Origin of the sequence: Burkholderia sp. L27(2015), assembly GCF_009765705.1 — a bacterium.
GTDB lineage: Bacteria > Pseudomonadota > Gammaproteobacteria > Burkholderiales > Burkholderiaceae > LMUX01.
Genome location: NZ_LMUX01000009.1, coordinates 471955 through 529625, shown reverse-complemented (window position 1 = coordinate 529625; position 57671 = coordinate 471955). Strand labels below are relative to the sequence as shown.

The following is a 57671-nucleotide window of genomic DNA, read 5'->3' as shown; positions in this document are numbered from 1 at the left end:
AGCGAGATTATCTATCGCTTCCATCAACTCGTCAACAAGTTTTTGCCGCTTATTTACCGCGCAACTTCTTGTCGACTTCTTGTTTCCACCCGCCTGACTCGCTGCTTTCGCAACAAGTTTTAAGCGGGAGCCGAACTATAAGCAAATCCCTGGATAAACGCAAGTCTTTCGCGCGGGACACGTAACAATTTCCACGCCAGTTGGAGGAAAACGCGCGGCTAGTGTCCATCGAGCTGGTGCAATGTCACTTGTCGGGCCATTTCGGCGTAGCCCGCGTCGCTGGGGTGGATGTGGTCGTTGCTGTCATAGACGGGCAGCAGCACGTCAGGATGCGCGGGATTACGCAACGCCGCGTCAAAATCGACCACAGCATCAAACGCGCCACTCGTGCGTATCCATCGATTGACCGCCACCCGGATCGCTTCGCGCGCCGGCGGCAGGGAGGCCGGCGTCAAGGTGGCACCGATAATCCGGATGCTGCGTGCGTGAGCTGCGGCAATCAAGGTACGGTAACCATTGATCAAATCCGTCTCGCTCACTTGGGTGTGTGGAAAGTCACAATCCAGCCCCTCGCGCGGCGGCGTTGCGGCAAAATTGATGTCATTGATCCCGACCAGCACCACCACGGCGCGAACGCCCTGCCGCGAGAGCGCATCGGCGTCGAAGCGGCCAACCAAACGTTCGCCATAGCACGGCGAATCACTCAACAGGCGGTTTCCGCTGATGCCCTGATTCACCACCGCGATCCCGGACCCCGCCAGCGTCCGTGCCAAAACATCGGGCCAGCGCCGGTTGGCATTGAGCGTCGAGCGCATCCCATCAGTGATCGAATCGCCAATCGCCACCACAGCGTAGGGGCGAGTATTTCCGGGCGCATCCACGAGCAGCCCGGCTAGCCACAAATAAGACGTGAAATGACCGCGAAACGGCGTCGCGCCCGGATCGGACACATAGTTGCCTGTAGTCGAGAGGTAATTCACCTGGCTGGACAGCTTGTGCCAGGTCGACGGCTTTTCCGCACTGTCGATGAAAAAACTGACGGCCAACGCGCCGCCCGCCGGCACAGCCAGGCTCACCGGGTCGCTCACGATATCGGCACCCGGCGGGATCACTACGCTTGGGCTGCCACCGAAGGTCACCGCTCGATCAGTGTTCGGTTCAAGCGCGGCAGTCGAGCGAGATAAGGCGATGTGAGTTTGCGCAATGGCCAATGGCGCATGGCCAAAGCGATTGCTTATTTGAATGCGAACCCGGTCGCCCGCCAGCCGGGAATAAATAATCTGGCGTACCGTCTGATGATTGATCGGAGGGGACCGATCGAAACTCGGTGCGTTCGGATGATCGGAGACGCTTTGCGGCGCCGCGGTCCATGACTGCACCCACTGCCCGGTGGCGGGCGCCGCCGCCTGGGTTGCGCCAACCGCCAGCAGGCCTGCCAGCAACAATGCGGTACTACCACACAGGCGAGTGCCGCGAGCGCGGCCGCCACAATACAGATCGTTCAAGTTCACGGGAGGCTTCAGGTCGGCAAGGGTGGGGAAAGAAGTTTCGAATTGTGCCCGAAGCCTCGTTCTCCTGCACCCCCACATAACTCACCTCAGCGTCTTTCTCAACGCACCTTCTTGATAAACAGGACGACCAGGATCGTGGAACACAACTCGAGCGCAGCAACGAAGTACAAGCCGGACGTCAGGCTGCCAGTGGAGGTTTTCAAGGAGCCAATAATGTAGGGCGCCGCAAAACCTGCCAAATTGCCGATCGAGTTGATCAATGCGATGCCGCCGGCCGCAGCGGTCCCGCTCAGGAACGCGGCAGGTATCGACCAGAACACGGGGAACGATGCGAGGATGCCGATCGCCGCCAACGTCATCGCCATGATGGCAAGCACCGCATGCCCCAGCGACAGCGCCGCCAAAGCCAAGCCGACGCTCGCCAGCAGCGTTGCCAGAGCGCAATGCATCCGCCGCTCGCCGGTCTTGTCCGAATGGATACCATTGAGGATCATCGCGATCGTACCTGCGATAAATGGAATCGCAGACAGCAGCCCGATCTGGAGATTTCCGACGACACCCAGCTCTTTGATGATCGAAGGCAACCAAAACGCAATCGTGGCGTTGCCGCTGACGACACAGAAATAGATCACCGCACAGAGCCAAACCCGCGAATTGGCGAGCGCCGCACCGAACGACGAATGCTTGGTTGCATCCTGATTTTCGGCGACCAACGCCTGAGTGACTGCCCGCTTTTCGGCCTCACTGAGCCATTTTGCATTGATCGGCTTCTCAGGCAAATAAAGCAGGACGGCAAAACCCGCGAGTATCGACGGAACCCCCTCGAGCAAGAACAACCATTGCCAGTTAGCGAAACCGGCGACACCGCCCATTGCACTCATGATGTAGCCGGCAATAGGGCCGCCGACCACGCCCGCAATCGCAAACGACGTCATGAACAGGCCGTTGATACGCGCCCGGCGCGCAGCCGGGAACCAATACGTCAGATACAGCACGACCCCAGGGAAAAAGCCGGCTTCGAATACGCCCAGCAAAAAGCGAATCACGTAAAAGGAAAGCGGCGTCGTGACGAACACCATAGCCATCGACGCCAAGCCCCAAAGAATCGTAATACGCGCGAGAGTCTTGCGCGCACCGATCTTTTCGAGCAGCAAATTGCTGGGCACTTCAAACAGGAAATAGCCGATGAAGAAAACGCCTGCCCCGAGTCCATAGACCGCCTCGCTGAAATGCAAATCGGTCAACATCTGCAGTTTGGCAAAACCGACGTTCACTCGATCGACCCACGCAAGGACGAAGAGGAACACCAGGAACGGCACCAGCCGGTAAGCAATCTTCTTGTAGGTAGCTTCCAGGGCTTGCCCTGCAGCACCGGGGTCTGTTTTGACAACAGTCGCATACGTCATCGTTTGTCCTCTCTTATCAAGAAAGCGCTTTTTGGAAAAATCGCGGGATATTTCATGCCGGTCGCAATGCCGACTCCAATGCACGCCCGACCCTGAGGATCTGTGAGTCCTGCCCGGCTAGACCGCAGGCGGCAAGAGCGACCGGCAACTGACCGGTGCCGGCGGGCCGAAGCGGGATCGAGACCGCACAACCATCCAAAAAATTGATCACGCTGGGATTGCGCAACACCCGCGCGTTGGTCGAAAAAAAGGTGGCGTCGTCCGCTTCCAGCGCGGCGAGCAGCGGCGGCACGGTGGCGACGGTCGGCATCAACCAGGCGTCGAAAGCGCGCAGCCGATGCTGCGCCATCGCAATCATGCCCCGCCGGGCGTCGAGCAAATCGATGTAATCGGCAGCGCTTTGCAAACTGCCGCGGCGAATCCGCGCAGCTACACGCTGATCGTATGCAGCCGATTTCTTTTCGAGCAAACCGCGATGCCAGTGCCACGCTTCGGCTGCGACCAAACCACCGCCGCGATTGATGTCCGCCAGTTCAAGCAGCTCTGGGAACGCAAATCGCTCGATCCGCGCGCCGGCACTCTGCAGCTTTTGCAGCGCCTGCTCAAAGGCGTGCTCGACCTCCTCATCGAGATCGCCGCCCACCAAGTCGGCGGTCACGCCGAAGCGCAAGCCCGCCAAAGGCAATGCTTCCGTGTCCAACGTTTCGCCAGTCAGAATGCCATCGAGAATGGCGCAGCAATCCACCGTGCGAGCCAGTGGCCCCACCGAGTCGAGCGAGCCGGAAAGCGGCACCGCCCCCATCAGCGATACTCGGCGCGCGGTCGGTTTGAAGCCGGTCAAGCCGCAGAACGCCGACGGGATCCGGACCGAGCCCCCGGTGTCGGTACCCAACGCGGCGACCGCCATATCGAGTGCTACCGTCACCGCCCCGCCGGAGGTCGAGCCGCCCGCCACTCTGGCGGAATCGGCGGGACAAGTTGGCGTGCCGTAATGCGGGTTAAGGCCCAAACCCGAGAACGCGAACTCGCTCATATTGGTCCGGCCGAGCAACACCGCACCCGCGGCACGCAGGCGCGCCACAGGCGGTGCATCGCGCGTGGCCACGCGCTCGAATGCTTTCGACCCGGCAGTCGTGGTTTGGCCCTGGACGTCAAACAAATCTTTAATCGAAACAGGCAAGCCGCTTAGCAGCGACGGGACATTGCCCGCCAGCCGCGCCGCATCGCTGGCCCGCGCCGCCGCGAGCGCCACGTCGCGATCGACGCTGACATACGCCACTCCGCCCGCCTGACGATAGTCATCGATACGGCCCAACGCTTGCTCTACCAATTCGACACTGGTGGTGCGTCCGGCGGCCAGGTCGGCCGCGAGTTCTCTTATCGGTTTCATGATCAATCCACGATACGCAGAGCGTCTACCGAATAACGGTGGGCCAGCTTGCGGCCGAGCGTCGGGTCCGATAGCTCCAGTTCGAACACGTCGCCAAATCCCATTTCACCGATGATGGGCTGGGTGCCACAGAACATCGCCGTTCCCACTGGCAGCTCGACCGCCGACGCATACCGCGAAATCAACGCGGCCGGTTGCATCATTTTGGTCACGGGCCCTTCCTGATAGAGGACGCGCTTGCCGCCGCGCTCGCGCCAGCAGCGCATCGTCAGCGAATCCCAGTGATCGCTCACTTCCGAGAAATGCCAGAGATCGCGCCCGATGGGTTTGCCGCACATTTGTTTGGAAACCGTCACACCGTAGCTCTCGACTTTGCGGTCGGTATGATCCGAACCGATCCCGACCAGCAGACCATGGGGCGTGGAAAACAATACAAATTCCGCTTCCCCGGACGAATCCTGGCCGGCCACCTGCATTGCAGCGTCCGTGGACAAGAGCGAGGCGGAAACCCGATAAAAACACGGTACGGTTTTCGGCCGCTTGACGCCGATTGCCTCAAGTTCCGCGATATGGTGCTCTACCGACGCCATGTCGCGACCGGTCCAGCCGGCGATCACCAATTGCGTGATTTCAAACGAAACCGCGCCATGACCGATCAGATTAAAGTTCAATGTAGGCATATATCTCCTTGCTAGTTGGGACGACCGACGCTCACGGGCGTCTTATATCGTCCGGATGATGTTGCTGCGGAATTGGTCGATGTGATACTGGGTCGCCTCGCGAACGGCGGCAATATCACGGCTCTCCAGCGCATCGAGCATCTGACGGTGTTCGTCGTAGACATTCTTCATGTGGACCGGATCGGAGAGCGAGTAGAACCAGAATCGAGATTGCTTTTCGTGCAGGTTGCGCAGCATGTCGGCCAGCACCCGATTGCGCGAGGACGCGGAGATCGCTAGATGGAACTTGAGATCGAGCGTCATCAGCCCCGACAAGTCGCGCTGTTCGATCAGATCGGGCGACGGCGCGATGATTTCGCGCATTGCCTTGAAGTCGCTCGGATGGGCACGTTGTGCCGCGAGCGTTACACATAGCAGTTCGTTGGCCGCGCGCACTTCGATCATGTCGAGCACGTCGTTAAGGGACAACGGCGTCACCAGCACGCCTTTACGCGGCATGATGGACACGAGTCCTTCGACCTCCAGGCGGTGCAGCGCCTGATGCACGGGAGTGCGCCCCAGTCCGAGCAACGCGCCAATCTGCGCTTCGTTGATGGCTTCGCCCGGGCGGAATTCGCAACCGAGAATACGGCGCTTGAGTTCCGCATAAGCATGTTCACGCAGCACCGCTCCGCCGGCCGCTTTCGAGGCGGGTGCGGGCTGCAGGGCCACGCGGTTGCTGCTTGCGAGGGTGATACGTTTGCTCATCGATGCTCCGCGTGTCGGCATAGTCAGCCAACGGGACAGGACAAATCGGGGAAGCCGATCATGCGCTGATATTATTGTGATATATCACTGCAAGTCAACCGTATCAAAAATATCGACGTGTTTAAGCGACCCTCACCGTTGGAATAGTCGGAGCGCTAAGTTTAGGGGCGGAGCGGCGGAAGGAGCGGCGGAAGGAGCGGCGGAAGAAGCGATGAAGGGAACGATGAAGATTTACCGAATGAGTGGCGCCACCCGCGGCACCACTCATCCCTCTCCACGTTCAACAAATCAAACCACAGTAGACAACCCAAGCGTAAGGATCAGCGCTGTTATCGAAATAATCGTCTCGCACACCGTCCACGTCTTGAAGGTCTGCGGCACGGTCATGTTGAAATACTCCTTCACCAGCCAGAAACCACCGTCGTTCACATGCGACAGGATCAGCGAACCCGCGCCCGTGGCCAGAACCAGCAGTTCGGGACGCACGCCCGACGCGGTCGTGGCAGCGGCCACTGCGATCGGCGCCACGATGCCTGCGGCCGTCGACATGGCGACTGTCGCCGAACCGGTGGCGACGCGGATCAGCGCCGCCACCAGCCAGGCGAGGATCAGCAACGGCACATGGGCGCCGGTGGCCACATCGACGATCGCCTTCGACACGCCGCTGTCGATCAGAATGCGGCCGAAACCCGCGCCTGCGCCAACCACCAGCGTAATGCTGGCGGTCGGCCCCAGACATTCGTTGGTGAACTTCAGAATCGCGTCCCGTCCAAAGCCGCGCGTCGAACCGAACGTATAGAAGCTCATCAGCACGGCGAGCAACAAAGCCATGTCGGGATTGCCGATCAAGCGCAACAGCTCGTTCAGGGTGCTCTTGGGCGGCGAGATCAGGTCGGCCCAGCCTCCGATCAACATCAGCAGAACCGGCAACAACACCGTAGCCAGTGTGACGCCGAAGCTCGGCAGCGCGCGTCCCGTCTCTTGCGCGTCTCGTTCCACAAACTGGCGCGCCATCGGGTTTTCACCTTCCAGCACGACGAACTTCTCCGCCAGCTTCGAAAATAACGGGCCGGCCAGTGCCGCGGTCGGAATGCCGACCAGCAACGCGTAAAAGAGCGTATGTCCGATGTCGGCGTTGTAGGCGCTCACTGCCAACAATGCCGCCGGATGCGGCGGAATCAATCCATGCACCACCGACAAACCGGCAACCATCGGAATGCCGACCTTGATCATCGACGTATTGGTACGCTTGGCCACGTTGAACGCGATCGGGATCAACAGCACGAAGCCGACTTCGAAGAACACCGGCAAGCCCACCAGGAACGCGATGCACATCATCGCCCAGTGCACGTTCTTCGGACCGAAGAAGTCGATCAGGGTTCGGGCGATGCGCTCCGCGCCGCCCGACTCGGCCATCATCTTGCCAAGCATCGTACCGAGCCCCACGACAATCGCGATATGGCCAAGCGTGCCGCCGACGCCGGTTTCGAACGACTTCAAGATGGTGGCCATCGGCATGCCGACCACTAGCGCCAACACGATAGACACGATCATCAGCGTGATGAACGGATTCATCCTGAAGCGCGCGATCAGGACTACCAGTGCGACCACCGCGATCGCGGCGTACATCAACAACAGGCTTCCTTGAACAGGGGCCATGCTTATCTCCTTAGAACTTGTGGCGGATGCCCGCGACTGCGGCAAGCTGACCACCGTTGCTGGACGCACTTGAAATGCCTTCGATCCACGCGGCAGAACTCGCCGCGCGCTGATACACCCCGTTCAAATAGAGATCGGTCGTCTTGGACAAAAAGTATTCGCCTCCGATGCTCACCTGATTGTAGTGGGCGTTGGTGCCCAAGGCGCTGGAGGAGCGTTGGTTGGTATAGATATAACCCACCGTGAGCAAGGTTGCCGGGTTGAACTGATAACGCACGCTCGCTTCGTAGTTGGCAAACTTCAACGTTCCGCCCGTGAGGATATCGAACGCTGAGTTCGTGTAGAGCAGCGCTACCGTCACGTCGCCCAAGGCGTATGCACCGCCGGCGCCGAACACCGCGTTGCGCGCCACATTGGTGATGATGGACGACGACAAGCTGTAATAGTTATCCGAGGGCGCAGCACCCGTGGTACTGGTGGCCGGATGATCCACCAACGAATAGGCGGCGTCGAGTCGCACAGGACCGTTGACATAATCCGCTCCGACGCTCCAAGCGCGATCGTTGGAGAAATCGCCGGCGGCCCCCGAGAACGCATACATCGCATTCGCGGTCAGCCCGGCGATGGTCGGCGTAGTGTACTTGACGGCGTTTTGCGTGCGGTAAGTGTTGTTGAGGTCATCGTTGTCGTAGACCGCATTGGCATATTGACTCAGCGCGCCGACGCCGTTGATTTGCAGGTTCGACAGATAGTCTTGCGCGCTGTTGTATTGGCGGCCCAGCGTAACAGTGCCAGCGCTCGTATTGGACAGCGCTACCCACGCACCGCGCCCGAATTCACGGCCACCTTGGCCAAAGGCGCCCGATTCGGCACTGAAGCCATTTTCCAATCTGAAGCTCGCCGTAGTGCCGCCGCCGAGATCCTCGGTGCCTGTGAGTCCCCAACGCGAGCCCTGAACGTTGCCCTGAGTCGCCTGGAAATTCGTCTGCCCCTTCTGATTGTTTGTATAGGTGACACCCGCATCGATGATGCCGTACAGCGTGACGCTGCTCTGAGCCTGTGCGACGGATGCTGTGGCGCCGAACAGCGTGGCGGTCACGGCGGCTGATACTAAGGTAATGCGCATGACTGGACTCCCCCGAAGATGGCAATAGCCGATTGGTCGTAAAATTTTTTATATAAGTAGTAGTACTTATTACATTAAACGGCAATAACAACCTCGCGCATCCGGGTTACGGATTTTCAGATGTCGAGTGCTGTGGGATTACGCCGATGAAACCGCGACTGGCACGCGGTCTCATCGGATACTGCAGTTGAATCAGTCCGGCCAGTGCCGACGGCCCGCAATGCGACGGGCGTCGCGCTGCGCAAACGGTGTGACGATCGGTTCGGGAGCACGCTGTGCAGCCTCGAGCTCGACAACGAGCCGTTCGAGAACTTGCTGCTCTTCGCCCGCATGCAAGTTGCAGGGATCGAGAAAAAAGAAATGTTGCTCTGCCTCGTGATCTCTAGCGATGACCGGGGCGTATCCGTCCCGCGTACGTGCCAGCGCATCAACCAGATCCCACGCGGTGATGCGTGCGCCGACTGCGTCGACGCTGACCTTCAGGCGATCGAGCGGATTCTGCGTCGGGTCCGCGTCGAGCTGCGCACGAATGCCAGGAAAGTTATTCAGACGCTCGCGCCACAGCGTCAGATAACCGTGTTCGAGCGCGCGTACGGCGCCGTGGTCACGCGCGGCCCAGCTTTGTAGCGCAGCGATCGCACCGGCGATCCCCTCCTTGCCCACCTTCATGCCGCGACCGATCCCGCCGTTCTGAAAATACGCAGCGCGCACCAGCGTCTTGCTGCCGGCGACGATCCCCGCGGTCGGACCACCGAGAAATTTGTGAGCGGAATAAAGCACCACGTCTGCCCCGGCAGCGATAAAGCGCTTCAGGTCGTATTCCGAGGCGGCATCCACAATCACCGGCACGCCTTTAGCATGTGCGACTGCGATGAATTCTTCGAGCGGGATCATGCCGTACTGCTGCGTGTGATGCGACACCACGAAGAGCGCCGCAGTGGTGCGCTCATTGATGGCGCTTGCGAGCTGGTAGCCGTGCGCTTCGGTGGCGGCGCCCACCGCGATCGCGCGCGCGCCGCACAGGCGAATCGCCTGGTCGAGCGGAGCGCCATAGTTCACCAAATGGCCCGTCTGCACCACCACTTCATTTTTCATGTGATCGGTAGCTGGCAGTCGTTCGATCAGACCGAGATCGTCACCTGTCATGGTGGCTGCAATCGTCAAGGTGATCCCGGCCGATGCGGACGCTGTGATGTAGCCCGCTTCGCTGCCGCACGCGGTGGCGATCACGTTGGACGCGCGGCGCTGCAAATCGTCGATCTCGACGAATTGCGGCAGAATGGCAGCCACGGCGTCGATGACCTCGGGTCTTGCAATCGATGCCCCGAGACCCGTCATGGTCCCGGATGCGTTGATGACGGGACGCAGTCCGAATTTGGATCGAATGTTCATCGATTACCCTCGATATAGATAATACTCAATTACGGAATAAATGTTGCAGTTGAAGAAGAGTCTAGCATATACTCCGTACAGGTCAATTGGACAAAATAACGAGGGAGAGGCCCTATGGCTCGCACCGGCGCACTAGATCGCATCCTGCAAATACTCGACGGTCTCCAGGAGGCCGGCAAACCGATGACGGCCTATGAAGTGGCGCACACGGTAGGCGCGCCGCTTTCGACCGTCTACACGATCATCAACGATATGGTCGATAAGCATTTGCTCACGCGTACCGCCGACGGCGCTGTCTGGCTGGGGCCCCGTCTTTACGGCTACGGCTTGTCGTATGCGAGTTCGCTCGATTACCTGACGGTCGCCAACGAAGAAATGCACCGGCTTGCAGCGGAGGTGGGCGAAACCGTTCAGGTATGCGGGCGCGACGAGGGCATGATGGTGGTGCTGCTCATGTGCGAGGGGCCCGGGCATTTTCGGGTCACGTCGCGGGTGGGCTCGCGCGTGCCGCTGAACTGGACCGCGTCGGGGCGCCTGTTGGTAGGGCACCTGCCCGATGACGAACGCGCCGAGTTCTTTACGCGTTTCGCGAAACCGTCGCCGACCGGGCGGGCTGAAACCCGTGCCGAGGTGCTGGCGCACAACGCGCGCGAAGCGTTTGAGCGGCGGCTCTCGATCCAGTTCGGCGAATCGGATGCGTCGGTTGCCTGCCTGGCCTCGCCGATTACCGATTCGAACGGTGACTGCGCCTTCACGATTTCCATCGTCACGCCCGAAGCCAAGGCGGCTCAGCACGCCGAGCATTATGGTCAGGCCGCACAAGCCGCCGCGGCACGCATCGAGCAACGCCTGGGCTGGCGCGGCCATCCCAACCTGACCGCCAGCGCGGCTTGAAAATGTTCGCGGAGGAATGCGGATTAGAAGCGCAAACTTAAAAGCGCAATCTTGGAAGCGAACCTAGAAGCACGACCGTAAAAGCGCTGCCTCAGCAGCGCCGCATGAGAAACGCGGCCGGAGAACCCTGACCGGCCTGAAACACCCCACATTCATCCCATCGTTCATGCACACCACTTCAGAAACCACCTGCTACGATCGCCTACGCGCGCTCGGTCTGACTCTACCCGCCGTCCCTGCGCCGATCGGCAACTTCAACCATTGCACCCGCGAAGGCAATTTGCTCTTCTTGTCGGGCCAAGGTCCGGTAACGGTCAGCGGCGAATTGATGACCGGCAAGGTCGGCGACACCGTCACTACCGAAGTGGCCTACGCGCATGCTCAATTGGTTGGGCTGAATCTGCTGTCGGTGCTGCACGACACGCTCGGCGATCTGGCGCGCGTGACGCGCGTGGTGAAGCTGCTCGGCATGGTCAACGCAACGCCCGACTTTACCGAGCACCCGCGCGTCATCAATGGGTGCTCCGACCTGCTGGTCCAAGTGCTTGGCGATGCTGGACGCCATTCGCGCTCGGCGGTCGGCGTCGGCTCGCTGCCGAATAACATCACGGTGGAAATCGAAGCCATCGTGGCGATTCGGGATTGAATCCTGGCACTGTCGATGCACGGTCAGCCGGCCCCGTACATCGACAGCGTCCAACCGTGCTAGAGCCTGCCCCAGAACCGGCCCACCGCACGCCTAACGAAAATGATTGCGCAAATCGCCCGAGCGAGCGAGGAAGCGGCCAGCGCGGCGTCCCGTCAATTGCTTGTTCTGATAAGACAATACCCCGTTCACCCAGACGCTTTCGATACCGTCGGCGGCCTGAATCGGGTTGCCGAAGTCGGCGGTGTCACGGATAGTCGCAGGATCGAACAGCACCAGATCGGCCCAGTGACCGACCTGAATCTCGCCGCGCCCGGTCAGCCCGAAACGCGCGGCCGACAGACCCGTCATCTTACGTACCGCCTCGGCGAGTGGAAATAGCCCGACATCGCGACTGTAATGACCGAGCACGCGCGGGAACGCTCCCCAAAGCCGCGGATGCGGCAAGGGATCGTTGGGCAAGCCGTCCGAACCTATCATCGTCAACCGATTCGAGAGTATCCGCCGCACGTCGCCTTCATCCATCCCGTAGTAAACCGCGCCGGCCGGCTGCAAGCGCTTGGCCGCATCCAACAGCGAGACATTCCATTGCGCAGCGATGTCGGCGAGTTTCTTGCCGCCCATACCCGGTTCAGGCTCGCTCCACGTGATGAGGATGTCGAAGTCGCTGGTGACCTGCTTCAGGTCCAGGGTCGTGGAGCTAGCCGAATAGGGATAGCAATCGCAGCCGGTCGGATGCTCCTGGGCGGCCTGTTCGATCTTCTCGATCACTTCGCCGCTGCGGCCCCAGTTGCCCGCCCCAGCACATTTCAAATGCGAAACAATCACCGGCGCGCGGGCGTAACGGCCAATCTCAAACGCTTCGTCCATGGCGTCGAGAATGCCGTCGAACTCGGTGCGCAAGTGCGTGGTGTACACGCCGCCGAAGTCGTTGAGCACTTCGGCCAACGCTTTCACTTCGTCGGTGCTCGACGAATAGGCAGAAGCGTACGCGAGGCCGGTGCTCAAGCCGAGCGCGCCATGCTCGAGCGCCTCGCGCAGTTGCACGCGCATCGCGTCGATTTCGCCGGCGGTCGCAGTGCGATCCAGTGTGTCCATGTGATTGTTGCGCAGTGCTGTGTGGCCGACCAGCGCCGCGACGTTCACGCTGGGAATCGCGGCGTCCACCGCGCGACGATAATCGCTGAAGCTCGGATAAGTGAAATCCTTGGCGCGACCCAGCAAATTCAGCGGGTCAGGCGGATCGCCCTTGAGCGATACAGGACTCGCGCTGATGCCGCAGTTGCCGACCACGACCGTGGTAATGCCTTGGGAAATCTTGGGCAGCATCTCCGGCTCGCGGATCACGTTGGTGTCGTCGTGCGTATGGACGTCGATAAAGCCCGGTGAAAGCGCGAGGCCCTGCGCGTCGATTTCGGTCCGCGCCGCACCTTCGATACGGGCGTCGATGGCGACGATACGGCCTTCGCGCACGGCAACACAGCCGCGAAATTCGGCTGCGCCGCTGCCGTCGAAAATGCGGGCGTTGCGGATAATCAGCTCATAGTCCATGACTTGATCCAGCAGGTTCATACCATTCCCAACCGATGTGAAAGATCTCTCGTGGCGCACAGCCGGCAGTCGAGATCGTGTTTGTCATCGCGCAAGCCATCTTCGCCCGGCGCGGCCAAGCCCAGTGTCGCGATGCACCTGCGACCCGAATCATTCCCTTATAGCAGAAACATGTCTGCAATTATGGAATGACGTAAATCATAACCGGTTTGCCCAAAAAAATTTCAATGGCGGTTTGCGCGGCAACACGGACCGTCAGGAGACAGCTCAACTCATAACTTCAGCTTAACAATAGAGTAACTGACAATTAATTATTAACTCACCCCGTCTCGTTATACTTTTTCTGCGCACGCCTGATGGACGATGAATCCTGACAGCGCACGGCCAGGCTAGAAGCCACACAAAACGACAATACCGGCCGATAAAGATAAAGGAGACGATATGAGCAGCACCACTAGTCCAGAGGGCACGCCGCTCGCGCATGCTCCCCCCCGCCGAGCGCTATGGAGACATGCCAATGTGCAGATCCTGTTTGCCGTCGTCTGCGGCGCGCTGGTCGGTTGGCTGAATCCGCGCTGGGGCAGTGATCTTCGACCGCTCGCCGACGCGTTCATCGGACTCATCAAGCTGGTCATCGGCCCCATCGTTTTTCTGATCGTCTCAACCGGCATCGCACAAGTCGGCGACATGCGCAAAGTAGGACGCATCGGCCTGAAGGCATTGATTTATTTCGAAGTCCTGACCACGCTCGCGCTGATTGTCGGCTACATTCTCGGCCAGGTCGTGCAGCCCGGCAACGGCGTTGCGCCTCCGTCCGCCGGGTTGTCGGGGGAAATCGCGAAATATACGACCGGCGAGACCTTGCCATCGTTGAGCAGCTTTTTCTTCAAGCTGATCCCCGACAACCTGCTTAATCCCTTCGTGCATGGGGACCTTTTGCAAATCCTGGTGGTTGCCCTGATTTTCGGGACAGCGCTCGTGTTGTCCGGCGAAAAAGGACGGCCTATCACCGAGGCGCTGGATAGATTGACCGTGGTGGTATTCAAGGCAACGTCGGTCGTCATGCTGTTTGCACCGCTAGGGGTGTTCGGCGCGATCGGCTTTACCGTGGGCAAGTTCGGCGTCGTGATGCTGATTACGCTGGGCAAGCTGGTGCTGACCGCCTATGTCGGCATGGCGCTGTTCGTGCTCGTTGTGCTGGGAATCGTATGCCGTATGGCCGGCCTGCGGCTGGGCGCAATCTTGCGCTATATCCGCGGCGAGATCTTGCTCGCCCTTGCCACCTCCTCATCCGAGGCGGTGCTGCCGCAACTCGCAGTCAAACTGGAATCGCTGGGCGTATCGCGCGTGGTGGTGGGCCTGGTGCTGCCGATCAGCTATTCGTTCAATCTGACGGGGGTAGCGCTGACGCTGCCGATCAGCGTCCTGTTCATTCAGCAGGTGTACGGTGTGCATCTGTCGTGGGCGCAGCAGGCGAGCATCTTCGGTCTAATGCTGTTGACCTCGAAAGGCGCCGCCGGAGTAACCGGCGCCGCCTTCCTCACGCTTGCCGCCACGGTCGCCGCGACCGGCATTCTGCCTCTGCAAGGGTTGATTCTATTGCTTGCGGTCGATCGCTTCATGTCGGAGGCGCGCGCCGTGATCAATATCATCGGCAACGTGGTCGCAACCATCATCGTCGGCAAGTGGGAAGGCAATTTCGATGCCGTTAAAGCCGACGCCGCTTTGCGCGGGTCATAGCTATCCTACGTAGCGACCTCAATCCGACGGTACGCCCCTCATATATCGACCATCCATCGGATAATCCTCCAAAATATTTATTAACCGACCGGTCGGTTGGTTTATACTGGCGGCTCGATTGCTTAGTGAATGGAGGCTGCCGTGTACACCCAATCCCTCGATATGCCCAACGGCGTCGCCGCGCCGGACGCGGCTGGCGCTGACCAGCCGGCGCAGGTCCGCTTCGATAGCCGCATTGCCGCGGATCAGAAAATCGAGCCCCAGGACTGGATGCCCGAGGCCTATCGCAAGACCTTGCTGCGGCAGATTTCCCAGCATGCTCACTCCGAAATCATCGGGATGCTGCCGGAAGGCAACTGGATCAGCCGAGCCCCCAGCCTGAAGCGCAAGGCCATTTTGCTCGCCAAAGTACAGGACGAAGCAGGCCATGGCCTCTACTTATATAGCGCCGCCGAAACGCTAGGCACCTCGCGCGATCAACTGGTCGATGCGCTGCACACGGGCCGTGCCAAATATTCGAGCATTTTCAATTACCCCACGTTGACCTGGGCCGATGTCGGCGTCATTGGCTGGCTGGTCGACGGCGCGGCAATCATGAACCAAGTGCCCTTGTGCCGCTGTACCTATGGCCCGTATGCGCGCGCCATGATCCGCATCTGCAAGGAAGAGTCGTTTCACCAACGGCAAGGCTTCGACGCGTTGCTGGCGATGATGCAAGGCACCGAGGCGCAGCACGAGATGGTGCAGGAAGCGGTGAATCGCTGGTGGTGGCCGGTGCTGATGATGTTCGGCCCGAGCGACAAGGAATCGATCCACAGCACGCAAACCATGCAGTGGGGCATCAAGCGCATTTCCAACGACGACCTGCGTCAAAAGTTTGTCGATGCGGCGATCGAGCAGGCCAAGGTGCTCGGTGTGACCTTCCCGGACCCGGACCTGAAATGGAACGAGGCACGCGGTCAACACGATTACGGCACGATCGATTGGGACGAATTCTGGCGCGTCGTCAACGGCGAAGGTCCGTGCAACAAGGAGCGCCTCGCCACCCGCGTCAAAGCGCACGAAGACGGCGGTTGGGTGCGTGAAGCGGCGTTGGCTTATTCCCGCAAACAAGCCGCGAAAGCGCAACCTAAAGCAGCATAGTTGCCGCCTTGGAAAAGCCAGGGCACCCGCGTGTTGCGTGCGTCTTACCCGATCCGCAACCGCGCCGAATAAGCTGAACCAAGCTGAATAAACAGGAGTTATCCATGAATCAAGAATGGCCACTATGGGAAGTGTTCGTGCGCAGCAAGCAAGGGCTGGATCACAAGCATTGCGGCAGCCTGCACGCGAGCGACGCCGCGATGGCGCTGCGCATGGCACGCGACGTCTACACGCGCCGCCAGGAAGGCATCAGCATTTGGGTGGTGCCCTCGAACGCGATCACGGCTTCGAACCCTGACGACAAAGCGGAGTTGTTCGAGCCGGCCGGCGACAAGATCTATCGTCACCCGACCTTCTACGAGCTGCCTGACGAAGTCAACCACATGTGATGAGCGCGACCATGACCGAGCAACATCTGGCGTATATCCTGCGCCTCGCCGACAACGCCTTGATCCTGGGCCAGCGCAACAGTGAATGGTGCGGCCACGGCCCGGCACTGGAAGAAGATATCGCGCTATCCAACATCAGCCTCGATCTGATCGGTCAGGCACGCCTGTTGTACGCCCACGCGGCTAGCCTCGAAACGGCCGCCAGCGGTGCAGCGCGTACCGAAGACCACTACGCATACTGGCGCACCGAGCGCGAATTCGCGAACTACACGTTAGTGGAGTTGCCGCATTACGGCCCGCTCGCAGGCACCGCGCATGCCGAAAAAGACTATGCGGTCACTATCGTGCGCAACTTCCTGTACGCGACCTTGATGTCGCACCTATGGCCGGCGCTGGAGCAATCGAGCGATGCACAGTTGGCCGCCATTGCTGCCAAATCGATCAAGGAAAACCTCTACCACGTCCATCACGCCGCCGACTGGCTCGTGCGCATGGGCGATGGGACCGAAGAATCGCACCGTCGCGCCCAACGCGCGCTCGATTACCTGACGCCATATACCAACGAGCTGTTCAGCGTCGATCCGCTCGAAGACAGCGTTGCGCAGGCGGGTATCGGCGCGCGCAATGGCGAACTCAAAGCCGCGTGGCTCGCCGACGTCGAGGCAACTCTGGAAGAAGCAACCTTGAGCTTGCCTGCGCCGGGTGGCTACACGTCTACCGGCAAGCTCGGCATCCATTCGGAACACATGGGCTTTTTGCTCGCCGAACTGCAAAGCGTGGCGCGGCAATATCCCGGCGCTCAATGGTGAACGCGATGCACACGCCCATACTTGACATGCAACCGGAAACTTCGGGCGCCACAGCCAGCGGCACGACTATGGCTGCGGCCGCTGACGACGTTGCACTGGCGCAAGCATGGGCGATACTGGAATCCGTCCCGGACCCCGAGATTCCGGTCGTCTCGATAAGAGAACTTGGCATTTTGCGCGACGTACGACGCGCGGACGATGCATCCGGCGCCCTGGAGGTAGTCATCACCCCGACTTACTCCGGATGTCCGGCGATGGGCCAGATCAAGCAGGACATCGAAAGCGCCATGACGGCCGCAGGTCTCATCTCGTTTCGCGTCGTGACCGTGCTGGCTCCCGCCTGGACCACCGACTGGATAACGGCCGAAGCCCGCGCCAAACTCAACGCTTACGGCATTGCGCCGCCGCAAGGCGACCGGCCCATCGCGCCCGGCACCGCGCAACCACTGCGCTTCGTCCCGCGACGCGGCAGCGTGGCCGACCAGCCGCCCTGCCCGCATTGCCATTCCACGCATACCGAGCGGCTTGCGCAATTCGGCTCGACCGCGTGCAAAGCCCTGTATCGCTGCCTCGAATGCCGCGAGCCTTTCGACTACTTCAAACCTTATTGAGCTCTCATGGCGACTCCGCAATTTCATTCGCTGCGCATCCGCGACGTCCGTCCCGAAACCGCCGATGCCGTCACGATTTCGTTTGAAGTCCCCCCCGGGCTGCGCGACGCATTTCGCTTCAAGCAAGGCCAGTTCGTCACGCTGAAAACGCACCTCGATGGCGAGGAGATGCGCCGGTCGTACTCGATCTGCGTCGGCGTAACCGACTACGATCGCGACGGGGAATTGCGCATCGGCGTCAAACGTGTCCGTGGTGGTCGCTTTTCGAACTTCGCGTTCGACACACTGAAGGCGGGCCACGCGATCGAGGTCATGACGCCCGACGGCCGTTTTTTTACGCACCTGAACGCCGGCCACGCGAAAAACTATGTCGCGTTCTCCGGCGGTTCGGGCATCACTCCGGTGCTCGCGATCATCAAGACCACACTCGAAGTCGAACCCACCAGCCGCTTCACGCTGGTGTACGGTAACCGCAGCGTCGACGCGATCATGTTCGCGGAAGAACTCGAAGACTTGAAGAATCGCTACATCACCCGCTTTTCGCTGTACCACGTGCTGTCGGACGATCTGCAGGATATCGAACTGTTCAACGGCGTCCTGGATCAGGATAAATGCGCAGCGTTGCTCAGCTCGCTACTGCCGGCTGACAGCATCGACGAGGCCTTTATCTGCGGTCCCGCGCCGATGATGGATGCCGCCGAAGCCGCACTCAAGGTCGCAGGTGTGCCATCTGAGAAAGTGCATGTCGAACGCTTCGGCACACCGCTGCCGCAGGCAGGCGTACCCCCGATCGAAATTACCGACGACACGCCCGCGGCCGAACTCGAATTGGTTCTCGACGGCAAGACCCGCAAGCTGCGCCTGCCCTATCAGGGCGTGAGCGTGTTGGACGTCGGGCTGCGCGCGGGCTTGGCGTTGCCCTACGCGTGCAAAGGCGGCGTGTGTTGCACCTGCCGCGCTCGCGTGCTCGAAGGCGAAGTCAAGATGGACAAGAACTACACGCTCGAACCGCTGGAAATCGAACAAGGATTTGTCCTGACCTGTCAGTGCCACCCGATCAGCGATCGCGTGGTGATCAGTTACGACGAGCGATAATTTGTACGAGGCACGCCGATAGAGATCGAGCCCGCTGAGCCCGAGTAACCCGATCCGATTGAAGCTCACCTGGAGCGCCCCGGGGTGGGCAACTCAAAATGGCATACAATCCGCAGACCGGCAGGTTTGCCGGTTCCTGACGGGGCTTCCGTTATCGTTTCGAGTGTTTGCGTTCCCATGAGCTATACCCACATCGTCAACGGCGACGTCGCAGCAGCCGTGCTAAGTACCGCCCTACTTGAAGCTGGCAGCACAGATTCCGTCCTGACCCTGCGTGACGATCTGCCCGTCGGTCCATTGAAATCGATCGATGACGACCATGCACTGCGCGCCGCATTCTGGAAACGCGTGATGGGCCACACCGATCGGGACGTGTTCACCGAATTCGAGCAGGCGGCAGCGCGGCTCACGGCGCTGGTCAACGACGAATCGCCGGTCGTGATCTGGCACGGCCAAAGCGCGGGCGACCAGTTGGTATTGCGTCGCATCGCTTATCACTTGCGCAATACGCCCCAGCGCATCAACGAAATCGCCCTGACGCCCCAGGAACTGGAGAAACCCGAGCTCTGGACCCATCGTCCTACGGCAGTCGGGCTTTACACGCCGGCAGCGCTGCAGAGCCGCCTGAAGACGATCGCTCCCATATCGATCCTGCGCATCGGCCGCCTGGCGCTCGAGTGGCAAGAACTTAAGCAAATGAACACCGATCTGCGACGCTGGCGCACCAACACCTTCGAAAGCGGCAGTTATAGCGAAATCGACGCGCTGATTCTTGACAGCCTCACCGACGACTGGCAGCCGTCGGCGCAACTGGTCGGTCAAATCGTGGGCCTCGCGCGTGGATTTTTTGCAACCGACGTGCTGATCTTCTGGCGTTGCCGTGAATTGGCGGCCACCGGACGTTTGTCGCTGCGCGGCAACTCGATGCAGATGCGCAGCAGCGAAGCACGCGCCATTGCCTACGCGTGAGCCGACCCAACCTCGTCGCAACCTACTGCGCTTAACCCCGAAAAGCATTCATGGCTCGCACCAAAGCGCCCGATCACGAATCCCAGCGTGAGCAGATCCTCGATCTGGCCGCCGACAAGTTCGCGCAAACCAGCTATCCGAGCACCTCGATGGCCGACTTGGCGACCGCCAGCGGCACATCCAAGGCACGCCTTTACCACTATTACGATAGTAAAGAGGCGATCTTGTTCGACCTGCTGGATCGCTACACCAAGCGGCTGATGCTGATCATCGCCGAGGTAGAAGCGTCGGGCCAACGCCGCGGGCTATCCGAGCGCGACACCTTTCGCGAATTGATCCGCGCCTTTCTCGCTGAATACGAGACCTCGCACAGCCGCCATATCGCCCTGCTTTACGATGTCAAATATCTGGCCATCGCCCAGCGCGACCTGATCCTGAACCGCCAGCGCGATGTCGTCGCCGCCTTCACCCGCCAGTTGGTGCGAGCTTATCCGGACGACATTACGCGGGATAATCAAACGCCGTTGACCATGATGCTATTCGGCATGATCAACTGGACCTTTACCTGGCTCAAGCCGGGCGGCCCCATGGGGTATGGCGACTTTGCCGAAGCGGTGATCAAGGTCATCGAAAACGGCCTGCCGGGGATGAGAGCCGCGCCATAGCGTGTCGGCGCGTGCGTGTGGGTGCATGCGTGTGGGTACATGAGCGCGCGCGGGCCGCAACCGCCGACTCCCGGTTCAGTAGCGCCGTTTTAGACCCCTCCCTCCAATCCTAGGGTTTTCCCTAGGATTCCCTGCGATTTCATATATAATAGGGTTGTCGCGGCTTATCGCCGCCAGCCGTATGAATCAGCAGGAGCGTAATGTGAACAAGCCGAGTAACTCTCTAACCAAAGCCCTGGCCGGGGCTCAGGATCGTGCGATCACGATTCCGGCCCGTGCGCCCGCGATGGTGCGCGAGCTGACCTCCGCCGACCGCGAGCGCCTGCTCAAGCACTTTCTTGCCCTGGGTGAGGAAGACCGGATGTTGCGTTTTGGCCAAATCGTGCCAGATCACGTAATCGAGAACTATGTAGGTGGCATCGATTTCACGCGGGATACGGTTTTTGGCGTATTCGACGGCGATCTGCGAATTGTCGGCGCTGGTCACCTCGCGTATCTGGCGGAAACGGAAAAGGGCCGCACCGCCGAACTCGGCGTTTCGGTTAGCGAGAACGCCCGTCGGCGCGGTATCGGTTCGCGCTTGTTCGAGCGCGCCGCCATCCGCTCCCGCAATACGCGCGTCACCACGCTGTATATGCACTGCCTGTCGCGCAACGCGACGATGATGCATATCGCGAAAAAAGCCGGCATGAAAATCGAATATGCGTACGGCGAAGCTGACGCGTATTTGTCGCTGCCCCCGTCCGACTCTGTCAGTGTCATGACCGAATTGCTGCAGGAACAGGCTGCGGTGTTTGATTACGCTGTCAAGCGGCAAACGCGCAACGCGACACGGTTCTTCAGCGCCCTAGTGCCGGCGGCTTGCGCGGGCTGAAATCGCCCTTAAAGCAGCGGCAGCGCCGTTGTCTCCTTGATGCACTTCAACGAAAAGCTGGTTTTCACGTCGATGACGCTCGGGTGATGTAGCAACTGATCCTGCACAAAGCGGGAAAAGTGCGCCATGTCCTCGACGTGCACGCGCAACAGGTAATCCATGTCTCCCGTCATCGCATGGCAGGCCACCACTTCGGGCCATTGCGCGATCGCCGCGCTGAACAAGGCCGCATGCGACTGATGCCGGTCTGTACCGACCCCGCCGACCGTACGCTCACCACGCGATTCACTCGTCAGAGCACGCTTTTCGAGCCTCACATTGACATAGGCAAGCAGGCCCAGCCCTAAAGCGTTGGCGTCCAGCAACGCGACATAGTTCCGAATCACGCCCAATTCTTCAAGCCGGCGTATGCGCCGCAGGCACGGGCTGGGTGACAAATTGACGCGTTCGGCCACCTCTTGATTCGACAAACGCCCGTGCTCCTGAAGAATGGCGAGAATTCGCCGGTCGATCGCATCGAAATCTTCCTTGGCCATTAATGCCCTCAATTCGAATAAATTCGCAATAAAATTGCCAGAACTGCCGATTTCTTGATTATATTCGCAATCTTTCACGCACAAGGCGGGCATACACTAAACGCATCTTGAAAATAGGCGAACGTGCCGTGCATCCAGGAGACAAGTATGCAAAACCCGCTGTGGGAGAACCCCGTCGGTACCGACGGTTTCGAATTTATCGAATACACCGCTCCCGACCCACGTGCATTGGGCCTGGTATTTGAAAAACTGGGCTTCACTGCCATCGCGCGCCATCGCCACAAGGACGTCACGCTGTATCGACAAGGCGGCATCAACTTCATCATTAACGCCGAGCCGGACTCGTTCGCACAACGCTTTGCCCGTCTGCACGGCCCGTCGATCTGTGCCATCGCACTGCGTGTGCAGGACGCCGGCAAGGCCTACCGCTACGCAGTGGAACGCGGTGCCTGGGGCTTCGACAACAAAACCGGCCCCATGGAACTCAACATACCGGCGATCAAAGGTATCGGCGATTCGCTGATTTATTTTGTCGATCGCTGGCACGGCAAGAACGGTGCCCCGGCCAACAGCATCGGCAACATCAGCATTTATGACGTCGATTTCGAGCCGATCGCCGGCACCGACCCGAATCCAGTCGGTCGGGGTCTGACCTATATCGATCACCTCACGCACAACGTCCACCGTGGCCGCATGCAGGAGTGGGCGGAATTTTACGAGCGTTTGTTTAACTTCCGCGAAGTACGTTATTTCGATATCGAAGGGCAGGTCACCGGCGTCAAGTCCAAAGCGATGACCTCGCCGTGCGGAAAAATCCGCATCCCAATCAACGAAGAGGGTTCAGAACAAGCCGGTCAAATCCAGGAGTACCTGGACGCTTATCACGGCGAAGGCATCCAGCACATTGCGCTCGGCAGCGAAGATATCGCCGCCACGGTGGACGGCTTGCGCGACAACGGCATCAAACTGCTTGATACGATCGAGGCTTATTACGATCTGGTCGACAAGCGCATTCCGAACCATGGCGAGAATCTTCCCGAACTGCGTCGGCGCAAGATTCTGATTGACGGCGCGAAGGACGATCTGCTGCTGCAGATTTTCACCGAGAACCAGATCGGCCCGATCTTCTTCGAGATCATTCAGCGCAAGGGCAACCAGGGGTTCGGTGAAGGCAATTTCAAAGCGCTGTTCGAATCGATCGAGCTCGACCAGATTCGACGCGGCATAGTCCAGGCTAAAGCACCCGCCTGAATACGCTTACGTTCACGGCTAGCGTTGTGATTGAGTGGTGACCTGCTCCAACGGCCTGAAGAGGCCTTGGAGCTGTGTTGCGTGGTGGGTGTCGCGTCACATGACGGTCTCGTGCGCGAGGATGAGGTTCCTGGTTTATTTTTCTATCGAATCGGATCGTTCGTTGATCCGCGCGGTGCTCGTCACCCGTGTAACCGCATGGGTTGCATTGGCCGAAGTCACAACACGTGTGTCGTTCGGACGTGCCGACGCGTTCAGCGCGAAAAATGCGGCCGATACCATCAGAAAAGATTGAATGTGACGTTTATCCATAAAGCGACTCCCTATATTTACTCTTACCTCTGCTCTTACTATCCGGCTCGCGTATTCCGCTCGCCGGGCGTTCGCTGGTAACGAGCACGAGCAGTTAGACAGAAATGCCGCGGGCAGTTCAACAAGCCGCGAGGCGTTACAGTTACACCTCGTGACAGGGGTGCCCTGCGCGCCGGCGAACCTGCCGTAACGTCAGTTGGGAATTACCCTCGACGCCGCCGCACATGTTTGCCGGGCTTGGCGCCCCAGTGCTACCATCGAGTAAAGCACAACAATATGACAACCCGTGGTCTGGCCGTTCAAAAGACAGGCCCGACCTTCTTCGTTTTGGTGATCCCAAATCCTGGGTGAGGAGTACCACAGATGAATGCCCCGCTTGACGCCGCACAACTAGCGAAGCTAGAAGCCGCGTTATCTCAAGTCACGTTAGACGATAAATACACACTCGAAGCCGGCCGCGCCTATATGAGCGGCATTCAGGCCTTGGTGCGCCTGCCGCTATTGCAGCGTCAACGCGATGGCGCCGCCGGACTGAACACCGCCGGATTTATTTCGGGCTATCGCGGCTCGCCGTTGGGCGGCTTGGATTTGTCGCTGTGGAAAGCGCAGAAACACCTTGCGGCCAACCAAGTGGTATTTCAACCCGGCGTGAACGAAGACCTCGCCGCGACCGCTGTGTGGGGTTCGCAGCAGGTCAATCTGTACCCGGGCGCCAAATTCGATGGCGTGTTTTCGATGTGGTACGGCAAAGGCCCCGGCGTCGACCGCACCGGCGACGTATTCAAGCACGCCAACTCAGCCGGTTCCTCGCGCCACGGTGGCGTCCTGGTCTTGGCCGGCGATGACCATGCCGCCAAATCATCGACGCTCGCTCACCAGTCCGAACACATTTTCAAGGCCTGCGGGATCCCGGTACTGTATCCGTCCAACGTACAGGAATACCTCGATTACGGTTTGCATGGCTGGGCCATGAGCCGCTACTCGGGCCTGTGGGTGGCGATGAAATGCGTAACGGACGTCGTTGAATCGTCGGCCTCGGTCGAGATTGACCCGCATCGCGTCGAGATAGCCCTCCCCGACGATTTCATCCTGCCGCCCGATGGCCTGAACATACGCTGGCCCGATCCGCCGCTGGTTCAGGAAGCACGGTTGCTCGACTACAAATGGTATGCGGCGCTCGCCTATGTGCGCGCCAACAAACTCGACCGAATCGAGATCGAATCGCCGCAAGCGCGCTTTGGCATCATGACCGCCGGCAAGGCTTATCTCGACGTGCGTCAAGCGCTCTGCGATCTGGGCCTGGACGACGAAACCTGCGCGCGCATCGGTATCCGCCTGTACAAGGTCGGTTGCGTCTGGCCGCTCGAGGCGCATGGCGCGCGTGCGTTTGCCGAAGGCCTGCAGGAAATCCTGGTGGTCGAAGAGAAACGTCAGATTCTCGAATACGCGATCAAGGAAGAGCTGTACAACTGGCGCGACGACGTACGTCCACGCGTGTACGGCAAGTTCGACGAGAAAGACGGCGCCGGCGGCGAATGGTCAGTACCCATGGGCAAATGGCTGCTACCGGCGCACTACGAGTTGTCGCCCGCCATCATTGCCAAGGCCATCGCCACTCGCCTCGAAAAATTCGACATGCCGGCTGATGTCCGCGCGCGCATTTCCGCACGCATCTCGATCATCGAAGCCAAGGAAAAATCGCTGGCGCTGCCGCGTGTCACGGCCGAACGCAAACCGTGGTTCTGCTCCGGTTGCCCGCACAACACGTCGACGAATGTACCGGAAGGCTCGCGCGCCATGGCCGGCATCGGCTGTCACTACATGACGGTCTGGATGGATCGCAACACCAGCACGTTCAGCCAGATGGGCGGCGAAGGCGTGGCCTGGGTCGGCCAGGCGCCGTTCACCAACGAACCGCACGTATTTACCAACCTCGGCGACGGCACCTTCTTCCATTCGGGCCTGTTGGCGATTCGCGCGGCTATCGCAGCCAAGGTGAACATCACCTACAAGATCTTGTATAACGATGCGGTCGCGATGACGGGCGGCCAACCGGTCGACGGCGTCATGACCGTGCCGCAAATTACCCACGAGCTGCGTGCCGAAGGGGCAAGCAAGATCGTGATCGTTACCGACGAGCCCGAGAAATATACGCAGGCGAGCCGGCTGGCCGAAGGCGTCACGATCCACCATCGCAGCGAACTCGACACGATACAGCGTCAGTTGCGCGAACTGGGCGGCACTTCGATTCTGATTTACGACCAGACCTGCGCGACCGAAAAGAGACGGCGCCGCAAACGCGGCAGCTACCCCGACCCGGCCAAACGCGCGGTCATCAACGAGGCAGTTTGCGAAGGCTGCGGCGATTGTTCGGTCAAGTCGAACTGCCTATCGGTCGAGCCGCTGGAAACCGAATTCGGCACCAAACGCCAAATCAACCAGTCGACCTGCAACAAGGATTTCTCGTGCGTCAACGGTTTCTGCCCGAGCTTTGTCACGGTAGAAGGCGGTCAGTTGAAAAAGCCCTCCGCTTCGGCGTTCAAGCTCGATAACGCGTCGGCACTGCCGCCGCTGCCGGAACCGGAATTGCCTGAGATCACCACGCCATACGGCGTGCTGGTGACGGGCGTGGGCGGCACGGGTGTGGTGACGATCGGCGCGTTGCTGGGAATGGCCGCCCACCTCGAAAACAAAGGCGTAACCGTTCTCGACATCACGGGTCTCGCGCAGAAGGGCGGCGCTGTGATGAGCCATGTCCAGATCGCGCAACAGCCACATGACATCCACGCAACGCGTATCGCGATGGGCGACGCCAGCTTGGTGATCGGTTGCGATGTCCTGGTGACGGCAGGGGATGAAGCGCTGTCGCGAATGAGCGAACGCACCCGGGTTGCCGTCAATGGCGCCCCGACGCCCACCGCCGACTTCATCAAGAATCCGCAATGGCGTTTTCCGGGATCAAGTGCTGAAAGCGACATTCGGGCAGCCATCGGCGACGCCTGCGCGTTCATCGACGCAAACCAGCTTGCGCTGGCGCTGGTGGGTGACGCGATCTATACCAATCCCTTCATGCTCGGCTACGCCTGGCAAAAAGGCTGGGTGCCGCTCTTGCATGCATCGCTGGTACGCGCCATTGAACTCAACAACGTGCAGGTCGACAAGAACAAGGCCGCCTTCGAATGGGGGCGGCGCGCCGCCCACGATTTGGCAGGCCTGCAGGCCTTGATCGCTGCAAAGCCGGTCAAGGCGACGGCCGGTGGCGCGACAAAGGTGGTCAGCCTGCATACGCCGAATGCGCTTGAGGCCTTGGTCGTCAAACGCGAGCACGCACTCAGGAGCTATCAGAACGATGCCTATGCGCAGCGCTATCGTCGCGTCGTCGATAAAGTACGTGCGGCTGAATCGGCGCTGGCCGACGCGGGTACCATGCTGCCGCTGACCGAAGCGGTCGCCAAGAACCTGCACAAGCTGATGGCCTACAAGGACGAGTACGAAGTGGCGCGTCTGTATGCCGATCCAGCATTTGTCGAAAAAATCCGCGACAGCTTCGAAGGCGACTGGAAATTGCATTTCTATCTTGCACCGCCGTTGCTGGCCAAGCGTGACGCGCATGGGCATCTGGTCAAACAGAAATTCGGACCGTGGCTCTTGCCGGCATTCCGCGTGTTGGCGAAATTGAAGTTCCTGCGTGGCACGGCGCTCGATATTTTCGGCAAGACCGAAGAGCGCCGCACCGAACGCGCATTGATCGGCGAATATATCGCCCTTGTCGACGAACTGGTTGCAGGCCTGACGGTTGGTAATCTGCCGCTGGCCCTGGAATTGGCGAATCTGCCCGATCAGATCCGCGGCTTCGGTCACGTGAAGGAAAACAACCTGAACGCGACACGCGTCAAATGGGAAGCGCTGCTTGCCCGCTGGCGTTCGCCCGAAGGCGGCAAGCACCAGCGCGTCGCCTGAAGTCGCTTGAAACTGAGGTACGTCGGTTGGGGTAGGTCGGCTGAGGTACGTTGCTTGAAGAACGGGGCGCTGAGCTTATCAGCGCCCTTTTTCATCTCACCCTAACGCAATTCCCCGGCGCTCCGGGATCAACCACACGGTTGCGCCGAGATCGAGCACGTAGATGCTCGCCAGCAGCGCGATCGCCATGCTAAAGCCGTAACGCGTTGCAATCGCCCCGACCACCAGCGGCCCGAAGCCGCCCACCGCACGACCGATATTGAACAGCACGTTCTGCGCAGTCGCACGCACGGCCGTTGGGTACAACTCGGAAATCAGCGCGCCGTAGCCACCCAGCATGCCGTTGACGAACAGGCCCATCACCGCGCCGCCAAACAGCAGCGCCAGCGGCGTCGTAAGCTGCGCATACACCAGCACCATCACGACCGCCCCGAACTGATAAGCGATAAACGCCGGCTTGCGGCCGACCCGGTCGGCGAGCGCACCGAACGCGACGATCCCCAGCGCCATCCCCGCCACCGTGACCGCGGTCCACAAACCCGAGCGAGTCAGCGAATAGCCGAACGTGCGCGCCAGATAACTGGGCATCCAGATCATCAACCCGTAGTAACCGAAATTCTGTACCGAACACAAAATGACAATGCCCAGGCTAGCGCGCGCCGTCGCGGCGTCGGCCACCAACAAACGTAGCGATGCAGCTAGCGCCTGCGTTTTATGCGTGCGGCGGGATTGCACAAACAGTTCCGGCTCGGCCAGGCGCCATCGCAAGCCAAACGACACCAACGCCGGCAACAAACCCACAGCGAACATCCCGCGCCAGCCGATAAGCGGCAATAGCAATGGCGTTAAGAGCGCCGCGGCCAACACACCGCTCTGCCAGCCCAGTCCGACCCACGATGACGCACGCGCCCGATACGACGCCGGACAGGCTTCAGCCGCGAGCGCCATGCCTATGCCGAATTCGCCGCCCAGACCGATGCCGGCAGCACTGCGGTAGAGCAACAGATCGTCATACCCTCGCGCCAGCGCGCACAGCCCGGTGGCTACCGCGAATAGCAAGATCGTCCAACTGAGCACCCGCACGCGTCCGTAGCGGTCGCTCAATGCACCGAACCCCAAGCCGCCAACTACTGCGCCAATCAACGTCCAGGTCACCAATGCGCCGCCTTGGGCCGGGCTCAGATGCAGTTCAAGCGCGATCGCCGGCAGCATGAAGCCGAGGATCAACAGGTCGAAGCCATCCATCGCATAGCCCACCGCCGAAGCGAACAGCGCGGCGCGCGCGTACGCAGTGAGCTTGGAGGGCGCAGCGGGCGCCGTGGCGGTTGAGTTCATGAGGGTGTAGTTATCGCAACGTGGAGCATGGGAAGGCCGGTAATGGCAACGCGAACCATGGGGGAGCGTCGGCCAAGGGAGGTGAGTCGGGCACGCGAGCGCAAAGTGGCGAGAGTTTAGCGGTGCCCAGCGCCCCGCGACAACCTAAAAAAAAACGCAACCTTCGTTCTGCCGGCGGCCAGCAAGGGCCGGCCACGCTTGCCGTCGGCCCAGACTCGACGGGCACCCCGGGCAAAGATAAGCCCAGCACCGCTAACTCAGGTAAAATTCCGCCTTACGTGTGCAGGCCGCAATCTCCCGGACACGCGTCCTGCCGCCGCACCGAGGGGTCTAGCGCCAGAACGCAGGGCGCTGCGCGCCAGGCACTCAGTAACGGGCTCTCGCCCCTCCCGCCCCCGCACATCTTAGGATTCGCCCATGATAGGCATCGATCGCAAAACGATCTCCGACATTACGGCCAAGAGCCTGCTTGAAGTCCAGGCTGTTCATTTCAACGCCGAAAAGCCGTTTATCTTCACGTCAGGCTGGGCCAGCCCAGTCTACATCGACTGCCGCAAGCTGATTTCATACCCGCGCGTGCGCCGGGCGCTGATGGATATGGCCGAATCGGTCATTCTGTCGGACATCGGCTTCGAACAGATCGACACGGTGGCCGGCGGCGAAACAGCTGGGATTCCATTCGCAGCATGGATCGCCGAGCGCATGATGCTGCCGATGCAATATGTACGCAAGAAACCGAAGGGCTTCGGGCGCAATGCGCAGATCGAAGGCCACCTTGAACCGGGCTCGCGCGTACTGCTGGTCGAAGACTTGACCACTGATAGCCGCAGCAAGATCAATTTCTGCCAGGCGTTGCGCGACGCCGGTGCCGTGGTGAACCATGTGTTCGTCGTGTTTCATTACGACATCTTCAAGGAAAGCCGCCAGGTCTTGAAAGATATGGACGTCCAGTTGCATGCGCTGGCGACTTGGTGGGACGTGTTGCGCGTGGCCAAGGAGTCGGGCTACTTCGACACCAACACGCTCACGGAAGTCGAGAAATTCCTGCATGCACCGGCTGAATGGTCGGCCGCTCACGGCGGCGCGACCACTGCACCGCAGTAAGGTCACTCGATCGCGACAGACCAAGCCGCCCACCCGGGCGGTTTTTTTTGCTTTTTTCAAAAAGAAATAGATGTGGCGGTTTGAACGAGTCCTTGATGCCATCCATTTGGGGCCATGCTAGACTTATTCACAGTCGACGCAGCGTAGCGCAGTGTGACGACGGGAGTGTGGCGCCAGATGAGCGCCGCGCCCGATGCTGCGCCGCGACCGCTCAGGCGGATGCAGGATTGCGCTTCCGAGCATCCTATCTTTGCAACGAGTTAGAGACCAAGTGCACAGGATGACCAGCATGCGGCGCGGCCTGATCACGCTACTCGGTTTCGCCTTGATTATGCCGGCCGCCCACGCGCAACCTGCCTTTTCGGTGGATAGCCCGACCTTGCAGCCGCAAGGCCCCATGCCGCAGGCGCAGATCCAAAGCAACTACGGCTGCAGCGGCGCCAACCACTCGCCGCAATTGGCCTGGCACAACGCGCCGCCCGGCACTCGCAGCTATGCCGTCACGATCTTCGACCTCGACGCGCCGGGCCATGGCTGGTGGCACTGGGCCGTGTCCAACCTCCCGCCCAATCTGGACGGATTGCCCGAAAATGCCAGCGCATCAGGTCTGATCGACAAACTGGGCGGCGTCGAATCGCGCAACGATTTCGGCGACGATGGTTATGGCGGTCCGTGTCCCCCGCCGGGTAAGCTCCATCACTACCTGATCACCGTATATGCGCTTAACGGCACCGACACGCGGTTGTCTACGGGTCGACCCGCGCCGATGTTCGATCATGAAATCCGGATAACCGCACTGGCCTCAGCGAGTATGACGGTAACGTACCAACGCTGACTGGCTCCGAAGGCCGCGCCCCAGGTTGTTATGCTCGTGTAACCTCTTGCGGTTATGCTGTCGTCGGGCATGCGTCTGCAGCACTTCCCGCTGTCCCGACAGTGGATATCCTGCGACCCGTCCTCGGCCCATTGGACTTTCTGCGAGCGCCGTTGGATAAGGGCGGCGTCGAATCCACTGCTTTCCCCTTATCGAGGAGATGCTCGTGTCAAAAATTGTCATCGTGTTTCACAGCGGCTACGGTCACACCAAGAAACTTGCCGAGGCGGTGCATCAGGGCGCGCAACACGCCGGTGCCCACGCCACGCTGCTGCCGGTAGCGGAAGTCGATGACGCCGGTTGGGCGGCCCTGGAAGCGGCCGACGCGATCATCTTTGGCGCACCCACCTACATGGGCGGCCCGTCAGCCGATTTCAAGAAATTCGCCGACGCCAGTTCCAAGCCTTGGTTCGCCCAAAAGTGGAAAGACAAAATCGCGGCCGGCTTTACCAATTCCGCGACGATGAATGGCGACAAATTTTCGACGATTTCCTATTTGGTTACGCTGGCTATGCAGCACAGCATGATCTGGGCGGGCACCGGCATGATGCCATCCAACACCAAGGCCGCCACGCGCGACGATCTGAATTTCGTGGGCGGCTTCACCGGCCTGCTGGCGCAGTCGCCGGCCGACGCCTCGCCCGAAGAAGCGCCGCCGCGCGGCGACCTTGAAACGGCCAAAGCCTTCGGCGCGCGCATCGCCCATGTCGCGTCTCGCTGGAATGGCCGCGCCTAGCGCCGCGCGAGCACCTCAAAATCCTTTAAAATAGCGTTCCTGCACGCGCGGCTCTCGCGAGTTGCGATGTTGGCGTAGTAGGCGGGCCCGAGCGTGGCCCGATGTTGACCGGCTTGCGGCCGATGAAATAAGTTCGCGGCGCGAATTAAGGACGCAAGTCAGGGCGCAAGTTCGAGGCACGAGTTCAAGGCATATAAAATGACGACCAAGGTATTTGTTGACGGACAAGAAGGCACCACCGGGCTGCGGATTTTCGAATATCTGGCGGCTCGCAAGGATGTCGAGATCCTGCGTATCGATGAAGCGCGGCGCAAAGACGTGGAAACGCGTCGCGCGCTGATCAATGCGTCGGACGTCACCTTCCTGTGCCTCCCCGATACCGCCTCGCGAGAATCGGTGACGCTGGTCGACAACGCCAATACCTGCGTCATCGACGCAAGCACGGCCTTTCGCACCGTCGATGACTGGGCCTATGGCCTGCCCGAATTGAATCCGGGCCAACGCGATCGGATCCGTGCGATGAAACGCATCGCGGTTCCCGGCTGCCATGCCTCCGCTTTTATCCTCGCGGCGGCCCCGCTCGTAGCGGCAGGATTGGTGCCGGCCGATTATCCCTTGAGCAGCTACTCGATCACCGGCTACAGCGGCGGCGGTAAGAAAATGATTGCCGAGTACGAAGCCGGCGGCAATGCGCGGCTCGATAGTCCGCGCGCCTATGCGCTCGGCCTTAACCACAAGCATCTGCCCGAAATGGCAGTGCGCGCCGGCCTGAGCATGCCCCCGCTCTTTACGCCTGTGGTCGGCAACTTCTACAAAGGCCTCGCGGTCACGACCTATTACCACCCGCGGCAGCCCGGCGGCAAGCTTGACGCTCAAGCCTTCCATGCCTGCCTGGCCGACTATTACGAGGGTGAAACGTTTATCAACGTCGCACCGCTCGATCATCCGGACAATCTCGACCAAGGGTTTTTCGACGTCCAGGGCAGCAACGATACCAATCGCGTCGATTTGTTCGTATTCGGCGATGGCGAGCGCCTGATTACCATCGCACGACTGGACAATCTAGGCAAAGGGGCATCGGGCGCCGCCATCCAGTGCATGAATCTGCATATCGGCGCGGCCGAAACGGAAGGGTTGATCGGCTAGCCATCGCGAATCAGCCAAACGGAACACTTCCAGGAGGCTTAAATCAGCCTCGATGCGTTGTTTTACCCGGCACTTCCCGCTAACGTAGTCGATCTGCCTGAACAGGCGCTTAACGGATCGGAGACGATGGCTAGAGGACTCCGGATTCTGGTCGCGGATGATCACCCCCTGATGCTGGCGGGAATAGACGCGACTTTTCATCGCAGCGATGTGGCCAGCCGCGTGACGCTGGTCGAGAACGGCTCGGGCATCGTGGCACATCTTGAACAGCAGCCTTGCGACCTGCTGATCACCGATTACTCAATGCCCGACCCTCACTGCGGCGACGGTCTGCAATTGCTCAGCTACCTGCGTCGACGGTTCCCCAAGCTGCGCATCATCGTGTTGACGCTGATCGATAATCCGGCGCTGCTGCGCTCGATCATCCGGCTGGGCATCTACTCGATCGTGAGCAAAAAGGACGCCTCCTCGCTGGTCATCAAGGCCGTCCAGGGCGCCATGCACGGTAAGCCCTACCGCTCCCCGGCGATCATGGCCGCACTCGCCGCCGCCACGGCCAAGCAAGCGCTACATGGCACGTCGCTGCTATCCAAACGGGAAAGCGAAGTCTTGCGCCTCTACGCGGAGGGGCTCAGCGTCACCCAGATCGCGATACATCTGAAACGCAGCGTCAAAACCATCAGCGGCCAGAAAAAAGGGGCATTCAACAAGCTCGGCATCCAGCACGACGCCGAATTGTTCCGTTATGTGTTCGACTCGGGTTTGTGCGCCGCTTCGCGTCCGACGCGTGTCCAAGTAACGCCCGGCGCCCGGCGCGTGCCAAAAAAATAAGGGCACCTGCCTTCATCCGTCCCCGATCACCGCAACAAAATCAGCCCAAGGTCGCCGCAGCGCGGTCGGGTGCGTACAATAACGAATTGACCTGACTGGATAGACGCGTGAAAAAGACCGACATCGAAAAAAACAAAGCCCTTAAGCTCACCAATAGCCTGAAACGCTCCGACGCCATGCGCGGTCCAGCCGACAACGCACCCAAGCCTGATCGCCGCGAACAGCGTCGCCTGGATCAGCAACTCGGCCTCGTGCCGTTCGCCTGCAAGCTCAACGATAAGCTGGTCGAGCGGCTAAAAACTCGCGCCGTCGCGCAATCCGGCGATTTGAATGCGGTTGTCGCGGAATTGCTGACGCGCGCGCTGGATCTGAGCGAGGCTTAAGGTACCGCCCGAGGCATCGTTTGGCGTCGCGCTTGGGGTCGCGCTTGGGGTCGCGTTTGGCCCCGCGCTCGGGCAATGTGTTCGCGCGGCGAGCATCGATGCAAAGGGACGAAGACAAGGGGAGTGAGATGGGTTGGCATCTTTGGTGGATGTATGTAGCAACGGTGTTTGTCGTTTCGGCTATTCCCGGCCCTAACATGCTGCTGGTCATGACGCACAGCGCCCGCTTCGGCATGCGCACTTCCGTGGCGACCATGGCCGGCTGTCTCAGCGCATTGCTGCTGATGTTCAGCATTTCCGCCGCCGGACTCGGCGTGTTCTTGAGCGCGTGGCCCACGCTGTTCAACGTGTTGCGCTACGCCGGCGCAGCCTACCTGATTTATCTGGGAATCAAAAGCTGGCGTAGCTCGGCCGATGCCCTCAATTCATCCGACCGACTGGACCCGCTGGCGCCATCGAGCGTTGAACCCAGGTCCGTTGATCTTGACGCCGCCGGTCTTAACACCACCCGTCTCAGCCCGGGTTCTGTCAGCCCCGCTCACCGCAGCCTCGCCACTCTGTTCCGCAGCGGTTTTCTGGTCGCCAGCAGCAATCCCAAAGCGATACTGTTCGCGGCGGCGCTGTTCCCGCAATTCATCAGCGAACTCGCGCCCAAGCTGCCGCAGTTCGCCGTGCTGATCGCGACGTTTGTCGTGATCGAAGTCAGTTGGTACGCCGTCTACGCCGGTTTCGGTTCGCGCATCGGCGAACAACTGCGCAGCCGGCATATCGCACAACTCTTCAACCGCCTTACCGGTGGCATTTTCGTCGGCTTCGGCGCGATGATGGCGCTGGTGCGTCACTAAACGAAATTTCGCGGAACATTGCCATGAAAGACAAGGCCATCGGCGTCGTCGGCGCCGGACTGATGGGTGTGGGGATTGCCACCCGCTTCGCGCAGCACGGTTACGCCAGCGCCATCTACGACGTCAGCGCGGAACGCGTCGATGCGGCCCTGGGCGTTGCCGCTGCGATCCTCGATGAATTGCTGGGAGCGGGGCGAATTACCGCGGACGCCCGCGCAAGCGCACTGCGTTTGCTGCAACCGACGCACGATCTGAGCGATCTGGCCAGCGCTCGCTTCGTCATTGAGGCGGTGCCCGAAAATCTTGAAATCAAGCATGCCACCTATCGCGAGCTCGAAGCGCTCATTGCACACGACGCCATCATCGGCAGCAACACCAGCGGATTTCCGCCCGACTTACTCGCCCCGCACCTCAAGCACCCGGAACGTTTTCTGGTGACGCACTTCTGGAACGCACCGCACACGATTCCCCTCGTGGAGATCGTGCCGGGTAGCGCCACTGAAGCGACGCTCGCGCACAAGGTTGCCGCCTTGTTGAGCGCCATTGGTGCCAAACCGGTGGTGCTCGAAAAAGCGATTCCCGGTTTTATCGGCAACCGCCTGCAATATGCGGTGTTGCGCGAAGCCATGGCGATCGTGCAATCGGGCGCGGCCAGCGTTGAGGTCGTCGATGAGGTCATGAAGGCTTCGCTGGGGCGGCGTTACGGCCTGATGGGTCCGTTCGAGATCGCCGATCTGGGTGGCCTCGATACGTTTCTGGCCATCTCCGAGCATTTGATGCCTGAGCTCGCGCACGACCAGGATTGCCTGGACGTGCTGAGGGCGCAGGTCTCGCAGGGGCGCACGGGCATACGTTCGGGCGCGGGCTTTTATCAGTGGGACGACGCGCGGCGCGCCCACCTCAAAGACATTCGTCGCCACCAGTTACGCGGCGAGACGATAGCCGATGAAGAGTAAGCACCTGTGAACGCCGTGGCGCATGGTCTGGTAGTGGTGTCAGGGGCGCCCTGGTGCGCAGGAGCCGAGGGCCGGAGACCGTGAGCAAAATCACGTCCTGCGGCGTAGTCATCCTCAATGAGGAGGGTGAGGTATTACTCGCCCACGCGACCGAAACCACGCACTGGGACATCCCCAAGGGCCAGGGAGACCCCGGCGAATCCTACGTCGATACGGCTTTGCGCGAGACCCGGGAAGAAACCGGGCTGCAAATCGATCCGGCGCAATTGGTCGACCTCGGCCTGTTCAGTTATCGACACGATAAAAATCTCTATCTGTTCGCAACTCGACTCAGCCGCATCGAGGCCGACATCGAACGTTGTGTCTGCGTGTCGGAGTTCCCGCGGCGGCGCGATGGCCAGATGATTCCTGAAATGGATGCGTTTCGCTGGGTAGCGATCCGAGATGTGGACGCTTACGCGAGCAGCAGCTTGTCGCGGCTATTTGCGCAAAAGCTGTCACTGACCGACTTGCATCAGCGCCTGCCGCAAACAGCCGACATGACAGCCTCGGGCTCCGCCACCTCTGCCAGCTAAGCCAACGAAGTTACTTGCGACGGCCTGCTGGCGGTGCTGCACGCCACAGCGTCGACATCGGTTCAGACTTAGCGGGGGTCGCCGTCGCACTTTTGGTCGAGGTTTTTGACGAGCTCGTCGTGGTCGAACCAAACATCGAGGTCATCGAGCGGCCTCCGGGCAAACCGTGACGAATCGGGCGCGTTGAAAACATAGTGCGACTCCTGACAACCGTAAATGCCGGCGGGCCGCGATGGATTGCGCAGCACGAACCTCTCGGCCAAATTTTCTAGACATCACAAGCGGCAAGGCCACCGAGATGCCACTGATCCGCGCTCCAGCATTCCGCCGGTGAGCGTGAGCTTGCGCGCGAGCAATACGAATTAACGTTGCTCAACGGCGCATGAAATACGATCCGAGGGTGCACAGAAAAAAACGTGATGCGCACCGTTTGCCTGAGGGCAAGACGGTGGCCAGGAATATAGCGCTACGTCTTGCTCATACAGGCAGAAACTCAGACCGATGACGGTAACTGATGCTGTCCAAGGCGACTGCCCCTGCTGTGGAAACGTGCGCATTGTATGGATCGCTGCGCTTCAAAGTCAATCATTTTTATGGATAAAAAAATCGACCCGTAGCGGCACCTGCCACGACGGGTCGATTTGCTGGTCCAGCTGCGGATTGCGGTGAGTTTCCACCCGCCATCCAGCAAGGCTTAAACCACCGTCAGCGTCACGTCGATATTGCCGCGCGTTGCGTTGGAATACGGACATACGATGTGGGCTTTTTGCACCAAAGCTTCGACGTCGGCGCGGGCCATCCCGGGAGCCGAGATCTTCAGTTCCACTTCGATGCCGAAGCCGGTCGGGATTTGGCCGATGCCGACCGAGCCAGTGACCGACAGGTCTGCGGGCAGTGCGATTTTTTCGCGCCCTGCCACAAATTTCATAGCGCCGATGAAACACGCCGAGTAGCCGCTGGCGAACAGTTGCTCGGGATTGGTGCCCACTGCCCCGGAGCCGCCCAGCTCACGCGGGGTGGTCAGTGCAACATCGAGCACTTTGTCCGACGAGACGGCGCGACCGTCGCGACCACCGGTTGCAGTTGCGTGAGCGGTGTAAAGAACTTTTTCGATCGACATGGTGAAGATTCCTTTCAGTGTGGGTTGAGAAATTTTTTAGGATCGAGATCCTTGCTACAAGTTATAGCTATGTCATTACAGCTTTGCTTACCTTCTTCCTTGTTCCATAATTCGGCCCAGCAAATTGTGCACTATTAAATAGCGTGCGATATTAAAGAGAAAAACACCCGCGATGACTACCTCACCTCATTGGCCTTATCAGCCAAAACTTTCACGCAGCGCCTCGAGTTGCTGCTTGATTCTAGTCAACTCGTCGAGTGTGCACCGCGTCTTGCAAAAAGCCCCTTGCGGCACGCTCGCCGCGCGCAGCTTCAGCGCGCGCCCTGCATCGGTCAACGTCACGATGACTTGGCGCTCATCGTTCGCTGCACGTATCCGGTCGATGAACCCCGCTGCCTCCATACGCTTTAGCAGCGGCGTCAACGTAGCCGAGTCGAGAAAGAGCCGCGCGCCGATTTCTGAAACACTGAGCGAATCGCGCTCCCACAACACCATCATCACGAGATACTGCGGATACGTCAGCCCCAGCGGCGTGAGCAACTTGCGATAAACCTTGTTCATCGCCAGAGCAGTCGAATAAACCGCGAAGCACAGTTGCTCATCCAGCAAAAGCGAAGGGGCCTCGGATGGGCTGTCTGACTCTTCAGTGGCGGGCTTCGTGTTCATGGACAAAATATATATCGTGCACTATCAAATAGCAAGCTATTTAAACAATTTTCTTTTCGACGGGCTGTTCGATCACGCGCCCACCAGCTCCAGCGGCAGCACGGTGGTCGACTTGATCTGCGAGAGCGCGATCATGGTGTTGACCTCCTGCACCATGGGCAAGCGTGACAAGCGCTCGAAGAAAAACCGCTCGTACGCATGGACGTCCGGCACGATCAACCGCAGCAGGAAATCGACATTGCCGAGTAGTACGTGGCATTCCATGATTTCGGGAAACTGCTGGATGGCGGCCGAGAACTCTGGCAACGCGTTGCGTGAATGGCCGTTGAGCTTGACGTGGGCGAACAGCATCATGTCCAGGCCGACCTTTTTGCGGTCCACCAGTGCAACCCGCTGGATGATCACACCGTCTTTCTCAAGTCGCTCAATACGACGCCAGCATTGCGACTGCGACAGCCCCACTCGCTCGCCAACCTCGGCCGCGGAAAGCGAAGCATCCTGCTGCAAAAGCCCAATGATCTTTTTGTCGAACGTGTCGAGTTGCATGGTAGTGATCGTATCGTGAAGAAGAGGGGGAAACGACATTATTTACATCTTAATCGCATCTATCACATGAATCATTCGTAATTTTCTCTAAAAAACATGAATCATGCGTATTTTGTCGAAAATGCGGTAGTGAACGCGAAACAGCTACGGTTCTCTTCTTCTACCATGAGTCATGGGTGAAATCCGAACCGAGTGTCGTTGGTTCGGCGGCTTCACCCAAGCAACCGGGCGCCGGATACCCTGCGGTAGTCAGGGCCGGATGCGCAAATCCGCACAACGGCAATGCGCATCCGGCAGCTTTTTTTACGGTCCGAATGACGCCAATCTCAATTTCTCGGCGCTTGTCCTTTATCCTGCCCGCAATCCCGTTCTCGAAAGCTCTCGTCGCAGCACCACCTCGCGGCAACTCAGATCGCCTCAAACCATCCCGTCGAAACGCAACGAAGTCGACGACGCTGTGAATTTCTAACCGAACTTTCAACCGCCTCACTGTTCGCTTTAAAAAAACTTTCTTCTCAAGCCCGGCCTAATTCACGTCTAAGCCATGCCAAACCGACGCGCTGCCGCCCACAGGTTGACGCGGCGTGGAATCGGCCCGCGCACGAGCTATTTCCAATCCGCTTGAACTTTTGCTGTTTAGTCGATTCAAATATCCAGTTAATCGGATAAAGGCCATTCGTCCAGTCTCCAGGCTCAGTTAGTTTTATCCGGAGCAATAAACTCGCTACGCGTTTTTAGAGACAGCGAGCCTGGGCTTTTATCCTCGCACTCACGAGTCAAAGGATCTTAAATGGCAACGTACAAAGAGTTGGAAGCTGAATTGGTCAAGCTGAAGGCGCGCGCTGAGGAAGTGCGGAAGCAGGAGTTGGGCGCCGTGATGGCAGACATCAAGCAGAAAATCGCCGATTACGGCATTACAGCGGCGGACCTGGGTTTCTCGACGCGCGGGCGAGAAACCGCCAAGCCCAAGCATGCGATTGCGCCGAAATACCGCAATCCGCAGACTCAGCAGACCTGGAGCGGTCGCGGTCGCCCGCCGGCATGGATCTCCGAAGGCACTCGCGAACGGTTTCTAATCAAATAAACGCGCTATCGCATGCCTCGGCTTGCAAGAGGTGCCTCGTCCACCTCCTCCAGTCGTCTGCGTCGCGCTTCTTCCTCGGCCTTGACGGCCTCGACTTCGGCCAGCACCCCAGCAACGTCCGCCGGCGTTTCGTCCAGCACGACGTGCCCGGTGAGTACGACGTCGGGGTGCAGCGCGCCGCCCTGGTAGAGCCCCCAAATTTCCTTGCCATACCGGGTACCGACCAATTCCGGCACGTGGCGAGCAAAGAAGGTCGTGAGGTTCTCCACGTCGCGCTCCAGCATCGCGCCCGCGTTGTTATTGCCCGCGGCATCGACCGCCTGAGGCAGATCGATAATCACCGGTCCGAGCTCATCGACCAGGATGTTGTATTCGGATAGATCTCCGTGGATCAAACCCGCACACAGCATTTTGACGACTTCCTTCAGCAACGCGGCGTGCAACTCGAGTGCGCGCGCTGCATCCAGCTCGACATCGGCGAGCCGTGGCGCGACGCTGCCCTCGGAGTCGGTCACCAGCTCCATCAGCAACACACCCTCAAAGCAGATATAGGGCTGCGGCACGCGCACGCCGGCGCCCGCGAGGCGATACAAGGCATCGACTTCCGCGTTCTGCCAAACCTCTTCCTGCATTTTTCGGCCGTAGCGCGAGCCCTTTTCCATTGCGCGCGCCTGACGGCTGTTTTTCACGCGACGGCCTTCCTGATAGTCGGCCGCTTGCCGAAAAGCCCGCTGATTCGCTTCCTTATAGACCTTGGCGCAACGAATGTCGTCGCCGCAGCGCACGACATAGATCGTAGCTTCCTTGCCACTCATCAACTGGCGAATGACCTCGTCGACCAAGCCGTCCTCGACCAAAGGTGCAATTCTTTTTGGCGTTTTCATAGATCCGCAAATGCTCGATTGAATCAGCGATTGTACGTGTGTCGCCGCAGCGCCCGGCTTTTATCTCCGCGAATGGCGGCGATCCACACCGGACTGTCGCACTGACCCCGCTATAATCCGGTATGACTACCTCTTCGACACCTGCCGGCAAATCAGCCGGCACCCCGTTCAGCCTATTGCCGCTTACCCCGGCCATGCTCGCCAACCTTGAGCAGCTCGGCTATTCCAGCATGACCCCAATCCAGGCCGCCAGTTTGCCCATCGCGTTGGCCGGCCACGATTTGATCGCCCAAGCAAAAACCGGCAGCGGCAAAACCGCCGCATTTGCACTCGCCCTGCTGCACCGACTGGATGTGCGTAATTTTGGCGTCCAGGCGCTGGTGCTATGCCCAACGCGCGAATTGGCCGACCAAGTGACCCAGGAAATTCGCCGGATCGCGCGTGCCGAAGACAACATCAAAATACTTTCGCTGTGCGGCGGCATTCCGATGCGTCCGCAAATCGCCAGCCTCGAACACGGTGCGCACATTGTCGTCGGCACGCCTGGACGCATCATGGACCACCTCGAACGTGGCACTCTGGATTTGGCATCGCTGAACACCCTCGTGCTCGACGAGGCCGACCGCATGCTCGACATGGGTTTCTTCGACGACATCGCCTACGTCGCCAAACAATGCCCGAAAGAGCGCCAGACCTTGCTGTTCTCGGCGACCTACCCGCCCGGCATCGTCAAGCTCAGCCAACAGTTCTTGCGCCGGCCGCAGGAAATCAAGTTGCAGGAGCAGCACGACAACAGCAAGATTCGGCAGCGCTTTTACGAAGTCAAGGACGACGAACGTCTGCATGCAGTCGGCCTGCTGCTCAACCACTATCGCCCCGTGAGCACCCTGGCCTTTTGCAATACCAAGCAGCAGTGCCGCGACCTGCTCGACGTGTTGCGCGCCCAGGGTTTCAATGCGCTGGCATTGCACGGCGAACTCGAGCAGCGCGAACGCGATCAGGTGCTGATCCAGTTTGCCAACCGCAGTTGCTCGGTGCTGGTCGCGACTGACGTTGCCGCGCGCGGGCTCGACATTGCCCAGCTCGAAGCGGTGATCAACGTCGATGTCACGCCGGACCCGGAAGTACATATTCACCGTATCGGGCGCACCGGACGCGCCGATCAGGACGGCTGGGCACTGAGCCTGGCGAGCATGAACGAGATGGGACGCGTAGGCAACCTCGAGCAAGCCGGCCGGGAGTTCGAGTGGGGCAAGCTCGATGAACTGAAGCCGGCTAGCGGCGGCCCGCTCACGCCACCGATGATCACGCTGCAGATACTGGGCGGACGCAAGGAAAAAATCCGTCCAGGCGATGTGCTGGGCGCTCTCACCGGTGAGGCCGGTTATAGCGCTGAGCAAGTGGGCAAAATCAATGTCGGCGATATTTCCACCTATGTCGCGGTGGAACGCTCGATCGGCCGGCAAGCGCTGCGCAAACTTTCGGACGGCAAGGTCAAAGGCAAACGGGTCAAGGTCCGCCTGCTCGAAGAGTAAGAGAGCGAACGCATCGTGAGCTTATCCGTACCGCAGCGCTGCGCGCCATGACGAGCGCCGCGATCTCCACGTCCGACAGCGCCGACTCGGACTCCATCCAGTCGATTCGCCGACGCATCGCCGCCAACCGACGTGCCGCGCTGACGGTAGTCGCGTCCGGCTGCCTGACCCTGCCGCTGCTGGTTCCGATAATGTGCGCATGGTTCGGCGTCGAACGCACGCTGCCGGCTTGGCCGCAGCTCATACTCGCGTCGATTGTTCAATTCGGCCTGGGGGCGCGATTTTATCGCGCCGCGTATGAGCCATTGCGCGCCGTATTGCGCAGGGCATGGCGCGGGGTGCCTGGGGTATTGCCAGCCTGCACCGGCGACACGGATCTGTTGGTTACGTTGGGCACCTCGGCCGCGTGGGGCCTGAGCGTGTACCAAATGTGGGCTCATCCAGGTGAAACCGGCCATGCCGATTTCGCAGTACCAGCGGTCGTCATCACGCTGGTGCTGCTGGGCAAATGGTTGGAAATGCGCGCCGAACGCAAAACCACCGCGGCAGTCCGGGCCTTGAATGCCCTGCGCCCCGAGCGCGCCCGCGTACGCATCGAGGGCGTCGAACGCGAAGTGGCCATCGGCGAGATCCAGACAGGAATGATCGTGGTGGTTCGGCCGGGCGAACGCGTACCGGTCGATGGCGTGTTGCTCGAGGGCGAAACCGAGATCGACGCATCGCTGATCGCCGGCGAAACCGTGCCGATGGCGAAACATCCCGGCGATCTGGTCACAGCAGGAGCGCTCAACGGCGCGGGCCTGCTGTCCATCGAAACACGTGCGATCGGTGCCGAAACCATGCTGGCGCGCATCGTGCGCCAAGTCGAATCAGTCCAGGCGGAACAAGCGCTGATTCCACGCCCAGTCGAGCGGGTCGGCACCGTCTTCGTGCCCGTCACCCTCGGTATTGCGTTGGCCACGCTACTCGGCTGGCTTTGGTATGGCGCCGGCGCCGAAACAGCGATTCTCAATGCCGTGGCAGTGCTCGTAATCGCGTGCCCCTATGCGCTAAGCCGGGCGGCGCCGAGCGCAATCAAGGTCGGCACGGGGATCGCTGCGCGCCACGGCATTTTGTTCAAAAATGCCCGGGCTCTCGAAATTGCACATCGCATAGGCGTTGTCGCATTCGACAAAACAGCCGCTCAGGCATTTGCCTTGAACCCACCCGACGGCGTTGCGACGGTTGAGACTATTGAGGCGGCCGTCGAGGCGTTGCGCGACATCGGCGTGGACAGCGTGATGCTGCCCGGGACAAATGAAGGCAGTGCGACGATCGCGGCGTCGGCATCCGAGATGGACGTAAGCCACGCGCAAGCAGTGCCTGAGCACGAGGCGCCCAGCGTGGCCCACCTGAAATCGGGCGGCCGTGTGGTAGCGATGGTCAGTGACGGCATCGGCGCTGCTGCTGCGGCGGCGGCCTCGACGCCCTGCGCCGCCGATAGCGGCATCGCAATCGCTAGCGGCGCCGATGTCGAGATGGATGCAGCCGACATTACGCTGATGCGCAGCGATCCGATGCGGGTTGTTGCCGCAATCGACGTGTCGCGGCGGACTTATCGCAAGATTGGGCAAAATTTGCGCTGGGTCTTCGTCTACCACCTGATCGGCATACCGCTGGCGGCTCTCGGTTGGCTCAACCCGATGGTGGCCGGCGCCGCAATGGCATTCTGCGGCATCGGCGTGATCAGCAATGCGCTGCTATTGCGCCGCTGGCAACCGCGACTATCGTAGCAAGCCGTTCAGCGCACGCGGCGCGCCGGATGCGCCCCCTCGCCGCTCCTACCCGTAGTTCCCAATCCCCCATTGCCCCGCATTGGGGCATTTTTTATTCAACCCCCTCCATTTAATCTGATCCGATAATAAAGCAGCGTTTTAAACACGGAAAAGCCACCTAATTGTCGATTCGTGATGTTTAATAGCCGCAGGCAGTAATCAGCAATCCTGTTTTAGCGGGTGGCGCCGGGATAAATACACCGGTTTGTCATCGTCGTGTTTAAAAATGGTGTTTGTTTTTTCACTCCCCAAAGCGCTACCACCCGATGAGCTCACCGTCCTCCGCCAGCCGGATACGCTTTTCGCTGTTGAAGTCCCGACGCGTCGAGGACAAGGTACTCATCGGCTTCCTGGCCGGCTTGGTATTTGTCGTGATCTTCGGCATTGTGACGGTGCGCGATACGCGTGCTTATCTACAAGGCTACGACCAACTTTTCCTGATCGACGAGTCGATCAATACCGGGCGCACTCTGCTTAAGGACCTGGACGACGCGGAAGCGGCGCAGGTGAATTACTTGCGTACCGGGGATGAGCTGTATCACAACAATTTTAAAGCGGCACTGGCCGGCGCCGAAACCGGGCTCGAACAGATCGAAAGCATGTTCTCCGACGATCCGGCCTTGAAAGGTGAATTGCCGGAGCTCCACGAACTGATACACAACGATTTGGCCGGACTCGCGCGCTCGACCGAGTTGGGCAACGCGCAGGATCTTTCGGATACAATGGAACGGCTGCCCGAGCGGCTCGAATTGACCGACAACGAAAAAATTCGCGCATCGATCAATCGCATTCTGATTGTCAGGAATGGCGACAAGGTTGCGGTCAAGCAAATGCTGACCGAACATGCGCGCAGTTCACTGCGGTATCTGGTGTGTCTGACCGTCCTGGTGCTGCTGCTGATCGCCGCGCTGTATGGAATGATCATGGCGCAGCTACGCGAAAAGCGGCAACTCACCAAACGGTTGTCGGGCGCCGCGAATCACGATCTGCTGACCCATCTCCCCGATCGCATGCTGTTGATGGACTGGCTTGAATACAGCGTTGCGCAGGCGCGCCTGAATAATTCGGTGGTCGCGTTGCTGTATCTCGATCTCGACGAATTCGACACCATCAACGCCCGCTTCGGACGCGAAGTCGGCGATCTCGCTTTGGTCGAAATTGCGCGCCGCTTCGAAAGTGCGGCACGGGAATCCGATCTGGTCTCGCGCCCGGGCGCCGACGAATTTGCGGTGCTGCTCTCGTCGGTCGCGGACCCGCAAGACGTCGCGTCGCTGGCGAGCCGATTGATCGAATCGCTGAACGAACCGATCCTGCCGGTGCTGTACGACCAGATCATCAGCGTCAGCGTGGGCATCGCTTTATATCCTAGCGACGGCAAGAGCGCCGCCGACCTGTTACAGCAAGCCGAGCATGCAATGAGCCAAGCCAAGCTTGCAGGTAAACATCAATACCGGTTCTACGCCGCCCACCTGCAGCAGGGGGCCTCGCGCCAATCGCGCTTGCTCAGCGACCTGGCGCGTGCGCTGGGGCGCGACGAACTTTCGCTGGTGTATCAGCCACAGATGGATCTGCCGCGCTGGCATGTCGTAGGCGTCGAAGCGTTGCTGCGCTGGAATCACCCCAACCTGGGTCCGATCAGCCCGGCTGAATTCATCCCCTTGGCCGAGACCTCGGGACTCATCATCCCGATCGGCGCCTGGGTGATACGCACAGCCTGCAAACAGGCGGCGCAGTGGGTACGCGAAGGCGGTCCCCCTCTTGTGATGGCGGTCAATATCGCGCCGTCCCAACTGCGCGGCGGTGAGCTGATCGGCGTGATCGAGCAAGCGCTGGCGGAAAACGAGTTGCCACCCTGCATGCTCGAGATCGAATTGACCGAGCGCGTATTGGCTCAACATAACGCCACGCAGGCAATTAAAGCGCTCAAGGAATTGGGTGTGCGTCTTTCGATCGACGATTTCGGTACCGGTTATTCATCACTCAATTACCTCAAGCGTTTTGCGGTCGACGTGATCAAACTCGATCAATCGTTCGTGGCAGGCCTGCCCCATGAAATGTTTGATGCCACCATCACAAAAACGATTATTTCGGTGGCACAGAATCTAGGCATGGGTTTGATTGCCGAGGGCGTTGAAACCGGCACTCAACTTAAATTTCTCCAGGATCATGGGTGCGAAAATGCACAGGGCTATTTTTTCTCGCGTCCATTGGCGCCAGAACGTGTGCTTGGATTTGTTTTTGGCGGCGTCAACGACATCATTTATCGTTCGGCTTAATTCGCGCGCCTCGCCCGCCAGACACGCTGAGCGCTCGTAATCATTAACTTCGGCCCTTTTTTATGAGATTATTAGGGGTTGTTGGTTCGATTGCCTTCTTTCAGCGCTTCCCCTGGAACTTTCATAATGCCGGTGCAAATTCCCGACCATTCGGGTACTTGGCCGTATCCGCTGCGAGGCTTCCGGCTGTTCAAGGAAATGGATACGGGTTTGCTGCAAGCACTTACGCATCTATGCGCAAGTGCTTGCGCTACGGAATTTTCGTCGGTCAACCTGATCGACGAAGACCGGCAATGGCGGTTTGCCTCGACGCCAGGCGCGCTTGCGCCAATTGGAACGCAAGCGTTTTGCACCCATGTCATCAGCAAGGGTGAACTGCTGGTGGTGCAGGATGCAAGCAAGGATGCGCGTTTTGCCCATGACGAAACCGTCACCTCGCCATCGGGTGTGCGTTTCTATGCGGGAATCCCGCTGGCCACGCAGGCCGGCATCGTGCTCGGCACGCTGAATTTGACGCACAGCCAGCCTCATACCTTGAGCGACGCGCAGCAAGAGCAGCTCAAAGCGATCGCACAGACGGTTGCGACCGCGCTCGAGACGTATGCCGACGCCATCTCCGGCACGCCCAACGACACCGACTCCCGCGCACCCGCCGATGCCGAACCCGGCATGCCCGCGGCGCATTCCGGTCAACAAGCCGGCCGCCATTACGCCACGCAATCGGTCGATCTGCTCGAGGCCACGAGCGACGCCTTTATCGCGCTCGATCGGGAATGGCGCTACACGTACGTCAACGAAAACGCCTGCCGCATCCTCGATAGCGAACGCGACGCATTGATCGGCCTCAGGATCTGGGACGTAGTACCCGGCTTGGTCGATCTGCCGTTCTATGAGGCCTGCCACCGTGCCATGCGTGAAAACGTTTTCGCGGAACTCGAAGGCCACTACCCCCAATACGGCACCTGGCTGGAACACCGCATTCATCCGACGCGCGAAGGCCTGACGATACTGTTCACCGACATCACCGCGCGCAAGGACGCCGAGCAAGTTCTGCTGCTGCGCGAAAAAGCGCTGCATACAACCAGCGACGGGATAGTGATTGTCGACGCGGTGGCACCCGATATGCCGGTGATTTACGTCAACGCGGCTTACGGCCGGCTGACCGGTTACGCGCCCCATGAAGTGCTAGGCCGCAATTGCCGGTTCCTGCAGGGCAAACTGCACGACCAGGAAGGACTGGCCACGATACGCTCGGCCGTGCACGAACAGACCGAAGGCCAAGCGGTTTTGCGCAATTTCCGCAAAGACGGCACGATGTTCTGGAACGAATTGAAGGTCGCACCGGTACGCGACCACGAAGGCTCGGTCACGCACTTCATCGGCAGCCAGACCGACGTCTCGGAACGCATCCACTACCAGGACGAACTCGCGCGTCAAGCCAACTACGATGCGCTAACCGGCCTGCCCAACCGCAAACTGCTCGAACAGCATCTCGAACAGCTGATTCATCAGGCCAGGCGCAACGGTCACCTAGTCGGTGTCGCCTTCATCGATCTCGACCATTTCAAGAGCATCAACGACACCATAGGACATGGCGTCGGCGATCTACTGCTCAAAGCCACCGCCGAGCGCTTCAAAGCCAACCTGCGCTCTTGCGACATGGTGGCGCGGCTGGGTGGCGACGAATTCGTGGTGGTGTGCCCGGACATCCATTTGCTCAGCGATATGGACGACGTGATCGCCCGCATTTTCACCAGCTTGCGCGCGCCGCTGACCATCGGGGAGCACGACTTCCGGGTCGATGCCAGCATCGGCGTCTCGGGTTATCCGGCAGATGCCACGTCGGTCAACGACCTGTTGAAATGCGCCGACATGGCGATGTACACGGCGAAGGCCGCAGGCCGCGGCAACCTCAAATTCTACAAAGCCGAGATCGGCATGCGCGTGTCGCAACGCCTGAGCATCGAACAGGAGTTGCGACAGGCGATCGTGAACAACGAGTTCGTCCTGCACTATCAACCCAAGGTCGACGCACACACGGGCGTGCTGTCCGGCATGGAAGCGCTGATCCGGTGGAATCACCCGAAACAAGGGCTCGTGGCGCCTGCGCAATTTATCCAGATTGCCGAAGAATCCAAGTTGATCATTCCGATCGGCGATTGGGTGCTGCGCGAAGCGTGCCGCCAGAATCAGGAGTGGGTCGATGCCGGCCTGTCCAATTTCCCGATTTCGGTCAATGTATCGGTCAGCCAGCTCAAGCATCTGGATTTTAGCGAGACGGTGATTCGCAGCCTCGCCGCAAGCGGCATGGACGCCGCGCTGCTGGATCTGGAAATCACCGAATCGTTGGCGATGGAAGGACCGGAATTATTCATCGCCATGCTGGAGCGCATCAAGCATCTCGGCGTCAGCATTTCGATCGATGATTTCGGCACCGGCTATTCGAGCCTGAGTTACATCAAGCGCTTCCCCATCGACGTGCTGAAAATCGACCGATCGTTCGTGCGCGATATCTCCAGCGACGCCGATGACGCGGCCATCTGCCGAACCATCATCAACATGGCGCACAACCTGAACTTGCGCGTCGTGGCCGAGGGCGTAGAGACCGTGGCGCAAGCGCAGTATTTGCAGCAGCACGCTTGCGACGAACTCCAGGGCTATTTGCTGTGCCGCCCTGAACCCGCCGCGTCGATGCAGCGACGGCTCGAAACGCAACTCAATTGGCTACCTGACTGAACGCGCCGCACAACAACACGAGCAGCGAGCCGCGAGCCGCGCTGCACGAAACCGCGCACCACCCTCTCAGTCACGCCCGATCACTCGGCCTCTCCCCCGAAGGGCGCTGACTCTCTTACTCTTCCAAAGGCTGCGCCAGATCATCGTTTTCGCTCGTCCACAGACGTGAACTGTGGCTTTGCGCGCGGACCTGATTGCGGCCCAGCGTCTTGGCTTCATAGAGCGCGCGGTCTGCCGCGTCGATCAGCGCGCGCAGCGCGATAGGCTGCTCCGGGCTCCAGGTGGAAATTCCGATGCTCACCGTCACCCGGCCGAATTCACTGCCCCGGTTTTCGATGTTCAATTCCTTGATCTGCTCGCAGATGTTATAAGCCCTTTGAAAGGCCCGCTCGGTCGGAGTATTCGGCAGCAGGATCAGGAATTCCTCGCCACCGTAACGCGACGCCGTGCCTTGCGTTCGCAAGAGGTTCTCGCTCAGGCAGCGCGCCAACGTACGCAGCAATTCGTCGCCTTGCGCATGGCCATAGATATCGTTGAACGCCATGAAGCGATCGATATCGATAAACAGCACCGAGAATGGCAACCCGGCAGTTTGTGCCGCATCGAGTTGAGCTTTGAGCCGTGCGTCGAAAGCGCGCAGGTTATCAAGTCCGGTCAGGGGATCCTTGCTGACGAGTAGTGCCAACTTCTGCTCGGCGCGCTCGCGCTTTTTAAGCTGTCCCGCCATCAACACTGCGGCCACGATGATCAGCAAGCTCGCGACCACGGCGATCGCACCAGTCCAGAATGCGCGCCGCTGCCAAGCCTCGAAGATATCCTGCTGCGCAATGCCGACCGTCACGATGAGCGGGAGCGCTTTGATCTTGCGGAAAACGAACAAGCGGGTCACACCGTCGATCTGCGACACCTTGACATAACTGCCCGCGGTCTGCGCCGCCCAGCGTGCTCCCAACTCAGTGCCGGCCATGGTGCGGCCGACATCGTTTGAGCTGAATGGCATGCGCGTGATGATGATGCCGTCGGGACGCGATAACGTGATCGACGCATGAGAGCCCAGCGGCAGGCCCGAAAACAAATCGCTGAAGTACGACAGGTATACCGGCAAGAACACAATGCCGCCAAACGAGCCATCGGGATTGGCGATCCGCCGGCTTAGGGCAATCGCCGGATCGCCATTCTCGAGCCGAGAGCGATACGGGTAACTGATGTACAAACCGAGATCCGGCTCAGCCCTATGCACGGCAAAAAAATCGCGATCGGAATAGTTGGCTTTCGGCCGCTTGTGGTCCTGCGATGCAATCGTTACGTTGCCCGCCGCATCGACAACCTTGACCGCGCCCAGGTAGCGGGCTTTGGCCGAGCTATCGAACAGCACCCGCTTTTGTACTTGCGGTGAGAAACCGCGCGTGTCCGGACTTCGCAGTTGCTCCACCGTTGCATCGAGCGACAAATCGTAGATTTCAAAACTGCGGGCAATATCATGTTCGATCAGCAGCAATGCGGTGTTGGCCTGCTGTTTGCCCAGTTCCAACGCGTCCGCGCGACTTTGCAACAGCACCACACACGTCAGACACAAGACCAGCAGGCCGGCAATCACGCCCGCCGCCACCACCAAAAACGGCGCCGCGCCGTCCCCCGGTTCACTCGGCAAGAACTCGCCTGTTTTCATATTATTTTCGTCTTGGCTTGCGCAACGGATTCGGACGGTGCAACCCCTTTCGCGCTGATGAACAACATCGCGAACACTGCGAGTGCACCACTGCACGAACACCTTGAAAGCACCGCGAAAGGACTGTGAAAGGACTGTGAAGCACGCCGCCGGGCGCACCGCAAAAAGCACGACGCGCTCCCCTGCAAGAAAACCGGTTTTCAGCTATTGTTGCAACCCAATTGGATTTTCGACCGAAATCAAAGACCCTCGAATTTGCGTCGCTTTGCGGCTATTTTGGCACGAAAACGACATATATTAGGCAGAATTCAAGGGTCAGTGCACACGCGATACAACGCCCCAATCCGGATCGATGTGCCGCTCAGAGCCAGCCGCTGCGCCACTGCGGCTAGTGCGCGCCGCATCGAGCGACGCCGACCGCTAGCGATGCGGGTTTTTCTGGATGTCCCGTTTCGGATACGCGTGGCTTATTACCTTTACTTGAACTGGGCAAATGCGCCGGGCAGATGCAAGCCATCTCGCAAGCCCACACTGAAATTTATGATCATTTATCAAATTTATCCGCGTAGCTTTAACGACTCCAATCACGATGGTGTCGGCGATCTGCCTGGCATCACCGCGAAGCTCGATTACATCCAGAGCCTCGGTGTGGACATGATCTGGGTCGGCCCGTTTTTTAAATCGCCGATGCGCGATTTCGGCTACGACGTCGCGGATTACCGCGATGTCGATCCGATGTTCGGCACCCTGGCGGATTTTCGTATTCTGCTCGCGCAAGCCAAGCAGCGTGGCATGGGCATCATGGTCGACATGGTGATGTCGCACACCTCGGACGAGCATCCGTGGTTCAAAGCCAGCCGGCAAAAAAGCGAAGGACGCGACGACTGGTATTTGTGGGCCGACCCCAAGCGCGACGGCACGCCGCCCAATAATTGGATGTCCGTCTTCGGAGGACCGGCGTGGCAATGGGATGCGGGGCGCCGCCAATATTTTTTCCACACGTTCCTGTCCAGCCAACCCGACCTGAACTTGCATTGTCCGGCGGTTCAGGATCAGGTACTGGCGGAGATGGAATTCTGGCTTAAGGAGGGCGTCGCGGGGTTCAGGCTGGATGCGTGCATTCATCTCTTTCAAGATTTGGAGTTGCGCGACAATCCGCCGATCGAGGACAGCTCGCGCGCGTTGCATCCGTATGGCTGGCAAGAGCATGAGTTCGACAAATACCGGCCCGAAGTCCTGCCGTTTCTCGAACGGGTGCGCACGCTGCTCGATGTGTATGGTGCGTTCAGCGTCGGCGAGGTCGGTGGCGACAACGCGCTGCCCGTGATGGGGCAGTACACGCGCTCTGGGCGACTGCATTCGGCCTACAGCTTCGATCTGATCCGCAGCGATCGCTCCGAAACGCACGTGCGTCATGTACTGACCGAATTGCAAAAGCACATCACCGCGCCGGGCCTGGCTTGCGTCGCCTTGAGCAATCACGACGTGGCACGCGTGGCGACCCGCTGGGGCGAAGGACGCGAGCCCCAGGCGCACGCCAAGCAAATGCTGGCGCTGCTGGCCTGCATGCATGGGGTGATTTGCCTGTACCAAGGTGAGGAGCTGGGCTTGCCCCAAGCGGACGTGCCGTTCGAGCGCTTGCAGGACCCGTTCGGCAAGGCATTCTGGCCCAAATACAAAGGCCGCGATGGTTGCCGCACGCCGCTGCCGTGGAATTCGCAGGCGCCGTGGGGCGGCTTTAGCACGACCGAACCGTGGTTGCCGGTCGACCCGCATCACTTGACGCTTTCTGTCGAACAGCAGGAAACGCAGGACGACTCGACCCTTTCGTTTGCGCGCGCTATTTTTGCGTTGCGTAAGGCCCGGCCGGAACTACGCGAGGGCGAGCTGCATTTCCTGACCAACATGCCGCGCGGCGTGCTCGCCTTCTCACGCATGTTGACGCAAGGCGAGGAGTTACGCTGCTTGTTCAACCTGAGCGATAACGCCCGGCAAGTGAGTTTTTCGGCGGACGGTCGGGTGGTGGTGTCGCAGCATGCGGAGGTACGCGGCGATGTGTTGACGCTGGAGCCTTCCGGTTTCTGCCTGTATGAGCGGGTGCTGACGCCTAGTTGCACGCAGCAGGTAGATATCACGCCATTGCTGGAAAGCGCGAACCAGCAGGAGCGTCAGGAAGTGTTCGGGTAAGGTGCGCGCTCTTGCGCCGCGGTTCGGCTCAAGAGGCCGCCTGCGCCAGCCTGGCGGTTCGCTCCTCGACTTCGCGCGCAAGGCCGGGCGCCATGCGCCGCACGGCAAGCAGAAACTGCTGTGCGACGGGCGCAAGCGTTACGCCGCGCCGCCGGACCAAACCTATCGTGCGCGTCACCGTCGGATTGACCAGCGGCCGTATCGCCATGCTCGATTGCGGCTCGCCCGGCAGTGCCGACTGCGGCACGACCGAAATGCCGAGTCCCGCTTCGACGAGGCCCAACGAAGTGGTCAAATGCTCGATCTCAACCGGCCGGTCCGGTTGCCAATTCACACTGCGCAATGCCTCATCGAGAATCATGCGGTTGCCGCTGCCGCGCCCCGATATGATCAGTTGATGCGGCTTGAGATCCTTCCATTCCACGCTCCGTAGCTCCGCCAGCGGATGGTCGACCGGGCAAACAAGGCAGTAAGGGTCGGTGACCAGTGCGTCGAAAAGAAAATCGGGGTCCGGCGCGACCATAAAGGTCAGTCCGAAATCGGCCAGCCCCTCCCGGACATTGCGCGCCACCGCACTCACATTGCCCTCCATCATGCGAATGCGAACCTCGGGCCGGCGCATGCGATAGTCGCGAATAATGCGCGGCAACAGATGATTCGTCACGGTCGGGATGCAGGCAACGGTAATCTGCCCCACCCGCGCGTTGCCCGACTCAGCCACGCGGCTGAGCGTGGCGTCAAGCTCATGAAGCACGCGTTGCGCACCCGGCAAGAATAACTGGCCGATAGGCGTAAGCGTCACCCGCCGCGTGGTGCGCTCGAGCAAGGCGACGCCCAGCGCAGTCTCCAGGCGCTGGATCCGACGCGTCAACGCCGAAGCAGAAACGTTGAGTTCAAGCGCCGCCTCATGGAAAGTCGCGCGCTCGGCCACCGCGACGAAACCCCGCAAACCATCGAGATCAACACCGGAAAAATGCGACATCACCGCGCTCTTTTATTATTGCTCACTGAGCAATAATAACGACGAAACGGGCAATTTACAAATGTGCCGTACGGGACCGATACTCAAGGACCCGGCCTCGTGTACGCGTGGCCCCCGGCATTCAAAGGCCATCGAAAATTTCTTTGACTGCCCTCGTCAACCTCCATAGCCGATACCATGAGCCACGCCGAGCACCTTCAGAACCCCTACACCCGGGGTATCGCCGACTTCGTCAGCACGCTGCACTACGACGCCATACCTACGCCGGTCATCGACCGCATCAAGCTGCTGATCCTGGACTCGCTGGGCTGCGCGATCTTCGGCACCGAGCTGCCCTGGAGCCGGATCCTGATCGACACCTTGGGCCGCCTGGATACCACCCCGGCCTGTGCCGCATGGGGGACCGGGCGTCGCGTGTCGGCGCCGCACGCGGCACTCATCAACGGCACTCTGATACAAAGTTTCGAGCTCGACGACGTGCATCGCGTCGGCGTGCTGCATGTGGGCGCCGTTACGTTGCCTGCAGTGCTCGCGCTGGCCGAACTCAATCCTGCAATGACCGGGCGTGATTTCCTGACCGCCTGCGTGGCCGGCTATGAAATCGGCCCGCGCGTAGGCATGTGCATGGGGCAGGAACATATCGCGCAAGGCTGGCATTCGGGCGCCACCGTCGGCGTGTTCTCGGCGGCCGCGGGCGCGGCAGCGGCGCTCAAGCTCTCGGCCGAGCAGACGGTTCATGCGCTGGGCATCGCCGGCACGCAAGCGTCGGGGCTGATGGCTGCGCAATTCGGCGCGATGGTCAAGCGCATGCATGCCGGGCGCGCCTCGCAAAGCGGCCTATACGGCGCGCTGCTCGCGCAGGACGGCTTCACCGGCATCATGGACGTGTTCGAAAACCCCTACGGCGGGTTTTGCTCGACCTTCTCGCGCTCGACCGATCGCTTCGATCTCACGAAACTGACCGCAGGCTTGGGCGAGCGTTTCGAAACCGAGCGCATCGCCTTGAAGTTCTTTTCCTGCGTCGGCAGCAATCACACCACGCTCGACGCGCTACGCAACATGCAGGCGCGTCATCCGTTCGGCGTCGATGACGTGGAGCGCATCATCGTGCAAGGTTCGCGCGTCACCGTCGATCATGTCGGCTGGAAATACGTGCCGCAGGGCCTGGTTTCGGCGCAACTGAACTTGCCTTATTGCGTCGCGACCTTGCTGCTCGACGGCGACGTCTTTGTCGACCAGTTCACCGAGGAGAAAGTCACCGATGCGCAGCGCATGCGCGTGTCGCAATTGGTCGAGGTGGTGGAAGACCCCGCGATCACTGCGCGCGGTTCGGTCTATCGCCATATGGTGCACGTCAAGGTGAGACTACGCGACGGCACCGAGTTGGACGAAACGGTAGAGACGCCGCGCGGCAGCGAGCATTCATTTGCGAGTGCCGAGGACGTCATCGCGAAATTCCGCAAACTGGCATCGCGCCGGCTCGCGGCATCGCAGGTCGAACAAATCGTCGAGCGCGTTATGCTCGCAGACAAGATGGGCAGCGCGACCGAGCTGGTGAACTTGTTAGTGAACGTGCCGAAGAGCACGCGCTAAGCCCGTGCCGGGCACCAGCCCAAACGGTAATATCGGAGAAGACACGCGGGACAAACACGCGTGCGTAGCACCTGGGGGGAGACACCATGAGCACCACACCACAAAAACGCAATACTTACGACAACACCGTGCCGAATCAGGCACGCACACCGGGCCGTTTGCGCTCCATCATCGGCGGCAGCGCCGGCAACGTCATCGAGTGGTACGACTTTCTCGCGTACTCGATCTTCTCGATCTACTTCAGCAAAGCGTTTTTCCCCGGCGGCAACATGACGGTGCAGTTGCTCAACGCGGCGGCCGTCGCTTCGGTCGGATACGTGGTGCGCCCGCTGGGGAGTTGGCTGATCGGCACGCTGGCCGACCGCTTCGGCCGCCGCCTCGCCTTAAGCTTGTCGGTGGCGATGATGAGCCTCGGTTCGTTGATGATTGCGCTAACGCCCACCTACGCCACCATCGGGATCGCCGCACCGGCCATCCTGGTATTCGCCCGTTTGTTGCAGGGCTTCAGCATGGGCGGTGAAGCCGGCACCAGCGCAACCTATCTGAGCGAAATGGCGCCGCCGGGCCGGCGCGGGTTCTTCGTCGGTTTCGTGCAGGTGACGGTCGTGATGGGACAGTTGCTGGCGCTCGGCCTGATGTTGCTGCTGCAGCGCGCGGTCTTGACGCCGGCGCAGCTCGACGCGTGGGGCTGGCGTATTCCGTTTTTCATCGGTGGCCTGTTGGCGGTGTTCGCGCTGTACCTGCGCCGCGGCATTGCCGAGACCGAATCGTTTATGCGGCATGGCCAAGACCCGGCTCGAGAGAGCTTGCTGGTGGTGTTGCTGCGTTACCGCCGCGAAGTCGTCTGGAGCATCGGCATCAGCATCGGCGGCACCGTCGCGTTCTATACGTTCACGATCTATTTGCAAAAATACATGGTGAACACCTCGGGCTTCAGCCGCGACGAGGCCACGCTGATCGCCACCATTGCATTGCTGATCTACATGGTGTTCCAGCCCATCTATGGATTGCTGTCGGACCTGATCGGGCGACGCAAGGTGATGATGATTTTCGGTATCGGGGGCACGTTTCTCACGATACCGATCATGCATGCACTGGGCGAGACGCACAGCGGTACCACGGCGTTCCTGCTCAACCTGGCCGCGCTCGGAATCCTGAGCGGCTTCAGCTCGATACACTGGCTGGTCAAGTCGGAGCTGTTCCCGGCCAAAGTCCGCGCGCTCGGCGTGGGCCTGCCGTTTGCCATCGTGACGGCGGTCATGGGGGGCACGACTGAATTCGTCGCCTTGCGGCTCAAGGCTGCCGGACACGAACCGTGGTTCTTCTATTACGCCAGCCTGTGCGCGGCCATTTCGCTCGTGACCTACATCGTGATGCCCGAAACGCGTCATACGTCGACCATAGATCAAGAGGCCCGCAACGTTTGAATGCCTGTGACCATTAAATGCTCACGACCTTTTGAGCATGCCCTCGACCACCATGAACCAGAAAACCGATCTGTGGGACCCCTCGCAATACCTGCGCTTTGGCAACGAGCGACTCAAGCCCGCTATCGATCTGCTTGCCCATGTTGCTATCGGCGCGCCTCAAACCGCGGTCGATCTTGGTTGCGGCGCGGGCAACGTGTCGGCACTGCTCAAACAACGCTGGCCTGATGCCGACGTGCTGGGCATCGATGGCTCCGAGAGCATGCTCGACACCGCGCGCGCGAGCGTTCCGACCTGCCGTTTCATGCATGCCGATATCGACACATGGGCGCCTACCCAAGCATTCGATCTGATTTATTCGAATGCGACGCTGCAGTGGTTGGGCGGTCATCAAACGCTGTTTGCGCGCCTGTTGTCATTCCTGCGCCCGGGCGGTTGCCTTGCCGTGCAGATGCCCGCGATGCATGACACGCCATTTCGCCTGGAGCAGGTGCGACTGTCGCAATCGCCTGCATACGCTCAAGCGCTCGCGCGCGTGCCTGACCGACATTCGATACTCTCGCCCGGGGCCTACTACGATTTATTGCGACCTTTGGTAAAAGACCTCGACATTTGGGAAACGACCTACATGCACGCGTTGACTGGCGAGGACGCCGTAGCGCAGTGGGCCAGCGGAACCAGCCTGCGTCCCTATCTAGATGCCTTGCAGGGCGAGCAACGCGCATCCTTTCGCGCAGCCTACGCGCAAGCGCTCGCGCCCTTCTATCCGCAACACAAAGATGGCCGTACGTTATTACCCTTCAAACGCTTATTCCTGGTGGCCACTGTCTGAGTGTGGTGCTGTGCGCGCATCGCCCACAGGGGCATAATGGTTTGAACCTGCGGGGAACGCGCTCCTCCCCCAGGGATCGAACAGTTATTCCTACTAGGAGGACGCATGAAAATTCAAGTCAATAGCGATCACCACATCGTCGGACGGGAAGGCTTGACGGTTCACGTAGAAACGGCCGT

The 57671-nt window shown here is 60.1% G+C and carries 51 protein-coding genes (1 of these 51 running past the window's edge); 32 read left to right on the top strand and 19 right to left on the bottom strand.

The genetic code is table 11. The features are described 5' to 3' along the window. Nucleotides 1-218 precede the first annotated feature (218 nt). The 8 genes from GSQ77_RS07140 to GSQ77_RS07105 all read right to left on the bottom strand — a co-directional run bounded on the left by GSQ77_RS07140 (nucleotide 219) and on the right by GSQ77_RS07105 (nucleotide 9911). Nucleotides 219-1511, bottom strand: a complete 1293-nt coding sequence (locus GSQ77_RS07140; protein ID WP_254067491.1) for an SGNH/GDSL hydrolase family protein — start codon at nucleotides 1509-1511, stop codon at nucleotides 219-221. 98 nt (nucleotides 1512-1609) lie between these two features. Next, the gene (locus tag GSQ77_RS07135; RefSeq protein WP_158900444.1) at nucleotides 1610-2917 is read right to left on the bottom strand and encodes an MFS transporter; all 1308 of its coding nucleotides are present in this window, start codon (nucleotides 2915-2917) and stop codon (nucleotides 1610-1612) included. A 52-nt stretch (nucleotides 2918-2969) separates the two neighbouring features. Then, on the bottom strand, nucleotides 2970-4307 hold the full coding sequence (locus GSQ77_RS07130) for an amidase (protein WP_158900442.1): 1338 nt from the start codon (nucleotides 4305-4307) through the stop codon (nucleotides 2970-2972). Nucleotides 4308-4309: 2 nt separating this feature from the next. After that, the gene (locus GSQ77_RS07125; protein WP_158900440.1) at nucleotides 4310-4987 is read right to left on the bottom strand and encodes a DUF2848 domain-containing protein; all 678 of its coding nucleotides are present in this window, start codon (nucleotides 4985-4987) and stop codon (nucleotides 4310-4312) included. Between the two features lie 42 nt (nucleotides 4988-5029). Further along, nucleotides 5030-5734, bottom strand: a complete 705-nt coding sequence (locus GSQ77_RS07120; RefSeq protein ID WP_158900438.1) for a GntR family transcriptional regulator — start codon at nucleotides 5732-5734, stop codon at nucleotides 5030-5032. A 288-nt stretch (nucleotides 5735-6022) separates the two neighbouring features. After that, the gene (locus tag GSQ77_RS07115) at nucleotides 6023-7393 is read right to left on the bottom strand and encodes a gluconate:H+ symporter (protein WP_158900436.1); all 1371 of its coding nucleotides are present in this window, start codon (nucleotides 7391-7393) and stop codon (nucleotides 6023-6025) included. Between the two features lie 10 nt (nucleotides 7394-7403). After that, nucleotides 7404-8519 (bottom strand): porin, encoded by a 1116-nt coding sequence (locus GSQ77_RS07110; RefSeq protein ID WP_158900434.1) that lies wholly within the window; start codon nucleotides 8517-8519, stop codon nucleotides 7404-7406. Between the two features lie 192 nt (nucleotides 8520-8711). Continuing rightward, nucleotides 8712-9911: an aminotransferase class V-fold PLP-dependent enzyme gene (locus GSQ77_RS07105; RefSeq protein ID WP_158900432.1), complete on the bottom strand. Its 1200-nt coding sequence runs from the start codon at nucleotides 9909-9911 to the stop codon at nucleotides 8712-8714. Nucleotides 9912-10025: 114 nt separating this feature from the next. On the opposite strand from GSQ77_RS07105, the gene GSQ77_RS07100 reads away from it, so the two are divergent. Both GSQ77_RS07100 and GSQ77_RS07095 read left to right on the top strand, forming a co-directional pair. Further along, complete coding sequence (locus GSQ77_RS07100) at nucleotides 10026-10805, top strand: IclR family transcriptional regulator (protein ID WP_158900430.1); 780 nt, start codon at nucleotides 10026-10028, stop codon at nucleotides 10803-10805. Nucleotides 10806-10971: 166 nt separating this feature from the next. Further along, nucleotides 10972-11451, top strand: a complete 480-nt coding sequence (locus tag GSQ77_RS07095) for a RidA family protein (protein ID WP_158900428.1) — start codon at nucleotides 10972-10974, stop codon at nucleotides 11449-11451. A 93-nt stretch (nucleotides 11452-11544) separates the two neighbouring features. Here GSQ77_RS07095 and GSQ77_RS07090 read toward each other — a convergent pair whose 3' ends face one another. Further along, nucleotides 11545-13023 (bottom strand): amidohydrolase family protein, encoded by a 1479-nt coding sequence (locus GSQ77_RS07090; protein ID WP_254067490.1) that lies wholly within the window; start codon nucleotides 13021-13023, stop codon nucleotides 11545-11547. A 420-nt stretch (nucleotides 13024-13443) separates the two neighbouring features. Here GSQ77_RS07090 and GSQ77_RS07085 point away from each other — a divergent pair, with 420 nt between their 5' ends. The 9 genes from GSQ77_RS07085 to GSQ77_RS07045 all read left to right on the top strand — a co-directional run bounded on the left by GSQ77_RS07085 (nucleotide 13444) and on the right by GSQ77_RS07045 (nucleotide 21297). Continuing rightward, nucleotides 13444-14742: a cation:dicarboxylase symporter family transporter gene (locus GSQ77_RS07085; RefSeq protein ID WP_158900426.1), complete on the top strand. Its 1299-nt coding sequence runs from the start codon at nucleotides 13444-13446 to the stop codon at nucleotides 14740-14742. A 141-nt stretch (nucleotides 14743-14883) separates the two neighbouring features. Further along, nucleotides 14884-15885, top strand: a complete 1002-nt coding sequence (gene paaA, locus GSQ77_RS07080) for a 1,2-phenylacetyl-CoA epoxidase subunit PaaA (protein WP_158900424.1) — start codon at nucleotides 14884-14886, stop codon at nucleotides 15883-15885. Between the two features lie 104 nt (nucleotides 15886-15989). Continuing rightward, on the top strand, nucleotides 15990-16274 hold the full coding sequence (gene paaB, locus GSQ77_RS07075) for a 1,2-phenylacetyl-CoA epoxidase subunit PaaB (RefSeq protein WP_158900422.1): 285 nt from the start codon (nucleotides 15990-15992) through the stop codon (nucleotides 16272-16274). Nucleotides 16275-16285: 11 nt separating this feature from the next. Next, nucleotides 16286-17083, top strand: a complete 798-nt coding sequence (gene paaC, locus GSQ77_RS07070) for a 1,2-phenylacetyl-CoA epoxidase subunit PaaC (protein WP_254067489.1) — start codon at nucleotides 16286-16288, stop codon at nucleotides 17081-17083. 68 nt (nucleotides 17084-17151) lie between these two features. Then, complete coding sequence (gene paaD, locus GSQ77_RS07065; RefSeq protein WP_254067504.1) at nucleotides 17152-17694, top strand: 1,2-phenylacetyl-CoA epoxidase subunit PaaD; 543 nt, start codon at nucleotides 17152-17154, stop codon at nucleotides 17692-17694. 6 nt (nucleotides 17695-17700) lie between these two features. Continuing rightward, nucleotides 17701-18789, top strand: coding sequence for a 1,2-phenylacetyl-CoA epoxidase subunit PaaE (gene paaE / locus GSQ77_RS07060; RefSeq protein WP_158900416.1), 1089 nt, complete (start codon nucleotides 17701-17703; stop codon nucleotides 18787-18789). A 177-nt stretch (nucleotides 18790-18966) separates the two neighbouring features. Next, the gene (locus GSQ77_RS07055; protein WP_158900414.1) at nucleotides 18967-19758 is read left to right on the top strand and encodes a DUF1835 domain-containing protein; all 792 of its coding nucleotides are present in this window, start codon (nucleotides 18967-18969) and stop codon (nucleotides 19756-19758) included. 50 nt (nucleotides 19759-19808) lie between these two features. After that, nucleotides 19809-20423 carry a TetR/AcrR family transcriptional regulator gene (locus GSQ77_RS07050; RefSeq protein WP_158900412.1) on the top strand — a complete coding sequence of 205 codons (615 nt, stop codon included), beginning with the start codon at nucleotides 19809-19811 and terminating at the stop codon, nucleotides 20421-20423. Between the two features lie 235 nt (nucleotides 20424-20658). Then, nucleotides 20659-21297, top strand: coding sequence for a GNAT family N-acetyltransferase (locus GSQ77_RS07045; RefSeq protein WP_254067503.1), 639 nt, complete (start codon nucleotides 20659-20661; stop codon nucleotides 21295-21297). An 8-nt stretch (nucleotides 21298-21305) separates the two neighbouring features. Here the strand turns inward: GSQ77_RS07045 and GSQ77_RS07040 are convergent, their stop codons facing one another. Next, entirely contained in the window at nucleotides 21306-21833 is a 528-nt protein-coding gene (locus tag GSQ77_RS07040) for an Lrp/AsnC family transcriptional regulator (RefSeq protein WP_158900408.1), read from the bottom strand. 147 nt (nucleotides 21834-21980) lie between these two features. Here GSQ77_RS07040 and hppD point away from each other — a divergent pair, with 147 nt between their 5' ends. Beyond that, nucleotides 21981-23084, top strand: coding sequence for a 4-hydroxyphenylpyruvate dioxygenase (gene hppD / locus GSQ77_RS07035; RefSeq protein WP_158900406.1), 1104 nt, complete (start codon nucleotides 21981-21983; stop codon nucleotides 23082-23084). Between the two features lie 135 nt (nucleotides 23085-23219). Here hppD and GSQ77_RS29170 read toward each other — a convergent pair whose 3' ends face one another. Further along, on the bottom strand, nucleotides 23220-23396 hold the full coding sequence (locus GSQ77_RS29170; RefSeq protein WP_174246397.1) for a hypothetical protein: 177 nt from the start codon (nucleotides 23394-23396) through the stop codon (nucleotides 23220-23222). Nucleotides 23397-23759: 363 nt separating this feature from the next. Between GSQ77_RS29170 and GSQ77_RS07030 the strand changes: the two genes are divergently transcribed. Then, the gene (locus GSQ77_RS07030) at nucleotides 23760-27356 is read left to right on the top strand and encodes an indolepyruvate ferredoxin oxidoreductase family protein (protein WP_158900404.1); all 3597 of its coding nucleotides are present in this window, start codon (nucleotides 23760-23762) and stop codon (nucleotides 27354-27356) included. A gap of 96 nt (nucleotides 27357-27452) precedes the next feature. Here the strand turns inward: GSQ77_RS07030 and GSQ77_RS07025 are convergent, their stop codons facing one another. After that, entirely contained in the window at nucleotides 27453-28691 is a 1239-nt protein-coding gene (locus tag GSQ77_RS07025; RefSeq protein WP_158900402.1) for an MFS transporter, read from the bottom strand. 417 nt (nucleotides 28692-29108) lie between these two features. On the opposite strand from GSQ77_RS07025, the gene GSQ77_RS07020 reads away from it, so the two are divergent. The 9 genes from GSQ77_RS07020 (at nucleotide 29109) to GSQ77_RS06980 (ending at nucleotide 36141) form a co-directional block, all read left to right on the top strand. Next, on the top strand, nucleotides 29109-29795 hold the full coding sequence (locus GSQ77_RS07020; RefSeq protein WP_158900400.1) for an orotate phosphoribosyltransferase: 687 nt from the start codon (nucleotides 29109-29111) through the stop codon (nucleotides 29793-29795). Between the two features lie 280 nt (nucleotides 29796-30075). Then, nucleotides 30076-30630, top strand: coding sequence for a YbhB/YbcL family Raf kinase inhibitor-like protein (locus GSQ77_RS07015; RefSeq protein ID WP_254067502.1), 555 nt, complete (start codon nucleotides 30076-30078; stop codon nucleotides 30628-30630). A 205-nt stretch (nucleotides 30631-30835) separates the two neighbouring features. Beyond that, nucleotides 30836-31405 (top strand): flavodoxin family protein, encoded by a 570-nt coding sequence (locus GSQ77_RS07010; protein ID WP_158900398.1) that lies wholly within the window; start codon nucleotides 30836-30838, stop codon nucleotides 31403-31405. Nucleotides 31406-31603: 198 nt separating this feature from the next. Next, on the top strand, nucleotides 31604-32551 hold the full coding sequence (gene argC / locus GSQ77_RS07005) for an N-acetyl-gamma-glutamyl-phosphate reductase (protein ID WP_158900396.1): 948 nt from the start codon (nucleotides 31604-31606) through the stop codon (nucleotides 32549-32551). A 126-nt stretch (nucleotides 32552-32677) separates the two neighbouring features. Continuing rightward, nucleotides 32678-33382, top strand: a complete 705-nt coding sequence (locus GSQ77_RS07000) for a response regulator (RefSeq protein WP_158900394.1) — start codon at nucleotides 32678-32680, stop codon at nucleotides 33380-33382. 107 nt (nucleotides 33383-33489) lie between these two features. Then, nucleotides 33490-33765 (top strand): hypothetical protein, encoded by a 276-nt coding sequence (locus GSQ77_RS06995; RefSeq protein WP_158900392.1) that lies wholly within the window; start codon nucleotides 33490-33492, stop codon nucleotides 33763-33765. 128 nt (nucleotides 33766-33893) lie between these two features. Continuing rightward, the gene (locus tag GSQ77_RS06990; protein WP_158900517.1) at nucleotides 33894-34610 is read left to right on the top strand and encodes a LysE family translocator; all 717 of its coding nucleotides are present in this window, start codon (nucleotides 33894-33896) and stop codon (nucleotides 34608-34610) included. A gap of 23 nt (nucleotides 34611-34633) precedes the next feature. Further along, nucleotides 34634-35566 carry a 3-hydroxyacyl-CoA dehydrogenase family protein gene (locus GSQ77_RS06985; RefSeq protein ID WP_158900390.1) on the top strand — a complete coding sequence of 311 codons (933 nt, stop codon included), beginning with the start codon at nucleotides 34634-34636 and terminating at the stop codon, nucleotides 35564-35566. Between the two features lie 53 nt (nucleotides 35567-35619). Then, on the top strand, nucleotides 35620-36141 hold the full coding sequence (locus tag GSQ77_RS06980; RefSeq protein WP_158900388.1) for an NUDIX hydrolase: 522 nt from the start codon (nucleotides 35620-35622) through the stop codon (nucleotides 36139-36141). A gap of 68 nt (nucleotides 36142-36209) precedes the next feature. Here GSQ77_RS06980 and GSQ77_RS06975 read toward each other — a convergent pair whose 3' ends face one another. The 4 genes from GSQ77_RS06975 to GSQ77_RS06960 form a co-directional block, all read right to left on the bottom strand. Continuing rightward, a complete protein-coding gene (locus GSQ77_RS06975; RefSeq protein ID WP_158900386.1) occupies nucleotides 36210-36389 on the bottom strand; it encodes a hypothetical protein in 180 nt (59 codons plus the stop codon). 446 nt (nucleotides 36390-36835) lie between these two features. Beyond that, the gene (locus tag GSQ77_RS06970) at nucleotides 36836-37261 is read right to left on the bottom strand and encodes an organic hydroperoxide resistance protein (protein ID WP_158900384.1); all 426 of its coding nucleotides are present in this window, start codon (nucleotides 37259-37261) and stop codon (nucleotides 36836-36838) included. Between the two features lie 198 nt (nucleotides 37262-37459). Continuing rightward, on the bottom strand, nucleotides 37460-37927 hold the full coding sequence (locus tag GSQ77_RS06965) for a MarR family winged helix-turn-helix transcriptional regulator (protein ID WP_158900382.1): 468 nt from the start codon (nucleotides 37925-37927) through the stop codon (nucleotides 37460-37462). Nucleotides 37928-37999: 72 nt separating this feature from the next. Continuing rightward, nucleotides 38000-38473 carry an Lrp/AsnC family transcriptional regulator gene (locus GSQ77_RS06960; RefSeq protein WP_158900380.1) on the bottom strand — a complete coding sequence of 158 codons (474 nt, stop codon included), beginning with the start codon at nucleotides 38471-38473 and terminating at the stop codon, nucleotides 38000-38002. Nucleotides 38474-39263: 790 nt separating this feature from the next. Here GSQ77_RS06960 and GSQ77_RS06955 point away from each other — a divergent pair. Next, complete coding sequence (locus GSQ77_RS06955; RefSeq protein ID WP_158900378.1) at nucleotides 39264-39557, top strand: H-NS family nucleoid-associated regulatory protein; 294 nt, start codon at nucleotides 39264-39266, stop codon at nucleotides 39555-39557. 5 nt (nucleotides 39558-39562) lie between these two features. Here GSQ77_RS06955 and GSQ77_RS06950 read toward each other — a convergent pair whose 3' ends face one another. Further along, complete coding sequence (locus GSQ77_RS06950) at nucleotides 39563-40441, bottom strand: PA4780 family RIO1-like protein kinase (protein ID WP_158900376.1); 879 nt, start codon at nucleotides 40439-40441, stop codon at nucleotides 39563-39565. Between the two features lie 122 nt (nucleotides 40442-40563). On the opposite strand from GSQ77_RS06950, the gene dbpA reads away from it, so the two are divergent. The 4 genes from dbpA (at nucleotide 40564) to GSQ77_RS06930 (ending at nucleotide 48802) form a co-directional block, all read left to right on the top strand. After that, nucleotides 40564-41976: an ATP-dependent RNA helicase DbpA gene (gene dbpA / locus GSQ77_RS06945; RefSeq protein WP_158900374.1), complete on the top strand. Its 1413-nt coding sequence runs from the start codon at nucleotides 40564-40566 to the stop codon at nucleotides 41974-41976. A gap of 47 nt (nucleotides 41977-42023) precedes the next feature. Next, entirely contained in the window at nucleotides 42024-43748 is a 1725-nt protein-coding gene (locus GSQ77_RS06940) for a cation-translocating P-type ATPase (RefSeq protein WP_158900372.1), read from the top strand. A 308-nt stretch (nucleotides 43749-44056) separates the two neighbouring features. Then, nucleotides 44057-46066, top strand: coding sequence for an EAL domain-containing protein (locus tag GSQ77_RS06935; RefSeq protein ID WP_158900370.1), 2010 nt, complete (start codon nucleotides 44057-44059; stop codon nucleotides 46064-46066). A 126-nt stretch (nucleotides 46067-46192) separates the two neighbouring features. Then, complete coding sequence (locus GSQ77_RS06930; RefSeq protein ID WP_158900368.1) at nucleotides 46193-48802, top strand: EAL domain-containing protein; 2610 nt, start codon at nucleotides 46193-46195, stop codon at nucleotides 48800-48802. Between the two features lie 115 nt (nucleotides 48803-48917). Here the strand turns inward: GSQ77_RS06930 and GSQ77_RS06925 are convergent, their stop codons facing one another. Then, nucleotides 48918-50471, bottom strand: a complete 1554-nt coding sequence (locus tag GSQ77_RS06925; RefSeq protein WP_158900366.1) for a diguanylate cyclase — start codon at nucleotides 50469-50471, stop codon at nucleotides 48918-48920. A gap of 540 nt (nucleotides 50472-51011) precedes the next feature. On the opposite strand from GSQ77_RS06925, the gene GSQ77_RS06920 reads away from it, so the two are divergent. Further along, nucleotides 51012-52658 (top strand): alpha-glucosidase, encoded by a 1647-nt coding sequence (locus GSQ77_RS06920; RefSeq protein ID WP_158900364.1) that lies wholly within the window; start codon nucleotides 51012-51014, stop codon nucleotides 52656-52658. Between the two features lie 28 nt (nucleotides 52659-52686). Here GSQ77_RS06920 and GSQ77_RS06915 read toward each other — a convergent pair whose 3' ends face one another. Then, nucleotides 52687-53640: a LysR family transcriptional regulator gene (locus GSQ77_RS06915; protein WP_158900362.1), complete on the bottom strand. Its 954-nt coding sequence runs from the start codon at nucleotides 53638-53640 to the stop codon at nucleotides 52687-52689. A gap of 177 nt (nucleotides 53641-53817) precedes the next feature. Between GSQ77_RS06915 and GSQ77_RS06910 the strand changes: the two genes are divergently transcribed. The 4 genes from GSQ77_RS06910 to GSQ77_RS06895 form a co-directional block, all read left to right on the top strand. After that, nucleotides 53818-55233, top strand: a complete 1416-nt coding sequence (locus GSQ77_RS06910) for an MmgE/PrpD family protein (protein ID WP_158900360.1) — start codon at nucleotides 53818-53820, stop codon at nucleotides 55231-55233. An 86-nt stretch (nucleotides 55234-55319) separates the two neighbouring features. Continuing rightward, entirely contained in the window at nucleotides 55320-56660 is a 1341-nt protein-coding gene (locus GSQ77_RS06905; protein WP_254067488.1) for an MFS transporter, read from the top strand. 37 nt (nucleotides 56661-56697) lie between these two features. Continuing rightward, nucleotides 56698-57492: a methyltransferase domain-containing protein gene (locus GSQ77_RS06900; protein ID WP_158900358.1), complete on the top strand. Its 795-nt coding sequence runs from the start codon at nucleotides 56698-56700 to the stop codon at nucleotides 57490-57492. Between the two features lie 105 nt (nucleotides 57493-57597). Next, a protein-coding gene (locus GSQ77_RS06895; protein ID WP_216854861.1) for an HPF/RaiA family ribosome-associated protein crosses the window boundary here: on the top strand, nucleotides 57598-57671 show its beginning. It continues 358 nt past the right edge of the window; only the first 74 of its 432 coding nucleotides appear in the window; its start codon is at nucleotides 57598-57600; its stop codon lies beyond the right edge, outside the window.

What these genes read in the sequence shown, in the direction of transcription:
- GSQ77_RS07135 (WP_158900444.1), bottom strand. Translation starts at nt 2,917, where the DNA reads ATGACGTATGCGACTGTTGTCAAAACAGACCCCGGTGCTGCAGGGCAA.
- GSQ77_RS07130 (WP_158900442.1), bottom strand. Translation starts at nt 4,307, where the DNA reads ATGAAACCGATAAGAGAACTCGCGGCCGACCTGGCCGCCGGACGCACC.
- GSQ77_RS07125 (WP_158900440.1), bottom strand. Translation starts at nt 4,987, where the DNA reads ATGCCTACATTGAACTTTAATCTGATCGGTCATGGCGCGGTTTCGTTT.
- GSQ77_RS07120 (WP_158900438.1), bottom strand. Translation starts at nt 5,734, where the DNA reads ATGAGCAAACGTATCACCCTCGCAAGCAGCAACCGCGTGGCCCTGCAG.
- GSQ77_RS07115 (WP_158900436.1), bottom strand. Translation starts at nt 7,393, where the DNA reads ATGGCCCCTGTTCAAGGAAGCCTGTTGTTGATGTACGCCGCGATCGCG.
- GSQ77_RS07110 (WP_158900434.1), bottom strand. Translation starts at nt 8,519, where the DNA reads ATGCGCATTACCTTAGTATCAGCCGCCGTGACCGCCACGCTGTTCGGC.
- GSQ77_RS07105 (WP_158900432.1), bottom strand. Translation starts at nt 9,911, where the DNA reads ATGAACATTCGATCCAAATTCGGACTGCGTCCCGTCATCAACGCATCC.
- GSQ77_RS07100 (WP_158900430.1), top strand. Translation starts at nt 10,026, where the DNA reads ATGGCTCGCACCGGCGCACTAGATCGCATCCTGCAAATACTCGACGGT.
- GSQ77_RS07095 (WP_158900428.1), top strand. Translation starts at nt 10,972, where the DNA reads ATGCACACCACTTCAGAAACCACCTGCTACGATCGCCTACGCGCGCTC.
- GSQ77_RS07090 (WP_254067490.1), bottom strand. Translation starts at nt 13,023, where the DNA reads ATGAACCTGCTGGATCAAGTCATGGACTATGAGCTGATTATCCGCAAC.
- GSQ77_RS07085 (WP_158900426.1), top strand. Translation starts at nt 13,444, where the DNA reads ATGAGCAGCACCACTAGTCCAGAGGGCACGCCGCTCGCGCATGCTCCC.
- paaB (WP_158900422.1), top strand. Translation starts at nt 15,990, where the DNA reads ATGAATCAAGAATGGCCACTATGGGAAGTGTTCGTGCGCAGCAAGCAA.
- paaC (WP_254067489.1), top strand. Translation starts at nt 16,286, where the DNA reads ATGACCGAGCAACATCTGGCGTATATCCTGCGCCTCGCCGACAACGCC.
- paaD (WP_254067504.1), top strand. Translation starts at nt 17,152, where the DNA reads ATGGCTGCGGCCGCTGACGACGTTGCACTGGCGCAAGCATGGGCGATA.
- paaE (WP_158900416.1), top strand. Translation starts at nt 17,701, where the DNA reads ATGGCGACTCCGCAATTTCATTCGCTGCGCATCCGCGACGTCCGTCCC.
- GSQ77_RS07055 (WP_158900414.1), top strand. Translation starts at nt 18,967, where the DNA reads ATGAGCTATACCCACATCGTCAACGGCGACGTCGCAGCAGCCGTGCTA.
- GSQ77_RS07050 (WP_158900412.1), top strand. Translation starts at nt 19,809, where the DNA reads ATGGCTCGCACCAAAGCGCCCGATCACGAATCCCAGCGTGAGCAGATC.
- GSQ77_RS07040 (WP_158900408.1), bottom strand. Translation starts at nt 21,833, where the DNA reads ATGGCCAAGGAAGATTTCGATGCGATCGACCGGCGAATTCTCGCCATT.
- hppD (WP_158900406.1), top strand. Translation starts at nt 21,981, where the DNA reads ATGCAAAACCCGCTGTGGGAGAACCCCGTCGGTACCGACGGTTTCGAA.
- GSQ77_RS29170 (WP_174246397.1), bottom strand. Translation starts at nt 23,396, where the DNA reads ATGGATAAACGTCACATTCAATCTTTTCTGATGGTATCGGCCGCATTT.
- GSQ77_RS07030 (WP_158900404.1), top strand. Translation starts at nt 23,760, where the DNA reads ATGAATGCCCCGCTTGACGCCGCACAACTAGCGAAGCTAGAAGCCGCG.
- GSQ77_RS07025 (WP_158900402.1), bottom strand. Translation starts at nt 28,691, where the DNA reads ATGAACTCAACCGCCACGGCGCCCGCTGCGCCCTCCAAGCTCACTGCG.
- GSQ77_RS07020 (WP_158900400.1), top strand. Translation starts at nt 29,109, where the DNA reads ATGATAGGCATCGATCGCAAAACGATCTCCGACATTACGGCCAAGAGC.
- GSQ77_RS07015 (WP_254067502.1), top strand. Translation starts at nt 30,076, where the DNA reads ATGACCAGCATGCGGCGCGGCCTGATCACGCTACTCGGTTTCGCCTTG.
- argC (WP_158900396.1), top strand. Translation starts at nt 31,604, where the DNA reads ATGACGACCAAGGTATTTGTTGACGGACAAGAAGGCACCACCGGGCTG.
- GSQ77_RS07000 (WP_158900394.1), top strand. Translation starts at nt 32,678, where the DNA reads ATGGCTAGAGGACTCCGGATTCTGGTCGCGGATGATCACCCCCTGATG.
- GSQ77_RS06990 (WP_158900517.1), top strand. Translation starts at nt 33,894, where the DNA reads ATGGGTTGGCATCTTTGGTGGATGTATGTAGCAACGGTGTTTGTCGTT.
- GSQ77_RS06985 (WP_158900390.1), top strand. Translation starts at nt 34,634, where the DNA reads ATGAAAGACAAGGCCATCGGCGTCGTCGGCGCCGGACTGATGGGTGTG.
- GSQ77_RS06970 (WP_158900384.1), bottom strand. Translation starts at nt 37,261, where the DNA reads ATGTCGATCGAAAAAGTTCTTTACACCGCTCACGCAACTGCAACCGGT.
- GSQ77_RS06965 (WP_158900382.1), bottom strand. Translation starts at nt 37,927, where the DNA reads ATGAACACGAAGCCCGCCACTGAAGAGTCAGACAGCCCATCCGAGGCC.
- GSQ77_RS06960 (WP_158900380.1), bottom strand. Translation starts at nt 38,473, where the DNA reads ATGCAACTCGACACGTTCGACAAAAAGATCATTGGGCTTTTGCAGCAG.
- GSQ77_RS06955 (WP_158900378.1), top strand. Translation starts at nt 39,264, where the DNA reads ATGGCAACGTACAAAGAGTTGGAAGCTGAATTGGTCAAGCTGAAGGCG.
- GSQ77_RS06950 (WP_158900376.1), bottom strand. Translation starts at nt 40,441, where the DNA reads ATGAAAACGCCAAAAAGAATTGCACCTTTGGTCGAGGACGGCTTGGTC.
- dbpA (WP_158900374.1), top strand. Translation starts at nt 40,564, where the DNA reads ATGACTACCTCTTCGACACCTGCCGGCAAATCAGCCGGCACCCCGTTC.
- GSQ77_RS06940 (WP_158900372.1), top strand. Translation starts at nt 42,024, where the DNA reads ATGACGAGCGCCGCGATCTCCACGTCCGACAGCGCCGACTCGGACTCC.
- GSQ77_RS06935 (WP_158900370.1), top strand. Translation starts at nt 44,057, where the DNA reads ATGAGCTCACCGTCCTCCGCCAGCCGGATACGCTTTTCGCTGTTGAAG.
- GSQ77_RS06930 (WP_158900368.1), top strand. Translation starts at nt 46,193, where the DNA reads ATGCCGGTGCAAATTCCCGACCATTCGGGTACTTGGCCGTATCCGCTG.
- GSQ77_RS06925 (WP_158900366.1), bottom strand. Translation starts at nt 50,471, where the DNA reads ATGAAAACAGGCGAGTTCTTGCCGAGTGAACCGGGGGACGGCGCGGCG.
- GSQ77_RS06920 (WP_158900364.1), top strand. Translation starts at nt 51,012, where the DNA reads ATGATCATTTATCAAATTTATCCGCGTAGCTTTAACGACTCCAATCAC.
- GSQ77_RS06915 (WP_158900362.1), bottom strand. Translation starts at nt 53,640, where the DNA reads ATGTCGCATTTTTCCGGTGTTGATCTCGATGGTTTGCGGGGTTTCGTC.
- GSQ77_RS06910 (WP_158900360.1), top strand. Translation starts at nt 53,818, where the DNA reads ATGAGCCACGCCGAGCACCTTCAGAACCCCTACACCCGGGGTATCGCC.
- GSQ77_RS06905 (WP_254067488.1), top strand. Translation starts at nt 55,320, where the DNA reads ATGAGCACCACACCACAAAAACGCAATACTTACGACAACACCGTGCCG.
- GSQ77_RS06900 (WP_158900358.1), top strand. Translation starts at nt 56,698, where the DNA reads ATGCCCTCGACCACCATGAACCAGAAAACCGATCTGTGGGACCCCTCG.